Source organism: Dyadobacter sp. HNCC25DJ183, from assembly GCF_056895175.1.
The window spans coordinates 57,672-115,342 of sequence record NZ_JBXHAP010000011.1; the positions used below are offsets into that span (position 1 = coordinate 57,672).

The 57,671-nt window shown below is 46.6% G+C and carries 49 protein-coding genes (2 of these 49 cut by a window edge); 30 read left to right on the forward strand and 19 right to left on the reverse strand.

All coding sequences use genetic code 11. The features are described 5' to 3' along the window. The 3 genes from AC1XTG_RS24730 to AC1XTG_RS24740 all read left to right on the forward strand — a co-directional run. Positions 1-158: the end of a phosphatase PAP2 family protein gene (locus tag AC1XTG_RS24730; protein ID WP_484843809.1), read on the forward strand. The gene continues 526 nt to the left of window position 1, outside the view; 158 of the gene's 684 nt are visible here — the last part of the coding sequence; its start codon lies beyond the left edge, outside the window; its stop codon occupies positions 156-158. A gap of 62 nt (positions 159-220) precedes the next feature. Beyond that, positions 221-676 (forward strand): GyrI-like domain-containing protein, encoded by a 456-nt coding sequence (locus AC1XTG_RS24735; protein WP_484843810.1) that lies wholly within the window; start codon positions 221-223, stop codon positions 674-676. A gap of 20 nt (positions 677-696) precedes the next feature. After that, the gene (locus tag AC1XTG_RS24740; RefSeq protein WP_484843811.1) at positions 697-1,236 is read left to right on the forward strand and encodes a DNA-3-methyladenine glycosylase I; all 540 of its coding nucleotides are present in this window, start codon (positions 697-699) and stop codon (positions 1,234-1,236) included. A gap of 24 nt (positions 1,237-1,260) precedes the next feature. On the opposite strand, the gene AC1XTG_RS24745 is transcribed toward AC1XTG_RS24740, so the two are convergent. Beyond that, on the reverse strand, positions 1,261-2,061 hold the full coding sequence (locus AC1XTG_RS24745; protein WP_056279246.1) for a glycerophosphodiester phosphodiesterase family protein: 801 nt from the start codon (positions 2,059-2,061) through the stop codon (positions 1,261-1,263). Positions 2,062-2,136: 75 nt separating this feature from the next. Next, positions 2,137-3,054 (reverse strand): PfkB family carbohydrate kinase, encoded by a 918-nt coding sequence (locus AC1XTG_RS24750; RefSeq protein WP_056279244.1) that lies wholly within the window; start codon positions 3,052-3,054, stop codon positions 2,137-2,139. 195 nt (positions 3,055-3,249) lie between these two features. Here AC1XTG_RS24750 and AC1XTG_RS24755 point away from each other — a divergent pair, with 195 nt between their 5' ends. Genes AC1XTG_RS24755 through AC1XTG_RS24770 form a run of 4 tightly spaced genes read left to right on the forward strand, consistent with a single transcriptional unit; the run spans position 3,250 to position 6,699 of the window. Further along, positions 3,250-3,639, forward strand: coding sequence for a DUF5618 family protein (locus AC1XTG_RS24755; RefSeq protein WP_056279242.1), 390 nt, complete (start codon positions 3,250-3,252; stop codon positions 3,637-3,639). Between the two features lie 27 nt (positions 3,640-3,666). Further along, entirely contained in the window at positions 3,667-5,169 is a 1,503-nt protein-coding gene (cysS, locus tag AC1XTG_RS24760; RefSeq protein ID WP_056279239.1) for a cysteine--tRNA ligase, read from the forward strand. 2 nt (positions 5,170-5,171) lie between these two features. Next, complete coding sequence (locus AC1XTG_RS24765; protein ID WP_484843812.1) at positions 5,172-5,684, forward strand: DUF192 domain-containing protein; 513 nt, start codon at positions 5,172-5,174, stop codon at positions 5,682-5,684. Continuing rightward, positions 5,668-6,699: a M28 family peptidase gene (locus AC1XTG_RS24770; RefSeq protein WP_056279235.1), complete on the forward strand. Its 1,032-nt coding sequence runs from the start codon at positions 5,668-5,670 to the stop codon at positions 6,697-6,699. The genes AC1XTG_RS24765 and AC1XTG_RS24770 overlap by 17 nt, the downstream gene beginning before the upstream one ends. A gap of 88 nt (positions 6,700-6,787) precedes the next feature. Here the strand turns inward: AC1XTG_RS24770 and pbpC are convergent, their stop codons facing one another. Then, on the reverse strand, positions 6,788-9,085 hold the full coding sequence (pbpC, locus tag AC1XTG_RS24775; RefSeq protein WP_484843813.1) for a penicillin-binding protein 1C: 2,298 nt from the start codon (positions 9,083-9,085) through the stop codon (positions 6,788-6,790). A 121-nt stretch (positions 9,086-9,206) separates the two neighbouring features. Here pbpC and glpK point away from each other — a divergent pair, with 121 nt between their 5' ends. The 7 genes from glpK to AC1XTG_RS24810 all read left to right on the forward strand — a co-directional run bounded on the left by glpK (position 9,207) and on the right by AC1XTG_RS24810 (position 18,227). Then, complete coding sequence (gene glpK, locus AC1XTG_RS24780) at positions 9,207-10,709, forward strand: glycerol kinase GlpK (protein ID WP_484843814.1); 1,503 nt, start codon at positions 9,207-9,209, stop codon at positions 10,707-10,709. Between the two features lie 132 nt (positions 10,710-10,841). Continuing rightward, positions 10,842-11,651 carry a 3'-5' exonuclease gene (locus tag AC1XTG_RS24785; RefSeq protein ID WP_056279226.1) on the forward strand — a complete coding sequence of 270 codons (810 nt, stop codon included), beginning with the start codon at positions 10,842-10,844 and terminating at the stop codon, positions 11,649-11,651. Positions 11,652-11,748: 97 nt separating this feature from the next. Further along, positions 11,749-12,087, forward strand: a complete 339-nt coding sequence (gene nuoK / locus AC1XTG_RS24790; RefSeq protein ID WP_484843815.1) for an NADH-quinone oxidoreductase subunit NuoK — start codon at positions 11,749-11,751, stop codon at positions 12,085-12,087. 57 nt (positions 12,088-12,144) lie between these two features. Beyond that, complete coding sequence (gene nuoL, locus AC1XTG_RS24795; RefSeq protein ID WP_484843816.1) at positions 12,145-14,061, forward strand: NADH-quinone oxidoreductase subunit L; 1,917 nt, start codon at positions 12,145-12,147, stop codon at positions 14,059-14,061. A 49-nt stretch (positions 14,062-14,110) separates the two neighbouring features. Next, positions 14,111-15,559 (forward strand): complex I subunit 4 family protein, encoded by a 1,449-nt coding sequence (locus AC1XTG_RS24800; RefSeq protein ID WP_056279220.1) that lies wholly within the window; start codon positions 14,111-14,113, stop codon positions 15,557-15,559. An 8-nt stretch (positions 15,560-15,567) separates the two neighbouring features. Further along, positions 15,568-16,965, forward strand: a complete 1,398-nt coding sequence (locus AC1XTG_RS24805; protein ID WP_056279217.1) for an NADH-quinone oxidoreductase subunit N — start codon at positions 15,568-15,570, stop codon at positions 16,963-16,965. A gap of 110 nt (positions 16,966-17,075) precedes the next feature. Continuing rightward, entirely contained in the window at positions 17,076-18,227 is a 1,152-nt protein-coding gene (locus AC1XTG_RS24810; RefSeq protein ID WP_484843817.1) for a polysaccharide biosynthesis protein, read from the forward strand. Here AC1XTG_RS24810 and AC1XTG_RS24815 read toward each other — a convergent pair. Beyond that, positions 18,218-19,138, reverse strand: coding sequence for an alpha/beta hydrolase (locus tag AC1XTG_RS24815; protein WP_484843818.1), 921 nt, complete (start codon positions 19,136-19,138; stop codon positions 18,218-18,220). The genes AC1XTG_RS24810 and AC1XTG_RS24815 overlap by 10 nt on opposite strands. 424 nt (positions 19,139-19,562) lie before the next feature. Between AC1XTG_RS24815 and AC1XTG_RS24820 the strand changes: the two genes are divergently transcribed. The 5 genes from AC1XTG_RS24820 (at position 19,563) to AC1XTG_RS24840 (ending at position 24,194) form a co-directional block, all read left to right on the forward strand. Beyond that, a complete protein-coding gene (locus AC1XTG_RS24820; protein WP_056279212.1) occupies positions 19,563-20,336 on the forward strand; it encodes an alpha/beta fold hydrolase in 774 nt (257 codons plus the stop codon). An 87-nt stretch (positions 20,337-20,423) separates the two neighbouring features. After that, positions 20,424-21,095: a CBS domain-containing protein gene (locus AC1XTG_RS24825; RefSeq protein ID WP_056279209.1), complete on the forward strand. Its 672-nt coding sequence runs from the start codon at positions 20,424-20,426 to the stop codon at positions 21,093-21,095. 91 nt (positions 21,096-21,186) lie between these two features. Beyond that, positions 21,187-22,062, forward strand: coding sequence for an NAD kinase (locus AC1XTG_RS24830; RefSeq protein ID WP_056279207.1), 876 nt, complete (start codon positions 21,187-21,189; stop codon positions 22,060-22,062). Between the two features lie 11 nt (positions 22,063-22,073). Beyond that, positions 22,074-23,096: a dipeptide epimerase gene (locus AC1XTG_RS24835; RefSeq protein ID WP_484843819.1), complete on the forward strand. Its 1,023-nt coding sequence runs from the start codon at positions 22,074-22,076 to the stop codon at positions 23,094-23,096. Positions 23,097-23,099: 3 nt separating this feature from the next. Continuing rightward, the gene (locus tag AC1XTG_RS24840; protein WP_484843820.1) at positions 23,100-24,194 is read left to right on the forward strand and encodes an aminotransferase class I/II-fold pyridoxal phosphate-dependent enzyme; all 1,095 of its coding nucleotides are present in this window, start codon (positions 23,100-23,102) and stop codon (positions 24,192-24,194) included. Here AC1XTG_RS24840 and tatC read toward each other — a convergent pair whose 3' ends face one another. Both tatC and pdhA read right to left on the reverse strand, forming a co-directional pair. Then, entirely contained in the window at positions 24,195-25,070 is an 876-nt protein-coding gene (gene tatC, locus AC1XTG_RS24845) for a twin-arginine translocase subunit TatC (RefSeq protein ID WP_056279196.1), read from the reverse strand. 138 nt (positions 25,071-25,208) lie between these two features. Next, on the reverse strand, positions 25,209-26,240 hold the full coding sequence (gene pdhA, locus AC1XTG_RS24850; protein WP_484843821.1) for a pyruvate dehydrogenase (acetyl-transferring) E1 component subunit alpha: 1,032 nt from the start codon (positions 26,238-26,240) through the stop codon (positions 25,209-25,211). A 126-nt stretch (positions 26,241-26,366) separates the two neighbouring features. Here pdhA and recF point away from each other — a divergent pair, with 126 nt between their 5' ends. After that, positions 26,367-27,464: a DNA replication/repair protein RecF gene (gene recF / locus AC1XTG_RS24855; RefSeq protein WP_056279191.1), complete on the forward strand. Its 1,098-nt coding sequence runs from the start codon at positions 26,367-26,369 to the stop codon at positions 27,462-27,464. Here recF and AC1XTG_RS24860 read toward each other — a convergent pair. From AC1XTG_RS24860 to AC1XTG_RS24870, 3 genes are all read right to left on the reverse strand, one after another. Further along, entirely contained in the window at positions 27,461-27,745 is a 285-nt protein-coding gene (locus AC1XTG_RS24860) for a type II toxin-antitoxin system RelE/ParE family toxin (RefSeq protein ID WP_082489047.1), read from the reverse strand. The genes recF and AC1XTG_RS24860 overlap by 4 nt on opposite strands. Then, positions 27,691-27,972: a hypothetical protein gene (locus AC1XTG_RS24865; RefSeq protein WP_484843822.1), complete on the reverse strand. Its 282-nt coding sequence runs from the start codon at positions 27,970-27,972 to the stop codon at positions 27,691-27,693. The genes AC1XTG_RS24860 and AC1XTG_RS24865 overlap by 55 nt, the downstream gene beginning before the upstream one ends. 89 nt (positions 27,973-28,061) lie before the next feature. Next, positions 28,062-29,129, reverse strand: coding sequence for a mannose-1-phosphate guanylyltransferase (locus AC1XTG_RS24870; protein WP_056279184.1), 1,068 nt, complete (start codon positions 29,127-29,129; stop codon positions 28,062-28,064). A gap of 258 nt (positions 29,130-29,387) precedes the next feature. Here AC1XTG_RS24870 and AC1XTG_RS24875 point away from each other — a divergent pair, with 258 nt between their 5' ends. Then, complete coding sequence (locus AC1XTG_RS24875; protein WP_484843823.1) at positions 29,388-32,462, forward strand: carboxypeptidase-like regulatory domain-containing protein; 3,075 nt, start codon at positions 29,388-29,390, stop codon at positions 32,460-32,462. Position 32,463: 1 nt separating this feature from the next. Here AC1XTG_RS24875 and upp read toward each other — a convergent pair whose 3' ends face one another. Continuing rightward, positions 32,464-33,108 (reverse strand): uracil phosphoribosyltransferase, encoded by a 645-nt coding sequence (gene upp, locus AC1XTG_RS24880; RefSeq protein ID WP_056283050.1) that lies wholly within the window; start codon positions 33,106-33,108, stop codon positions 32,464-32,466. 125 nt (positions 33,109-33,233) lie between these two features. Between upp and AC1XTG_RS24885 the strand changes: the two genes are divergently transcribed. From AC1XTG_RS24885 to AC1XTG_RS24905, 5 genes are all read left to right on the forward strand, one after another. Then, a complete protein-coding gene (locus AC1XTG_RS24885) occupies positions 33,234-35,012 on the forward strand; it encodes a hypothetical protein (RefSeq protein ID WP_484843824.1) in 1,779 nt (592 codons plus the stop codon). 11 nt (positions 35,013-35,023) lie between these two features. Next, entirely contained in the window at positions 35,024-35,887 is an 864-nt protein-coding gene (gene nadC / locus AC1XTG_RS24890) for a carboxylating nicotinate-nucleotide diphosphorylase (protein WP_056279177.1), read from the forward strand. Between the two features lie 24 nt (positions 35,888-35,911). After that, positions 35,912-38,026: a ComEA family DNA-binding protein gene (locus tag AC1XTG_RS24895; RefSeq protein WP_484843825.1), complete on the forward strand. Its 2,115-nt coding sequence runs from the start codon at positions 35,912-35,914 to the stop codon at positions 38,024-38,026. A 12-nt stretch (positions 38,027-38,038) separates the two neighbouring features. Continuing rightward, positions 38,039-40,210 (forward strand): DNA helicase RecQ, encoded by a 2,172-nt coding sequence (gene recQ / locus AC1XTG_RS24900; RefSeq protein ID WP_484843826.1) that lies wholly within the window; start codon positions 38,039-38,041, stop codon positions 40,208-40,210. Positions 40,211-40,355: 145 nt separating this feature from the next. Then, complete coding sequence (locus AC1XTG_RS24905) at positions 40,356-40,670, forward strand: hypothetical protein (RefSeq protein ID WP_056279175.1); 315 nt, start codon at positions 40,356-40,358, stop codon at positions 40,668-40,670. 5 nt (positions 40,671-40,675) lie between these two features. On the opposite strand, the gene AC1XTG_RS24910 is transcribed toward AC1XTG_RS24905, so the two are convergent. The 5 genes from AC1XTG_RS24910 to AC1XTG_RS24930 all read right to left on the reverse strand — a co-directional run bounded on the left by AC1XTG_RS24910 (position 40,676) and on the right by AC1XTG_RS24930 (position 47,642). Then, entirely contained in the window at positions 40,676-44,452 is a 3,777-nt protein-coding gene (locus AC1XTG_RS24910) for an SNF2-related protein (RefSeq protein ID WP_484843827.1), read from the reverse strand. Positions 44,453-44,537: 85 nt separating this feature from the next. Next, complete coding sequence (locus AC1XTG_RS24915; RefSeq protein WP_056279170.1) at positions 44,538-44,978, reverse strand: NUDIX domain-containing protein; 441 nt, start codon at positions 44,976-44,978, stop codon at positions 44,538-44,540. 53 nt (positions 44,979-45,031) lie between these two features. After that, positions 45,032-45,616, reverse strand: a complete 585-nt coding sequence (lpcA, locus tag AC1XTG_RS24920; RefSeq protein ID WP_056279168.1) for a D-sedoheptulose 7-phosphate isomerase — start codon at positions 45,614-45,616, stop codon at positions 45,032-45,034. Positions 45,617-45,678: 62 nt separating this feature from the next. Continuing rightward, on the reverse strand, positions 45,679-46,335 hold the full coding sequence (mnmC2, locus tag AC1XTG_RS24925; RefSeq protein WP_056279165.1) for a tRNA (5-methylaminomethyl-2-thiouridine)(34)-methyltransferase MnmC2: 657 nt from the start codon (positions 46,333-46,335) through the stop codon (positions 45,679-45,681). A 38-nt stretch (positions 46,336-46,373) separates the two neighbouring features. Beyond that, the gene (locus AC1XTG_RS24930) at positions 46,374-47,642 is read right to left on the reverse strand and encodes an aspartyl protease family protein (RefSeq protein ID WP_056279163.1); all 1,269 of its coding nucleotides are present in this window, start codon (positions 47,640-47,642) and stop codon (positions 46,374-46,376) included. A 299-nt stretch (positions 47,643-47,941) separates the two neighbouring features. Here AC1XTG_RS24930 and tpiA point away from each other — a divergent pair, with 299 nt between their 5' ends. Further along, positions 47,942-48,703 carry a triose-phosphate isomerase gene (gene tpiA, locus AC1XTG_RS24935; RefSeq protein ID WP_056279161.1) on the forward strand — a complete coding sequence of 254 codons (762 nt, stop codon included), beginning with the start codon at positions 47,942-47,944 and terminating at the stop codon, positions 48,701-48,703. 158 nt (positions 48,704-48,861) lie between these two features. On the opposite strand, the gene AC1XTG_RS24940 is transcribed toward tpiA, so the two are convergent. From AC1XTG_RS24940 to AC1XTG_RS24955, 4 genes are all read right to left on the reverse strand, one after another. Continuing rightward, the gene (locus tag AC1XTG_RS24940; RefSeq protein WP_484843828.1) at positions 48,862-50,076 is read right to left on the reverse strand and encodes an OmpA family protein; all 1,215 of its coding nucleotides are present in this window, start codon (positions 50,074-50,076) and stop codon (positions 48,862-48,864) included. Between the two features lie 82 nt (positions 50,077-50,158). After that, positions 50,159-50,917 carry a DUF5672 family protein gene (locus AC1XTG_RS24945; RefSeq protein ID WP_056279157.1) on the reverse strand — a complete coding sequence of 253 codons (759 nt, stop codon included), beginning with the start codon at positions 50,915-50,917 and terminating at the stop codon, positions 50,159-50,161. A gap of 15 nt (positions 50,918-50,932) precedes the next feature. After that, on the reverse strand, positions 50,933-51,910 hold the full coding sequence (locus AC1XTG_RS24950) for a glycosyltransferase family 2 protein (RefSeq protein WP_484843829.1): 978 nt from the start codon (positions 51,908-51,910) through the stop codon (positions 50,933-50,935). Positions 51,911-52,009: 99 nt separating this feature from the next. Next, on the reverse strand, positions 52,010-53,281 hold the full coding sequence (locus AC1XTG_RS24955) for a hypothetical protein (protein WP_056279152.1): 1,272 nt from the start codon (positions 53,279-53,281) through the stop codon (positions 52,010-52,012). Positions 53,282-53,377: 96 nt separating this feature from the next. On the opposite strand from AC1XTG_RS24955, the gene AC1XTG_RS24960 reads away from it, so the two are divergent. From AC1XTG_RS24960 to uvrA, 3 genes are all read left to right on the forward strand, one after another. Beyond that, positions 53,378-53,926 carry a hypothetical protein gene (locus tag AC1XTG_RS24960; RefSeq protein WP_056279150.1) on the forward strand — a complete coding sequence of 183 codons (549 nt, stop codon included), beginning with the start codon at positions 53,378-53,380 and terminating at the stop codon, positions 53,924-53,926. Between the two features lie 20 nt (positions 53,927-53,946). After that, entirely contained in the window at positions 53,947-54,735 is a 789-nt protein-coding gene (locus AC1XTG_RS24965; protein WP_056279148.1) for a cysteine hydrolase family protein, read from the forward strand. A gap of 113 nt (positions 54,736-54,848) precedes the next feature. Continuing rightward, positions 54,849-57,671, forward strand: partial view of an excinuclease ABC subunit UvrA gene (gene uvrA, locus AC1XTG_RS24970; RefSeq protein ID WP_157474640.1) — the 5' portion only. It continues 39 nt past the right edge of the window; only the first 2,823 of its 2,862 coding nucleotides appear in the window; it begins with the start codon at positions 54,849-54,851; its stop codon lies beyond the right edge, outside the window.

The window sequence follows — 57,671 nt, forward strand, 5'->3', positions numbered from 1 at the left end:
CAGTAGGTGCGATGCGTATTTTAAACAATAAACATTGGCTGGCCGATGTGCTTATGGGCGCCGGCATAGGAATGGGGGCAACGAAGGTCTTTTACATCAGCTATCCCTGGCTTAAACAAAAGGTTTCTCGGAAAAGAAAAAGTACACCTGCTTACTAACCTGCTGACATAGGGCTGTCATTCGGGGTGTTTTTATTTGCCTGAACTTAAAACCTTAGCTTATGCAACTGAAAACAATTCATCCGCTTCATGTTCTTTATTTTGAGACTGAAACTTCCCTGAATGCGCTCTCCGAATTTGTCCGCGTGGTCGCCCGGCGGCTTTACAGTGATGCGGTACAAAACGATCTGGAAATTACGGGACCTATATTCTGGATTTATGAAGGCGCTGACGGGAATCCGGAAACAGTGTTCAAGCTCACGATCGCACTTCCGGTGAGCCGCTCGGCACCACTTACCGGCTCCGAGTTCAGATTGAAACTTCTGGAACCGTTTCAATGTATCTCGCATGAATTGCAGGGAGAATGGAGCGGTCTCGGGAATGTTTATGGGCAAATATTTTCAGAGCTGGGCACCAAAAACAAAATTCCCTCTGGCCAGAATCGTGAGATTTACATTCACATGGATTTTGAAAATCCGGCCGGCAACATTACCGAAGTTCAGGTAGGCATTCTCTAACAACCAAATACCCGCTGCACATGTCATATTGCGCTTATGTCAACAATAACATTTCTGAACTACCGGATTTTCTGCTAAATAAAGAATACCATGATAACCATTATGGTTTCTCCATTGACGACGACGACGAGCTTTTTGGGAGGTTGTTGCTCGAAATCAATCAGGCTGGCCTGAGCTGGACTTTAATGCTCCGAAAACAACACAGTTTTCGGGCAGCTTACGATCATTTTTCGATAGAAAAAGTAGCTGCTTACGACGAAAGCGACAGAGAAAGGCTGATGCAGGATCCCGGAGTAGTGCGGAACAGATTAAAAATTAATGCCGCTATCGTAAATGCGCAGAAGATACTGGAAATCAGGAAGGATTTTGGCTCATTCAAAGGCTGGATTGAAGCCAATCATCCTTTGACCAAGGACCAGTGGATCAAGCTTTTCAAAAAAACATTCAAATTTACCGGCGGCGAAATCGTCAATGAATTTCTTATGAGTACAGGCTATCTGCCTGGCGCGCATACGCCAGACTGTCCCATTTATCAGAAGATTAACCAGCTGGCGAGCTGATCGTACATTTTCAATGCGAAACGCCTAATTCTGCCCTTTCAGAAAGCTCATCAAATGGACAGGTGTATCTGTTTGCAGCCCCTGAACGCCTTTACTTAGCGCCTCTTTCCAGGAAGCGGGCCCCTCGTTTGGACTTTGTACGTCCAGCCACACCGCCACGCCATGCTGATTTGCTACCTTCACCAGCTCAGGGTCTTTCACATTGTCCAGCACCTGAACATCGGTTTTTTTCAGGAAGCCAAGTAGTCCATCTTTGCTTGTAACGTGATTTGGCAAACTTGTCATAAGCGGAACAGTGGGAGCCGCTTCCTTCCATTGCCTGTATTGTCGCTCGTCATTCAGGTACACAACCACCTGACTTTCCATACCCGCAGCCTTGATTTGCTTCCAGGTTTCTTCGGTGCTGGCATCCTTAAAATCGAGATAAATGTTGATTTTCCCTTTGCAGACCGCAAGTACCTCTTTGAATTCGGGGATCCGGTGCGTTTTTTTGTTTCGGTTAAATACCTGCAGTTTCCGCACTTCGGCCAAGGTCATGTCTGCAATGCGGCCGCTACCGTTTGTAGTTCTGTCTACTTTCGCATCGTGCAGCAATACCAGCTTTCCATCTTTCGTAGTCCGCAGATCGACTTCCACATAGTCGGCGCCGCATTCGATAGCCTCGCGACAAGAGGCAACTGTATTTTCGGGTACCTCCATGTGATTACCGCGATGGGCGATCACGACAGTCTTGTTTTTACTCTGAGGTAAATGTGCCGGCTGTGCATTCGCACGAGCGGTTATTCCTAAAATCGCGAAAAGTATTATCAGTCTTTTACCAATCATAACCTGGAAAAATAAGAGTCTACAAGCATGGAAATCGATCCTTACTTATAGACTCATAAACTTTAAACTAAATACTTATTGTATCTCGAAGCTGCTCAGGTTCACAAATTCCTGAACCCGTGCATTAATTTCCGCGCGTGAAAGGTTCACAAGTCGCTCAGTACCAAATTTTTCGACACAAAATGATGCCATTGCTGAACCGTAGATAATGCCGCGCTTCATGTTTTCAAAGGAAATATCATTTGTGCTGGCGAGGTAACCGATGAATCCGCCGGCAAAGGTATCTCCGGCTCCGGTTGGATCGAATACTTCTTCCAGAGGCAAAGCCGGTGCGAAGAAAATGCGATCGTCCTGAAACAACAATGCGCCGTGCTCTCCTTTTTTGATGATCAGGGTTTTTGGACCCATTTCCATGATTTTCTTTGCCGCTTTACGCAGCGAGTATTCTCCTGAAAGCTGGCGCGCCTCTTCATCATTTATTGTCACCAGGTCTACCAGCTTCAAAGTTTCTTTCAAATCATCCAGCGCGATATTCATCCAAAGGTTCATGGTATCGAGCATGATCAGCTTGGGACGTTTCGACATTCTTTCAATAACGAGCCGCTGCGTCGCAGGTACTGTATTACCTAACATCAAAAACTCGGTACCCTGGTAGGATTCGGGAATGATGGGATCGAAGTGCTCCATTACATTCAGTTCGGTGATCAGCGTGTCGCGCGTGTTCATGTCTTCATGATACTTACCCGACCAGAAGAATGTTTTTCCGTCCTGAACGATTTCAAGTCCTTCTGTATTAATGCCGTGATCCTGCAAAAGGCTGATCATTTCTGCTGGAAAATCGCCGCCGACAACTGCTACCAGGTTGTTATCCTTTGTGAAATAAGACGCGGATAGTGTAATGTAAGTGGCAGCGCCTCCGATAATTTTATCTGTTTTTCCAAACGGTGTTTCAAGCGCATCAAATGCAACAGATCCTACGGTAAGTAAGCTCATAAATAAGTACTGTGTTGATTTTAAGTAAGTTTCAAACTGGGATTCAATTCAAGAAAACGTTGCGAAGATAATTAAATCAGCTGAATAGCATGTTTTGCAAATTCCAATATTCGGGTACCAGCACGTCTATCATCTGTTATTTGCTATTTTTGTTGATTAGCATTTTATCTCTCCACTATAAACACATACTTAACAATGGAAGCAGTTTCAGAAGCACGCAGGCATATTGATAATGCGAAGGATTTCCTGAGTAACAATGCTAAAAAAGAAGACGGGCTTTACAAGGACAAAAAGTATGTCAAGATAGCCGGACACACTGCTTACACCGGCATATTGCTGGTACTGAATGAGCTTCTTGGCAAGAAAAACAGGAAAACGCCCAAGAGTGTCGAATGGTACCAGTATGAACTCAGCCGGGTTGACAAAAGTCTTCTTGCAGCCTTTACCACTGCATATCAAATCCTGCATATTGATATGGGATACCAAGGCAGCAAAAGCGCAAAGCTTGCGTCTGTTGGTTTGCAGGAAGCAGAAAAAATCATCAGGTGGGTCGAAACCCGCCTTGATAAGAAACAACTTAGTTAAGAATAGTTTTCAGTAAGTACCGGATAAATGACCGCACAAACTTTCCAGCCGCTTAGATTATTTAATACGCTTACACGAAAAAAAGACGTGTTCGTACCGATTGCTCCTCCGTATGTTGGTATGTACGTCTGCGGTCCGACGGTTTACAATAATGTGCATTTAGGCAACATCCGCACCTTCCTGTCTTTTGATATCCTTTACCGCTATCTGACCCACATTGGCTATAAAGTGCGATACGTGCGGAACATTACCGACGTGGGCCACCTGGTAGGCGACGGTGATGAGGGGGAGGATAAAATCGGGAAGATGGCAAAACTGCAGAAGCTTGAACCGATGGAGATCGTGCAGCGGTATACCAATGATTTTCACGATGTTTCCGCCATTTTCAATCTTTTACCACCGAGCATTGAACCTACGGCAACCGGCCATTTGATCGAACAGATTGAAGCAGTACAGTCGCTAATCGAAAAAGGAGCGGCTTACGAATCCAATGGATCCGTTTATTTTGATATCAATAAATACCAGGCCGGCGGAAATGAATATGGTAAGCTCTCCGGCCGCATTATAGAAGATCTTTTGAATGAAACCCGCGAGCTCGACGGACAAGCTGAAAAACGCAATCCGCTCGATTTTGCACTATGGAAAAAGGCGAGCCCAGAACATATTATGCAATGGGATTCACCCTGGGGAATGGGCTTTCCCGGCTGGCACCTTGAATGTACCTGCATGAGCAAGAAGTACTTAGGCAAGCAGTTCGATATTCACGGCGGTGGAATGGACCTGAAATTCCCGCACCACGAATGCGAGATCGCGCAAGGGAAATCGCTGACAGGTGAAGAGCCGGTTCGTTACTGGATGCATACGAATATGTTGACAGTAAACGGACAAAAAATGTCCAAGTCGCTTAATAACTCTTTCCTGCCGTCGGAGCTTTTCTCCGGAAGCCACGCGTTGCTCGATCAGGCTTACAGTCCCATGACCGTGCGCTTTTTCATGCTCCAAAGCCAGTACAGGAGCACGCTCGACTTTTCAAATGAAGCTTTGAAAGCTGCCCAAAAAGGCTACAAAAGACTTGCAAACGGGCTGCGCAATGCCAAGTTGCTGACTTACTCGCACGAAGAAGGGGTTGCTATCGACGAGAACAAGAAGGCCGATATTCAAAAAGCAATCGACGGTTTTTACGCGGCTATGAACGACGACCTGAATACCGCAGTTGCATTTGCCAACCTTTTCAATCTGCTTAAATACATTAACATGCTCAATATGGGGCAGTTGAAGCCGGCTGCGATTGGTAAGGAAGCATTTAATAATCTTAAAGATCATTTTGTCCGGTTTTTTGAAGATGTTTTGGGCTTGAAAGAAGAGCTCGCCGAAGGATACGCGATCCTGGACGGAATGCTGAAACTGTACCGGGAATTTAAAATGCTGCAGAACTACGAAAAGGTTGACGAAATCCGTTCTTATTTCAAAAATCAGGGGCTTGTTATCCGCGACACCAAAGTCAGGGTTGACTGGGCTTACGAGGAGTGATCATGAGAAACCGGCAATCGATATTTGTATACATTTTACTCGGCGTGTTTTTACTGGGCGGCGCAGCCTACCTGCTTGCTCCATATCTGAATAAAAGCAAGGTAGAAACAGAAAATGCAGCACCGGCAGCCAATGCGCCAACATTTGTCAAAGAAGGCGAAGTCACATTCTGGAAGAATGGACAGAAGTACAAAACGATTGATGTTGAAATTGCTGAAAACGAAAACGAACGGGCGAAGGGTCTGATGTACCGGCCCTACATTCCCGACTCAGTAGGCATGCTGTTTATCTTCGAAAAATCAGAGCCGCAGAGCTTTTGGATGCACAATACCAGTATCCCGCTGGATATCATCTATGTGGATGAAAATAAAAAAATCATATCTATCGCTGCCAATACCAAACCCTACTCCGATGAAGGTATCCCTTCTCTCGGCAATGCCCAGTATGTAGTTGAGGTAAATGCAGGTTTCAGTGAACGCAACAATATCAAAACCGGAGATGCTATTTCTTTCTAAGAAGCTGTTTCTTAAACCATTCAGCTATTTTTTTTGCTTTTCAATTTTAATAGCAGGCTGTAAGAGCAACACCAGCTCCGACCAAACCAGCGAAGCCGCGGCTCCCAAACTGGTCGCCAGTCCGGCATTTAGTGCTGATTCTGCCTATGCATTTGTCCAGAAACAGGTTGACTTCGGCGCCCGGGTACCTAATTCCAAACCCCACCAGCAATGCGGCGATTACCTCGTAGCTACTCTGAAAAAATACGGATTGCAGGTAACTGAGCAACCATTCACAGCCACTACTTTCGACGGTACCAAACTGAATGCACGCAATATCATCGGGAGTTTCAATCCGACTGCTTCCAAACGCATTTTGCTTACTTCCCACTGGGATTCACGCCCATTCTCTGACCAGGATTCGCTGGTCAAAAACAAACCTGTACTCGCAGCAAATGATGGCGCAAGCGGCGTGGGTGTATTGCTCGAAATTGCACGATTGCTTGCAGCACAGCCAAGCAAGCCAGATATTGGTGTAGATATCATCTTTTTTGATGCCGAAGACTGGGGTAGTACCGAAACACAGACTGATATGGAATACAGCGGCTTTTGTCTGGGTTCCAAACATTGGGCTACCAACAAACACGTACCTAATTACACTGCTTATTTCGGCATATTGCTGGATATGGTAGGCGCCAAAGGAGCTACTTTCTCCAAAGAAGGTTATTCCCTGCAATTTGCAGAAGATGTGGTAAGGCAGGTTTGGACCACGGCCAGCCGCCTCGGCTATAATAACTACTTTATAGATGAACGCGGATCAACTGTGACGGACGACCACGTGCCCGTAAACAATATTGCCCGCATTCCGATGATCGACATCATCCACACCAACCGCAATTCCACGCTGCTCACATTCTTCCCGGACTGGCACACAGCCCACGATGACATGGAGAATATTGATCCAAAAACACTGAAAGCTGTGGGACAAACATTGGTGCAGGTTCTCTACCAGGAAGCGGCGGGAGAGGCACTTTGAGGAGTTGCCTTTTGGTCATTAAGGGTCAGTGGTTGTCAATGACAATAAATGTCCAAAAACACCCCTACCCCCAAACAACTCCGCCCCGCTACATTCGCTTGACTGTGATCCAGACATCGGAATTTCTTCCCTTATCGTCGCTGCAGGAGATTTTCACCCTGCCTGCCGGCGGGTTGATGAAAACAGGCTCGTGAGGCTTTGTCTTCCGGGTAATTTTATCATTGATATACCAGAAAACTTCCTCCACATCATTCGCTGCCTGACAAGCCAGCTGCAACTGCTGCGGCTCATCTTTCCGAATGTAATATTCACTTCCCTCATTGGGACTCACAATCAATGGTGCGCCATCATAAAAAACCCGCTCACAATCGGGGTTATGCGGTGGGATTTTTTCGTAAGGGATTTTCTGGACTTCGTTGAATGCGATCAGCTCAGGCGCGAGGTTGGGATAGGCTTTTCTTTCGAATCCGGTCGGCGGTAAACAGTAGGTACAATAAGAAATTTTGCCCGCAGGATCAGTAAAAACCCAGCGCAAATGCTGGCATTTCCGAAAATCAGACACACCTACTATATATTCGCCTGGCACTGAATGCGTACAGAATTCCGAAGGAATGTCGCCTGTGGCGGGGCAGACGAGCCTGGTAGAGATATCCGCCGGAGATTGGTACCAACCCCGGGGTGAGTTGTAGTCCAATGCATTAAATATGGAAAACAGCAGCGGCGTTGCTGTATTTGCGCCGCTCAGTTCCGGTACCCCCTCACCCGAAAAGTTGCCGACCCAAACTCCCACCGTGTACCTCTTATTGTAGCCGACGCTCCAGGCGTCGCGTTTCCCGTAAGAAGTACCCGTTTTCCAGGCAATTTTCGGCAAATGGTAAGTATTGTCAAAGTTGGTAGGCAGGTCAGGGCGGGTGATTTTGGTCAAAATGCCTGTTACCAGAAATGCAGCCTCCGCAGATACAATGTTCTCCCCTCTCGCCTGACCGGACTGCTTTACATACCGGAGCGGCCGGAGTTCGCCTTTGTTGGCGAATGCAGCAAAAAGACGCGTGAGTTCTTCCAGTGTCACACCGCAGCCGCCGAGGATCAGCGATAATCCCAGTTCTTTGGCTTGCCTGTCTACTGTTTTGAACCCTGCCTTTCTGAGCTTCCCGATCAATGCAGGCGTACTGATTTCCTTTAAAATGCGGACTGCCGGGATATTCAGTGAGTTGGCCAATGCAAATTCAGTGGTAACCGGGCCATTAAAGCGCTGATCAAAGTTCTCGGGCTCATATCCGCTAAAATTCCCCGGAACGTCATTGAGTACACTTTTGGGAGTAATTATCCCTTTATCAAATGCAGTAGCATACAGGAGTGGCTTCAAAGTACTGCCAGGCGAGCGCACGGCTCTGATTCCGTCGACCTGCCCGCCGTCGAAAGGGTTATGGAAGTCCGCCGAACCTACATAAGCTTCTACCTCCATAGTCTCATTATTCAAGACGAGCACTGCCGCATTGTGAATATTCATCAGCTTGCGACGGTTGATAAAATTATAAACCTGCTCCTCGATCTGTTTTTGAGACTGGAAATTGATGGTAGTGGCAATGATCGGCTGACCGGAAAACTGCTTTTTAAGCCGGAGTGACAAATGCGGCGCGTGACGTGGCGCGTGAAGCCTTTTTATCTGCAAAGGCTCCTGCAAAGCATCTTCAATGAGCTCCTTTTCAAATAAACCTTCTTCTTCAAATCTGAGCAGCCAGCTATTCCTGGCCAGCTGCAATGCATCATTTTTTGTACCGGGACGTAAGCTGGACGGTCGGTTCGGGACGATAGTCAGCGCGGTGATTTCTGCAAGGCTCAGCAACTGCGGCGATTTACCAAAATACAACAGCGCTGCTGATTTGATCCCCTCAATATTCCCGCCATAGGGAATCAGGTTGACGTATAATTGCAGGATTTCTTCTTTGGAGTAATGCAGTTCCAGCTGCATTGCCCGCATCATTTCAATGATTTTGTTAAAATAAGTACGTCTCCGGGGCTGCACGAGCCTGACTACCTGCATACTGATCGTGGATGCGCCGGAAGTTCTTTTGCCCGAAAAAATATTCCTGAAAGCGGCCCGCGCCACTGCAAAGGGATTGACCCCAAAATGATAATAGAAATACTGGTCTTCCTTATAAATCAGCGTTTTGCTAAGTAATGGCGTAATCTCCGGCAATGCGGTATACAGCCGCCATTTTTCATCATCACTCAAAAAAGCATGAATTACTTTCCCGTTCCTGTCGGTAACCTGAGTGGCGTATCTGATCTGAGGTTTGAAGGGAAATGCAAAATCAAGGAGCAGGAGCAGCAGCAAGACGGACAAAATCGCCCAAAATGCCTTCCGCGCAGTTGCTTTTTTCATGTTACCAGGTGTGTAAAGAGGGTTCTATGACAAATATAAAATTAGATTCTGTTTTGTCCCGATCAGTTAAGTTTCACTACTTACTGACTTTACTTCAAACTAAGCCAATCAAAATACCATTATGTCCAAATATATCGCCGCAATTGACCAGGGAACAACCAGCACACGCTGCATTCTTTTTAACCACAGTGGAAATATCGTTTCAGTCGGTCAAAAAGAACACGAGCAGATTTACCCGCAGCCGGGCTGGGTGGAGCACAACCCGGTCGAGATCTGGAAGAATACTTTGGAAGTGATTGCAATCGCACGGATCAATGCGTCGGCCACGGCTGCGGATATCGCTTCGATCGGCATAACCAATCAGCGCGAAACGACGGTTGTCTGGAATAAAAGAACCGGCAAACCTTACTATAATGCACTGGTTTGGCAGGATACCAGAACAACCGAGCTTGTCGCCAAATACGAAAGAGAAGGCGGGCTCAATCAGTTCAGGGATATTACCGGCTTGCCAGTCTCTACTTATTTCAGCGGATTGAAGTTAAAATGGCTGCTCGACAATGTGGAAGGGCTGCGTGAAGATGCCGAAAAAGGCGAGGCGCTGTTCGGAAACATAGATACCTTCCTGATCTGGCATTTGACAGGCGCTACCCAGGGCGGCATTCACGTGACTGACGTTTCAAATGCGAGCCGCACCCAGTTAATGAACCTGCGTACTTTGCAGTGGGACGATAACATGCTCGAAGCATACAATATCCCCGGAAAAATGCTCCCCCAAATCAAAAGCAGCAGCGAAGTCTACGGACACGTGACTAACGAAATTCTTCCGGGCGTCCCCGTTGCCGGCGATCTGGGTGATCAGCATGCAGCGCTGGTGGGGCAAACCTGCTTTGAACCGGGAATGGCGAAAAATACATACGGTACCGGCTGCTTTTTGGTCATGAACACAGGGAGCGAATTAAAAACATCCGAGCACGGGCTGCTGACTACAGTATCCTATCAATTTGGCGACCAACCAGTTCAATATGCATTGGAAGGCAGCGTAGCGGTGACCGGCGCGCTCGTGCAATGGGTACGTGATAACCTGGGCCTGATTCAGAACAGCAGTGACATTGAAAAGCTCGCAAGCACGGTAGCTGACAATGGAGGTGCATACTTTGTGCCTGCATTCTCCGGTTTGTATGCGCCCTACTGGCGAAACGACGCGCGTGGCGTGATTGCAGGATTAACCAGATATGTGAATAAAGGACACATTGCAAGAGCTGTTCTGGAAGCGACTGCCTACCAGACTGTCGACGTGGTGCGCGCAATGGAGCAGGATTCAGGCATTGAGCTCGCGTCTTTACGCGTAGACGGCGGAATGGTGGCAAACCAGCTCCTGATGCAGTTCCAGTCTGACATCCTGAATACCCAGGTTGTAGCCCCGGCAGTTGCCGAAACTACCGCGTTAGGCGCAGCTTATGCAGCCGGACTGGCTGTTGGCTACTGGCAAAACACCGAAGAGCTTAAAAAGAATTGGGCAATCGCACACACCTGGAATCCCGATATGGATGCAGCTACCAGGGAGAAGTACCATTCAGGTTGGAAAAAGGCGGTGACGAAGTCCTTTGGCTGGATGGAGGATTAAACCGTGCGCCACGAATGCTGGATTGTATAACAATGCGACCTATTTGAAACCAGTATAAACAAGGTGCTTATGTACCCGCATTTGCCATTTCACCTTAACTTCGTTGTGCAAAATCAAAATTAGAGTAGCCCTATGCATACCCTCCGTCTGAAAAAGCCTCTTGCTTTTTTTGATCTTGAAACCACCGGAGTCAATATTTGTCGCGACCGGATTGTGGAAATTTCAGTGGTCAAGGCTTTGGTGAATGGAGAAACGGAAATCCGGACAAGAAGGATCAATCCTGAAATGCCGATTCCACTGGAAAGCAGCCTGATACACGGTATCTACGACGAAGACGTAAAGGATGCACCTACATTCAAAAGCATTGCCAGAAACCTGGCGTCGTTCCTTGAAGGCTGCGATCTGGCCGGTTTTAACAGCAACCGTTTTGACATTCCGATGCTCGTTGAAGAATTTTTGCGGGTAGGTGTTGATTTTGATGTTAAAAACAGGAAAATGGTCGACACACAGCGCATATACCATTTGATGGAACCGCGCAACCTGGCCGCAGCCTACAAATATTATTGCGGAAAAACGCTCCTGAATGCACACAGCGCGGAAGCGGATACGATTGCAACCTTCGAAGTACTGCAGGGACAAATTGCCAAATATGAAGGGGTTACGGTTGTGGACAGCCACGGGATTGAAACCGAGCCGATCAAAAATGACATTGGCGCACTGCACGATCTGACCGCCTCACGGATCATTGATTTCGCCGGAAGAATGGTTTACAACGATAAAGGCGAGGAGGTTTTCAATTTTGGTAAACACAATGGAAAAAAGGTAACCGATATCCTCAAAAATGAGCCTTCGTTCTTCGATTGGATGATGAAGGGTGAATTCCCGCTGGATACAAAACGAAAATTGACGGAAATCAAATTACGGGCATTGACCCAACGCTGATATATCGTATTTATACCTATTTTTGCCAGAAATCTGTTTTTGATTACTATTTTAACCGAATACCCTATAAGGTAAATCTGATATGATTCCAAACCCTATGATTCCAGAGGTTACTATACCATCGGTTATTCAGAATATTCCTCTTCAACATTACCTAATTCTCAGCACTTTACTTTTTGTGATCGGCATTATCGGGGTTTTGACCCGCAGAAATGCGATCATCATTTTCATGTCTGTTGAATTAATGCTCAATGCCGCCAATCTCCTGCTGATCGCATTCTCTTCTTACCGATCGGATCCGTCCGGGCAGGTTTTCGTGTTCTTTATCATGGCAGTTGCAGCAGCCGAAGTAGCTGTGGGCCTTGCCATTATTGTAATGATTTATCGAAATACCAGAAATACAGATATCGGTTTTCTTAACAAATTGAAATGGTAAGCTGTTGATTATAACCATTTTCATTTTCAGAACCAGAGATCAAAGTCCATTTTAAATATGTCTGCATCATTACTCATCCTGATCCCGCTATTGCCGCTAATCGGCTTTCTGATCAACGGGCTCGGATTTAAAACAATACCAAAAGGAGCTGTCGGAATTATTGGTACCCTTGCTGTGGTGGCCAGTTTTGTTATTTCCATGATGACCTTCAATGCATTCCTGGCTTCGGGAAGTCAGCCGATGGTAGTTCCTCTATTTGACTGGATTACGGTGGGCGAGCTCCGCATTCCATTCTCCTTTCAGGTAGACCAGCTTTCGTTGCTGATGCTGATGATCATAACCGGCGTTGGTTCACTGATCCACATTTATTCGATCGGGTACATGCACCATGATGAGGGATTTGGCAAGTTTTTCGCCTACCTCAACCTGTTTTTGTTCTTCATGCTGCTGCTTGTGCTGGGTTCCAATTATGTGATCATGTTTATCGGCTGGGAAGGTGTAGGACTTTGCTCTTACCTGCTGATCGGCTTCTGGAACAAGAACACCAACTATAACAATGCAGCCCGCAAAGCATTTATTATGAACCGCGTAGGTGACCTGGGCTTCCTGCTTGGGATATTCACCATTATTGCCACATTCGGTTCTGTTGAGTATACCGAAGTTTTCAGCAAAGCAGGCAGCTTCTCACTGGAAGATCCTGCAATTGTGGCCATTACATTATTCCTGTTCATTGGGGCAATGGGTAAGTCGGCCCAAATTCCATTGTACACCTGGCTGCCCGACGCGATGGCAGGTCCTACCCCGGTTTCTGCATTGATCCACGCAGCTACCATGGTAACGGCAGGAATTTACATGGTGATCCGTTCCAATGTCCTCTACTCGCTCGCGCCATCTACGCTTGAAATCGTGGGTATCATCGGCGGAGCTACTGCATTGTTCGCGGCTTCCATTGGTTTGTTACAAAATGACATTAAAAAGGTACTGGCCTACTCTACGGTAAGTCAGCTGGGATATATGTTCATGGGACTTGGAGCGATGGCTTATTCGGCATCGATGTTCCACGTTATCACGCACGCATTCTTTAAAGCATTGCTGTTCCTCGGTGCCGGTAGTGTGATCCACGCAATGTCAGACGAACAGGATATCCGATCAATGGGCGGTTTAAGAAAAAAATTGCCTGTTACATTTATCACATTCTTCATTGCTACCTGGGCGATTTCAGGGCTGCCGCCATTCTCCGGCTTCTTCTCGAAAGACGAAATCCTGGCTCACGTTTTTGAACACAACAAAGCACTTTGGGTAGTGGGTGTACTTGGTTCCGTGATGACTTCCTTTTATATGTTCCGGTTGCTTTTCCTTACATTCTTCGGAACCTTCCGTGGAACACACGAGCAGGAGCATCATTTGCACGAGTCACCGGCTTCCATGACGATTCCGTTGATCGTACTTGCTGTACTTTCGGCAGCAGGAGGCTTTATCGGCGTGCCGGAAGCTTTGCATGGTACACACCACCTGGCCGAATTCATGAGCCCGCTTTATAATACAGCGCGACAGGTAAATCCTGCCGCATTCGAAGCAACAACACTCTCCCACTCGGAAGAATATATGCTAATGGGCATTTCAGTGGCTGCGGCGCTGATCGCGGGAATTGCTGCATTCGTAATGTATGTTCAAAAAGGCGCAGTACCTGCACCTGATTCAGCAGAAAAATCAGCATTGCAGCGGGTTATTTACAACAAATACTATGTAGACGAACTGTACGATTCAGTATTTGTAAAACCTGCCAAGACACTCTCGAACATCCTGTACAGCTTCGGCGAGTTCTTCATTGATCTTTTTGTAAATGCAACCGTGCGGCTGACAAGCTTCCTTGCCGGACTCCTGAGAAAAACCCAGACGGGCTCCACAGGAGAGTACGTTTTCGCAATGGTACTGGGCATCGTCGTAATCCTGTTCTGGAAGCTTTTACTTTGATATTACTCTAAATCCGTTCACCATTTACTGCTGACCGTTGACCTGAAATATGCTTACTCTTCTTTTAATACTTTTACCGATTGCGGCTGGAATTCTCACCTTGTTATCCGGTGAGCGCCTTGCCAAACAGGTTGCATTGGTAGGCGGGCTCGCATCGCTTGGACTGGCGGTTGCAGTCTGGCTACAATTTGACCCTGCCGCGGGTACCCAGTTTGGTTTTAAATATGCCTGGCTGGCCAATGCAGGTATCTCCTTTGCCGCGGGCATTGACGGGATCAGTTTGGTACTTGTGCTGCTTACCACATTCCTTACTCCGCTGATCATCCTTTCTGCATTCAATCACACATACAAAAACGCCGCGTCATTTTACTCGCTGATCCTTTTCATGGAAGCCGCATTGATCGGCGTATTCACTGCGACGGACGCATTCCTGTTCTACCTGTTCTTTGAAGCAGCGTTGATACCGGTCTATTTCCTCGCGGCAGTTTGGGGGGGCGAAAATCGTTTGAAAGTGACGTTCAAGTTCTTCATCTACACAATCTTCGGAAGTTTGTTCATGCTGGTGGCGCTGGTTTATCTTTACTACCAAACACCGGGCACGCATTCTTCTGAAATAACTGCATTTTACCAGCTGCAATTGGCACCGGCTGTACAAGGTTTTATATTCTGGGCATTCTTCATTGCGTTTGCGATCAAAATGCCGCTTTTCCCATTCCATACCTGGCAGCCCGATACCTACACCGAATCCCCTACCCCTGCAACAATGCTTTTGTCAGGTATTATGTTGAAAATGGGTGTTTACGGTTTGATCCGCTTTTTACTTCCTATCGTTCCTGCGGGTATGGAAAGCTGGGGATTATTCGCAATGATCCTTTCGGTGATCGGAATTATCTACGGATCTATCATCGCGATCCAGCAAAGTGACATGAAGCGCCTGATCGCCTATTCTTCTTTTGCCCACGTGGGGTTAATGGCAGCGGGTGTTTTTTCTTCTTCTGTCAATGGACTGCAAGGCGCATTAATTCAAATGCTTGCTCACGGTATCAATGTAATTGGTCTGTTCTTTATCGTTGATATTATTTATTCAAGAACAAAAACGCGGTATCTCGACCAGCTTGGCGGTATTACGCAGAGTACGCCGCATTTGAGTATGTATTTTATGGTGCTGCTGCTGGGCAGTGTGGCATTGCCGCTCACAAACGGGTTTGTAGGTGAATTCCTGCTGCTATCCAGCGTCTTCCAATACGACGGTATCCTTGGTGCAGTTGCCGGACTTACCATCATTCTAGGCTCGGTATACATGCTCCGTCTGTTCCAAAAGTCGATGTTTGGGCCAAAATCGAAGTGGGTTGAAGGATTTCAGGACCTTACGGCAAGCGAACGCGCAGTACTTCTGCCGCTTGTGATCATGGTTTTCTGGATCGGCATATATCCAAATACATTTCTGAAACTAACCGAACCTGCTGTAAGCCAACTTTTACAACTGGTAAATAACTAAGTATAAATATGTACCCCATTATTCTGTTGTCGTTTTTTGGAGTCGTGACCCTCTTTCTGGGTTTCTCGAAATCAAAAAATATCCTTTTGCCTGCCACATTATTCTTTTTGCTGATAGCGCTGGCTGGCAACTTCGCCGAGTGGAACAAAGGGCCGATACTGTACTTCTACGATATGCTGCGGGTTGACAATGTAACTCTGGCATTCAATGGTATCATACTGCTATCTACGTTCATGATCGTGGCTATTTCCGGCGGCTTCCAGGATAATGCTGATTCCGAACCCGCAGAGTACTATGCACTAATGTTATTTTCGCTGGTTGGCGCATTCATGATGGTAGGTTTCCAGCATTTGATTATGCTGTTTATAGGCGTAGAAATCCTGTCTGTTGCGATGTATGTACTTACAGGAAGTAACAAGCGTAACCTGCGCTCCAACGAAGCTGCCCTTAAATACTTTTTAATGGGCGCGTTTGCGACAGGCTTCATGCTTTTCGGAATGACTTTGCTATACGGCGCTACGGGATCTTTCAAACTGGAACATATTCAGGGATTTGCTTCCAATATGCCGGCAGGCTCACAGTCTTACATCCTTTATGCAGGTCTGCTGCTATTGCTGATCGGAATGCTTTTCAAAGTATCTGCTGCTCCTTTTCACTTCTGGACACCCGATGTATACGAAGGTGCACCGACGATTTTCACGACTTTCATGTCGACAGTTGTAAAAACTGCCGGATTTGCTGCACTGTACCGGTTGCTCAGCGGCTCTTTCACGGGCATTTACGGGTTCTGGTGGATTGTTGTCGCGGCTATCGCGGTACTTACGCTGCTGGTTGGTAATATCGGCGCCACGAGCCAGAACAGCTTCAAAAGAATGCTGGCCTATTCGGGTATATCGCATGCGGGTTATCTGCTTATCGCACTTACCGCATTGTCAAAACCATCACAAAACGCGATTATTTTCTATTCACTTGCCTACTCACTTTCGACAATCTGTGCATTTGGTGTACTGATGCTGGTGTCAAAAGAGAAAACGATCGAAGGTCAGCCCAATGAATATTATGATGCATTCAACGGATTGGCAAAACAAAATCCATTGCTGGCATTTGTGCTGACAGTCTCCATGCTTTCACTTGCGGGAATTCCGCTGACAGCTGGGTTCTGGGGCAAATTTTTCATCTTCACAAGTGCGGCAGAGCGAGGTATTATTTGGATCACCGTAATAGCAGTTTTAATGTCAACAGTCGGTATCTACTACTATTTCCGGGTGATCATCTCTTCTTATTTGAAAGAAGGCGACCTGATGAAAATCCGCGTTGCGCCTTTCTATCAGGCGATTCTCGTGCTGGCGACATTCCTTACAATCCTGTTTGGACTAGCGCCTGGCATATTCGAGAACCTGATCTGAGACTTTGTAAAAACCGTTTTGTAAAAAGAGCTGCAAATTTGCAGCTCTTTTTTGTTACCCTTTTCCCAACCGTACGTCAAAAGGATATCTACCGCATTTACAGATATCAAATGACACGAACTCTTCCCGACAGACATTCCCAGGAAAACCAGAGCGCATTCAACCTTTCACAGTTGCTCTCACGTGAGCCGATTCAAACGGATAATGCGCATATCAGAAAGCAAATCAGCAATGCCGTTATCCTAATCACAGGTGCCGCAGGATCGATCGGGAGCGAGCTGGCAATGCAGGTATGTCAGCTTAATCCAAAATCCCTGATCCTCATTGATCAGTCGGAAACACTGCTCACTGAAATGGAAGTTGCTTTACAACCCCGCTATCCCCATATCAGGCTTACTGCATTCATTGGCGACATTACCGACTCTTTGAGAATGGAGCAAATTATCCGGCAAATGCAGCCCGATATCCTGTTTCACGCCGCTGCATACAAGCACGTGCCGGTTATGGAAAAACATCCCTACGAAGCTGTTCGGACTAATATTTTCGGGACAAAAATCCTCGTAGATCTGGCTGTGCGTTATGGAGTTAAGCAATTCATTTTCATATCAACTGATAAGGCAGTCAGGCCCGCGAGTGTAATGGGCGCTACCAAGCGGCTGGCCGAATTGTATATCAGGCAAAGCTGCGAACAATCAGGCACCAAATTCACGATTACCCGCTTCGGAAATGTGCTGGGATCCAGCGGTTCATTTATTACCATTTTCAAGAAGCAGATTGAAGCCGGCGGGCCGGTTACCGTCACACATCGTGACGCAAGCCGTTATCTGATGACGGCGGACGAAGCCTGTCAGTTGGTTCTTCAGGCGACCTCGTCTGACTACTATGGCAAGATTGTATTCTTCGATATGGGCAGACCGGTGTCGGTGCAAGCAGTTGCAGGGCAGATGATCAGGTCAGCAGGCCTGACGCCACACGTAGATATTTGTATTTGCTACACCGGCTTACGACCTGGCGAAAAGCTGCATGAAGATTTGCTTAATGACGATGAGACCGAAACGCCCGCGGCACATTCAGGAATGCGCATTGCCGCAAGCAGCGATAACCGCTACCACGATTTTGAGATTATATTTAAAAAACTAAGTACTGCATTGAATTCAGCCAACCCAGGGCAGATTATAGCCACTTTAAAACAGATCTTACCTGAATATGAAAATGCTGCGGATCTTGTGCGAATCGATGTAGATGCAGCTTCTCATTTCTGAGATAGCAACCCGTTTACCTGCATCCAGAGCTTGCACCTTCCAAACCATTCGTCGAATGAAGGCTCTTTGAGGTAACCGTGCTCACCTTTGGAATAGATATGCAGGTCTGCGGGAATTCCTTTTTCATTAAGCGCGTCGTAAAATCGGATACTATTCGAGATCGGTACAACCGTGTCGTCTCCGGCGTGAGTAAGGTACGCGGGAGGCGTGGTCTTCGTTACTTGCAGTTCATTAGAAAAGTACTTCACCTTTTCCATTGCCGGATTTTGCCCCAACAAATTCGCCGAAGATCCTTTGTGCCCGATTTTGTCAGTAAAGCTGATTACCGGATAAACGAGGATCATAAAGTCCGGCCGTAAGCTGGTTTTTTTAGGGTTGTCAATAAAACTGCTGTCATAGTGCGTTCCCGCAGTGGCTGCAAGATGCCCGCCGGCTGAGAAACCCATAATGCCAATTTTCTTTGGGTCAACTTTCCATTCCGCTGCGCGTTCTCTGACAGTCGCAATTGCCTTTTGCGCATCTTGTAATGGACCGAGCGATTTGTCTTTCATGATCTGCTCCGAAGGCAGCCTGTATTTAAGTACGAATGCAGCAATCCCGATTTTGTTCAATTCTTTCGCAACCTGGTAACCCTCCCGATCAATTACCAGAACACCATAACCGCCTCCCGGACAAACAATCACAGCAGTTCCGTTTGCAATGGCGGGGTCGGGTAAAAACACCTTTAATGTCGGTTTGGAAACATTCCGCACTATAAAATCTTTGTTCGTTTCCTGATCAGAACCGGGGATTGAATTTGGTATTCCGGCTGGATAAAGCGCCATTTCCTGCTGGCCGTATGTACTGAAATTAACTGCCAGCAAAAACACCATTACGCAGCTAAGTCTTCCTTTTTTGCAGATTTTATCCATTTTTAACATTGTTAAGAATACCTGTTTCTAATCTTTTTCTAATGCAGCCGGAAGTTATTTCTACCTAACTTTCGACAAGTGCAGGGTGGTATTTGCAAAGTTCTGTTATAGCTTCCGGCAACTTTTACAAGATCCATAGGTTGAAGGCGACAGTATCCCGGATTTACCGTCTGAAAAGCGGCACATACCAGCAGGCAGAGGAACAAAATTGCACCATTCTATGTCAAACACTTGCTTATAATCTTATTAATATAATATTTACAAGAAAATGATTTTGCCGGAGTTACTTTGCACGCTGAACGAATTGAAAAAATAAGTAGTTTTGTAGAGTAACCAAATCATTCACTTGTTTCTTTCTTAAGTGATAATTGGTTCTCCGATCAGATTTGTAATACCTTTCATAAGTTAAATCCACAATAAGCGCATGAAATATCCAGTACATGCAGAGGGCAGGTTTCAGTTTATCGACGAAGGGAAGGGCGAAACATTGTTGCTTTTGCATGGCCTTTTCGGTGCGCTGAGTAATTGGGACGGTATTATCGACCATTTCTCGAATCGCTACCGGGTAATTATCCCGCTTTTGCCTATATACGAGCTTCCTCCCAGAGAAGCCGGCCTGGAAGCATTGCTCGCATTTCTGGAAGATTTTGTTGCTTTTAAGGCGCTTTCGAATCTAACGGTGATCGGTAACTCACTTGGCGGACACATCGGCTTGCTTTACACAATGAAAAACCAAAGCAATGTCAATAAGCTTGTGCTGACGGGCAGCTCCGGGTTATTTGAAAATTCAATGGGCGGCTCTTTTCCAAAACGTGGAAGCTACGATTATATCAAAGAGCGTGTCGCTTACACTTTTTATGATCCGAAAGTTGCGACCAAGGATTTGATCGATGAAGTTTTTGAAACAACTTCCAGCATTCCAAAGTGCATGAGCATTGTTGGGATCGCTAAATCGGCACAAAGGCACAACCTGGCAAAAGATTTACACGAAATCAACGTTCCTACACTGCTGGTTTGGGGTTTGAATGACACCATTACACCGCCTCACGTCGGTTATGAATTCAACAGGCTGATTGCCAACTCGGAGCTTTACTTTATTGATAAGTGTTGCCACGCCCCGATGATGGAGCATCCCGAAGAATTCAACGTGATTTTGGAGAGTTTCCTTGAAAAGACTGTTTCAGTGCCGATGGTATAAATCAGGCAGCTTCGGGGAAATTTCTTTTTAGACGAAAGTTGATAGATATACAGTTTTTTTATAGCTTCGAAAAAAGACGTTCTGAAAATGCTTGCAATTTCCCTTATAAATCCGATGATTCCTGTGCTTAAACCAACCGATTCGGTGGCTACTGCATTGGATTGGATGGATGAATTCGGCGTCAAGCAACTGATCGTCTCAGACCTGGGTGTATACCAGGGTATTGTTTCAGAAGATATCCTCTTTGACATTGCCGATAGCTCCGAAGTTCTTTCCAAAATCATTATCCAGCACAAGGATATTTTTGCATCGGAAGATCAACACCCTTACGAACTGTTGCGCCTTGTAAACCAGTTTGGATTACGGATTATCCCCGTTTTGCATGAAGATCGCAGCTTTGCCGGCAGTATATTGGTAAATGACCTGATCGAGCATTTTGTAAATGAGCTTGGTGTTCAGGAAAAAGGTGCGGTTATCGTACTCAAAGTTGCTGAAAGAAGCTATTCACTATCGGAAATCAGCCGGCTGATAGAATCAAACGGAACCAAAATACTAAGCAGCTACTATTCTTCGGGAGAAGTTTACAACCCGACCAACGAAGCTCAGCTCACTTTGAAACTCAACCGAACCAGCATTACCCCTATTATTGCGACGCTGGAACGTTTCGGTTACGACATCGTTGAAGCACACGCCAACGATCCGATTGAAAGCTTTGACCAGGAGCGCCTGGACATGCTTTTGAGGTACCTGGCTACCTAGTTCTTTCCCTTTCAAATTTCCTCCGGCTTTTGAAACGGCATATTTGTCGCTTATCTTTCGGAAGGAACCATCTGTATTATCACTTTTCTTCATGAAAATAGCCATTCATGGACGCAATTTTAATGAGTCCGCCCGACCGTTTATTGAAAACATGTTCAATGAACTGAACCGCAGGAAAATTGAAATACAGCTCTCAAAACCTTTCCGCACTTTCCTGGACCAGATCGGTATAGCTCATTACTCGGAGCTGGTTTACGAAAAACCCGAAGAACTTTACGACGCACATCTGATTGTGAGCATGGGCGGCGACGGTACCTTGCTCGAAACCGTCTCACACGTGGGAAGACGCCTTATCCCCGCAGTCGGGATTAACACTGGTCGGCTTGGATTTCTCGCCACAGTACCTCCCGAGCGGATTACGGATATGATCAATGCACTGGAAACAAACCAGTTCCGCATTGACGAGCGAACATTGGTAGCCATTGAATCTAACCTGGATCTTTTCGATGGGTTGAATTTTGGTCTGAATGATTTTACCATCACCAAAACAGATACCTCTTCCATGATCACGGTGCATACCTACCTGAACCAGGAATTTCTGAATTCTTACTGGGCAGACGGGCTGATCGTATCTACGCCAACGGGCTCAACTGGTTACTCTCTTAGCTGCGGCGGACCCGTTTTAATGCCGCATTCACAAAACTTTATAATTACCCCGATCAGCCCGCACAATCTCAATGTACGTCCATTGATTGTAGAAGATACCGCAGTGATCAGGCTGGAAGTGAAAAGCCGGAGCAACAATTTCCTTGTCTCCCTTGATGCCAGATCGAGGATCGTTGATGAAAACACACATCTGACAGTCAAACAAGCCGACTTTACCGCCAAGCTGATCAAGATGAAAGACGACAGTTTTTTAAATACATTAAGGAACAAACTGTCGTGGGGACTTGATATGCGTAACTAATTTATACCTCCATGAAGCTGATATACCACACTTTTGACCTTGCATTAAAACATACTTTCACGATTGCGCACGACTCGCGTGACATTCAGCAGACGCTGATTGTGGAGCTGGCCGATGATACTTCGAGCGGCCTTGGAGAAGCTACCGCTAATCCCTACTATGGTGTCACAATCGACAACATGATTGAAGCGCTGGAACAAGCCAGAGCAATCGTGGAGGCAGGTAACTACCAGTCAGCGGAAGAACTCTGGACTGCTGTACATCCGGTTTTAAAAGAAAATTCATTTGCGCAATGCGCTTTGGACGAAGCTGCACATGATTTTTTTGCCAAAAAGGCTGGTAAAAAGCTTTACGAAAACTGGGGCTTGTTCCTCGACAATATCCCGCTGACCAACTTTACTATCGGCATTGACACGGTGGAAAAGATGGTATCCAAAATGCAGGAGCTTCCCTGGCCTATTTACAAAATCAAATTAGGCACTGCCGACGATCTGCGGATTGTGCAGGAGCTGCGAAAAAATACGGATGCGATCTTCCGTGTGGATGCAAATTGCGCGTGGACAGCAGCGCAAACCATTTCCTTAGCCCCAAAACTAAAAGCACTGGACGTCGAATTTATCGAACAACCACTTCCTGCGCAGGATATTGAAGGAATGAAAAAGGTGTTTGCTGAATGCGCATTGCCTGTAATTGCGGATGAAAGCTGTATCCTGGAAAGTGATGTACAAGACTGTGCGGGCCTCTTTCACGGCGTCAATGTAAAGCTGACCAAATGCGGCGGCCCTACCGCAGCCAAAAGAATGATTGCCGAAGCGAAATCGCTCGGTATGAAAACAATGGTAGGCTGCATGACTGAAACAAGCGTGGGAATATCCGCCATTGCGCACCTGCTGCCGCTCCTCGACTATGTCGATATGGACGGATCTTTGCTGATCACCAACGATCCTGCCGAAGGCGTAGGATTCGATTTTGGCCGCATTATCTTTCCGCAACGGAATGGAAGCGGCGCGCTCCTGAAATTTCCAACTGCGTAGACCGTGGCATTACACCTGACCAATCACCTTCCCGGGCGAACCGTCAAAACGGATAAAGGAACAGAATACCTGTGGTTTAGCGGAACAGACTACCTGGGAATGGGCCACAATGCCGATTTTCAAACCTTCCTCAATGAAGGTATTACAAGGTACGGGACGCATTTTGGCAGTTCAAGAAGTAATAGTCTGCAGCTTGGCATTTTCAGTGAAGCAGAGGCACGCTTTGCAACCTGGCAGAAAACACCGGCCGCCTTGCTCGTATCCTCTGGTATGCTGGCCGGGCAGATTTTAATGCGTGAAATCGAGAGCCTGGTTTCTATAATTGATGGAGCTGATCATGTAGCTTACCATTATTCGCCGCGCGTCCATCCGGCACTTTGGGGTAATCAATACGAAAGTAGTAACGCGGAATGGAATGCCTGGGCGCATCAAACCGTAGCTGCTGTCAAGGAAGAAAAGGATATCTTCCACATCATTTGTACCGACGCAGTGGGTTCGCCCGTTGCAGAATACCTGGATCTCTCCATTTTCAACGATATCCCCGCTCCCGCAAACTGCCGGCTGATCATTGATCAGTCACATACACTGGGTGTGACAGGAACGGGCGGAGCAGGTGTAAATGCATTCCTGAATGCAGCCGTAAAAGCCAGAACATTGTTTGTCTCTTCACTAAACAAAGCGCTGGGAATCCCGGCAGGGGTTATCTGGGGTGGGCAGCAGGAGCTTGATTTCCTCAGCCATTCTCCCTGGTTTGCCGGCGCATCTCCCGCGGCTCCTTCCTATGCATTTGCATTCCACAAGCTCATGAACAATGGGATATATGTGCAGATGCACCAGGTCTTGACCCAAAATATCAATCATTTCAACAACTTGTTTTCAGGTCCGGAAAGCTTGTTCAAAACCATCGCGCACTATCCGGTATTTTGCAGTGCCAATGCAAGCCTGTTTGATTTTCTGCTGCAACACGGGATTATGGCTTCCTGCTTTTCATACCCGCTGCCTTCCTCCAATCCTGTGACCCGCATAGTGATCAGCGCAGCCCACCAACAAAAAGACCTCGACCGGTTGGCCGAGGTCTGCAAGCAGTTTATCTCCTGATTAATCCGGCGTATTACCCAGATCTGCAAGTCGTTTTTCCTCCCGCAACTTCTCACGCTCCACATTGGACGACACGAGAATACTTATTTCATATAGTATAAACAATGGGATTGCTACCAAAACCTGGCTGTAAATATCAGGCGACGGCGTGATGATCGCGGCCACAATCAGGATTACAATAAATGAATGCTTGCGGTATTCCCGCATGAAAGAAGGAGTAAGTACACCCACTTTCGCCAATACAAAAACCACAATCGGCAATTGGAATGCAATGCCGCAAGCCAGTGTTAACGTAGCAACAAGCGAAATATAGGAAGCAAGACTGAATTCATTAATGATAGACTCGTCCAACGTATAGTTGGCCAAAAAGTTGATAGCGAGCGGACTTACTACATAATAACCGAATAATACTCCTGTAAAGAAGAGAAACGTCACATAGAAAACAGCACCCCTCGCTGACCGGCGTTCCGAAGGTTTCAGACCCGGCTTGATAAACCGCCATATTTCCCAAAAAGCATAAGGAAATGCGAATATCAAACCTGCAATTACGGAAGAGGTCATACTCATCGTAAATGCGTCGCCCATTCCGATCACCTGCAATTTGAAATTTAATGCTTTCACACAGAGTTCATCATAACCAACCACATCAGCCAGCTTACACAACATTCTGTAAGTCCAGAAATCGGGCTGCGATGGTGCAATAATAACGTAGTGATAAATTTCCTGTATGTAGATAAATGCTATAATGGCAAAAACCAGGATAGAAGCAGCCGCACGGATAACGTGCCACCTTAATTCTTCCAGATGCCCGATAAACGACATCTCTTTACCTTCGCTGCCTTCTTCTTCGCTATCAAATTCCTGATCCAAGGGCATATTATAAGACTATTACTAAATTTCTATTTACGTCAAAAAGCAAAAACAGGATCACGGGCGTTCTGTAAAAGCTGAATTTACCTAAAAAACCCGTCGAAGTATTCCGGCGGGTTTTTTCAGCTAACTCTTCTGATCAGATTAGTCCATGATAAATGGATAGTCCGATTCTACATAAACATCTGTGTAAGCTTCTTTTGGATCCGGGAATTCCGATTCTTCGGCAAACTGAACAGATTCTGCTACGATTTCTTTTACTTTTTTATCAATGTTTTCAAGATCCTCTTCCGTTGCAAACTTGTTGTCGAGGATCACCGCACGGATTTGCTCGATAGGGTCTCTGTGCTTGTACTCTTCTACCTCTTCTTTCGAGCGGTATTTCTGAGGATCTGACATGGAGTGACCGCGGTAGCGGTAAGTACGGAATTCAAGGAAAGTAGGACCCTCTCCTTTACGTGCACGCTCGGCAGCGCGGGTTACAGATTCGTGAATTGCCTCCACGCTCATTCCGTCAACCGGCTCCGAAGGAATATCGTAAGCTTCGCCCAGCGTATAAAGTTCTGTTACATTGGAAGTTCTGGCTACGGAGGTACCCATTGCGTATCCATTGTTTTCAACAACAAAGATCACAGGCAGCTTCCAGCTCATCGCCATGTTCAGCGCTTCGTGGAATGCACCCTGACGAATCGCACCGTCACCGAAGTAACAGATACAAACGTTATCTGTCTTGTTGTATTTCTCTGCAAATGCAATCCCGGCACCTAATGGAATTTGTGCTCCAACGATCCCGTGACCACCGACAAAGCCTTTTTCTTTGTCGAAAATGTGCATAGAACCGCCTTTTCCTTTGGTTGTTCCTGTTTTCTTACCGTAAAGCTCTGCCATGATTGCATTGGGTGAAGTTCCCAGCGCAAGCGGGATACCATGATCGCGGTAAGCGGTAATGTATTTATCACCCTCTTTGAGCGCGGTAACAGCTCCCGAAGAACAAGCTTCCTGACCGATATACAAATGGCAAAAACCCCGGATTTTTTGCTGACCGTAAAGCTGGCCCGCTTTTTCTTCAAAACGACGCTGTAAAAGCATGTTCTCGAACCAGAACAGATACCGCTCTTTTGAATGCTGTACTTTGTTTGGGGCAGATGATTTCTTTTTTTCAGTAACGGTGGCCATTATTTGGTTCTCGTTTATAAAGACAGAACTTTGTCTTAAAGTTAGTGGTTTGAACAGAGTCTGTTTTTTGCCGTACTCACGCAATGATTTGCGAAAATAAGCATAAACTAAATAACAAAGAAGTTCATGTGGCTAGAAAAGCTCCACCTTACATACTTTAAAAGTTATGAGGAGAAAGCCCTGACCTTCGGTGAACATGTCAACTGCCTGGTTGGCGAGAATGGCAGCGGCAAGACGAATCTCCTTGATGCAATTTATTTTCTGACACTCACCAAAAGTGCCTTCCACAATCAGGATGCGCTGGGCATTAAACACGGATTTGATTTCTTTGTTATTGACGGCGTGTTTGCCGATAAGTCGCGCCACACGCAGATTACCTGCAGTTTTCAGCGCGGCCAGCGAAAGGTATTCATGTCCGACAAGAAGAACTATGAGCGGCTCAGCGACCATATCGGGCTTTTCCCGCTCGTACTGATCGCGCCCGACGATACTGATGTGATCCGTGAGGGCAGCGAGGAGCGCAGGCGCTTTTTCGACGGCGTACTGGCACAGGCGACGGAGGGATACCTCGAAGATTTTCTGCAATACAACAAGATCCTGAACAACCGGAACGGATTACTAAAGCTGTTTGCCGAAAGAAATTACCTCGACGAGGACCTGCTCGAAACCTACAATGAACCGCTGATTATACTTTCCCAAAGGCTTTACAATCATCGCAGCCGGTTTATGGAGCGGTTCTTACCATTGTTCCATAAGTACTATGCGTTTTTGAGCAGCGGGAAAGAGAAGGTTGATGTAATTTACGAAAGTGAAGTATCCAGCCCCGACTTTCCGGCAGAATTCAGGAAAAACCGCAGCCGCGATTTGCATGCGCAACGCACGGGAAAGGGCATTCACAAAGACGAGTACGTATTTGAAATCGACGAAGTTACACTCAAGAAATTCGGCTCACAGGGACAACAAAAGTCTTTCCTGATCGCATTAAAGCTGGCGCAGTTTGAGTTATTGAAAGAAGAAAAAGGAAAAACGCCGATTCTGTTGCTGGACGATATTTTTGATAAACTCGACGACCGCCGCATTCAGAAGCTGATCGAGTTGGTTGATACCGGCTTCCTCGGCCAGGTCTTCATCACCGACGCCCGACCGGAACGCTCCCAGAAGATTCTGGAGAATGTAAAAGCGGATGTGCGGTTCTTCGAGATCGAGAAGGTGCAAACTAACTAGTTATTTGAGCGCCTGTTATCGCGGATATTCATTAACAGAACCGTATTGTCAAAAACTGTATAGTACAGCGTTTGATGCCTTCCCAAAACAAATTCGTGAACAGAACTAAAAGTCCGATGCCTTTTACCCATGAATGGATATCTACTCAGCAAATCCAGCTGGAATTTGAGCTTGTCCGTAAATTGATCCGCAGATTCAAATCCCCATTGATCATATAAATAGGAGATTACTTCGGTATAGTCTCTCCTTGCATCCGCCGTCCATTTAACTTCGTAAGCCACTCTTTGCCTTCTTTAAGTACTTGTTCATTCGGGATTAAATTTCCTTGTTGAGCTTGTTTTAAAGATTCTGTTAAGAGCCGGTTGAGTTCGGCAGGATCTATTTCGATCGATTGCGCATTTTGCTGTTCCACTAAACAATTGAGCATTTTCAACAGATCTTCCATTCTGTTGTCGTCAATTTCTTTAACGATCCGAATCGCTTCTGCTCTAAGTTCCGATGCTGACATATTCTAGCCTTGACAGTGTATTATAAAGTTACTGGATAAAAACAAAAAAGCCAGACCTCACAGCCTGGCATTTTTCTAACGGTATCTCCTTATACATACTTCGGATTCAACTCCTTCGCCTGGGCTACAAACTCCTTCACTTTCTGTTCTTCTTCTTTTTTGCAGATCAGAAGCACTCCGTCGTATTCAGCTACGATGAAGCCGTCAAGACCGTTGATTACAACAAGTTTGTCTGCCGGCGTTTTGATGATTGAATTTGTTGTATTGTGCAGGATCAGGTTTCCGTCTGTTACATTCAGGTTCGAATCTTTTTCCGAAACTTCATACAGTGACTTCCAGGTACCAAGGTCCGACCAGCCGAAATTGCTTAAAACCACGTGAACGTTGTCCGCTTTTTCCATAATCGCGTTGTCGATGGAAATACTGCCGCAATGCGCATACGCGCGCTGAACAAACGAATCCTCGGTTTCAACATAATAGTGGTTTTCGCCTCCGCTGAATATTTCTGCGATCTCAGGCTGGAACTCGTTCAATGCCTTTTTAAATGCATTGATATTCCAAACGAAAATGCCTGCATTCCATACGAAATCGCCGCTATCTAAAAACTGCAATGCGAGTTCCAGATGAGGTTTTTCGGTAAAGGATTTAACCTTTTTGACTGTCAGTTTATCAGGAATGTACTGAATGTAACCATATCCGGTATCGGGCCGGGTTGGCTGGATACCCAGCGTAACCAGGATATCTTCATTCCGCGTAGCTCCCAGAGCAACCTTGATGGTGTCTCTGAAAACGTCACTTTTAAGAATAATATGGTCAGCAGGCGCTACTACCACGTTCGCATTGGGATTACGCGCTGCAATCTTGTAACAGGCATAAGCAATGCAGGGCGCTGTGTTCCTGCGGTTCGGTTCCAGCAGGATCTGATCATCAGACAATGCCGGGATCTGCTCTTTTACGAGTCCCTTGTATTCCTGACTGGTGACGATATAAATATTTTCGATCGGACAAACTCCGTCAAATCTTTCAACAGTTTGTTGCAAAAGCGTCTGTCCGGTACCGAGTACATCGTGAAATTGCTTCGGGAAATCGGTCCGGCTGAATGGCCAGAATCTGGTACCCACTCCGCCTGCCATGATAATCACATAAGTATCCTGCATTACGAATATTTTGTTATAAGCGTTATTGAAAGGTCTTCAAAACTAGTGATAAAGCATCATTATGCCGGCTCTAGCAGTCAAAAAGGCAAGTTAAATTACCATAAAACAGCCACTGGCTCGTAAAAACACTTGAAATCATCCTGAATACACCTGTGACCACATGATTGTCAACAAAATTTTGCCCGGATAATTCTGTCAAATTTCAAAGAAAATTTTGTACGTTACTTCTGTATAATCCACATCAAAAACTTGAAATCAATGGGATCAATTTTTACGAAAATCCATGTTCTGATCTTGCTGCTTTTGCTCCCTGCTATTGCGTTTTGCCAGATCAGCCTGAAAGGCAAAGTAACAGAATCAACCTCCCGCGAGCCGCTGGCAGGTATTAGTATTCAGATCAAAGGAAAAGTGGCGGGTACCATCACCGACAACAAAGGAGAATTTAGCCTCAATACCAGCTCTGTCCCGCCTTTCACGCTTGTCATCTCGTCAGTCGGCTTTCAAACCCAGGAAGTAGCCGTTACTACCGGTCAGCCCAACCTTGACATTCAATTGGTTGAGCAAATTACCTTAGGCGAAGAAGTGGTAGTATCCGCTTCCCGGGTAGAAGAATCGGTGATGAAATCCCCGGTTGCAATTGAAAAAATGACCTTGCGCGACATGCGTGACACTCCTTCTGCCAGTTTTTACGACGCACTGAATAACCTGAAAGGCATTGATATGACCACCCAGGGTTTCCTGTTCAAGTCGGTGAATATGCGTGGCTTCGGCAGCACAGGTAACCCGCGAACCGTGCAGATGATCGACGGAATGGACAACCAGGCACCCGGCCTCAACTTCCCGCTCGACAACATTATCGGCATTCCGGAGCTGGACGTGGAAAGTGTCGAGGTACTTCCAGGTGCTGCGTCTGCACTATACGGACCCAATGCAGTGAATGGACTGATCCTGATGAACAGTAAAAGTCCTTTTCTGTACCAGGGACTGAGTGCCAGTGTAAAGGGCGGGATCATGCACGAATCGCGCAGAAACAAACCTACGACACCGTTCGTAGATGCAACAATCCGGTATGCAAAAGCATTTAATAACAAAATCGCATTCAAAGCAAATGTTTCGCTGATCAGAGCAACAGACTGGGAAGCAACCAATTACACCAATTTGAATGTCGGTGGAAATGCAGATTCCGGTCGGGGAGCGGGGACTGCGCTGGATTATGACGGGGCTAATGTTTACGGAGATGAAATTCAAACCAACATCAATGCAGTAGCACAGTCGCTGGCCAACGCGGGACAGATCCCGCAGGCAGCAGTTGGATTGGTACCCAGTAAGTTTGTAAGTCGCACAGGCTATCGTGAAAAAGATCTCGTGGATTATAATACCAAGAGCTTCAAAGCAAATGCAGCTTTACATTACCGGATCAATGAAAAAGTAGAAGCCGTCGCGCAGGTTAATTATGGATACGGAACAACCGTTTATACAGGTACCGGCCGCTATGCATTGCGCAACTTCAACCTGACACAGGCAAAGCTCGAACTGCGCGGAGATAATTTCACGGTACGTGCTTACACCACGCAGGAAAGATCGGGTAAATCGTACTTGTCCGGACTAGCGGCTGTTTCGATGCTGAACGACTTCAAACCGAATAACGTCTGGTTTGGCCAGTATACCGGCGCATTCGCCACAGCGCGGGCGGCTGGCAGCGACGAGGCACAGGCGCATTTACTTTCCCGCCAAACTGCTGACGCGAATATGCCTATGCCGGGAACACCCGCCTTCGCCCAGCTTTTAGATAAGTACCGGAATATGCCCATTGTAGAAGGTGGCGGCGGTTTTGCGGATAAAACCAATCTTTATCACGTGGAAGGTTTTTACAATTTCAAAAACCAGATCAAAGTAGTAGAAGTACTTGTCGGAGCTAATTTCAGGCAGTATCAGTTGCGCTCGGCAGGTACCTTATTTGCCGATACAAAAGAAGGCCGCTCGGGAACAATCCCGATCAATGAATGGGGCGCGTTTTTGCAGGCTGGCAAATCACTCCTGTCTGACCATTTGAAACTCACCGGGTCGATCAGATATGATAAGAATGAGAATTTTAAAGGCCAGTTTACACCCAGGATATCGGCGGTAACCACTTTCGGTGAGCACAATATTCGTCTCTCCTACCAAACCGGATTTCGCATTCCCACCACCCAAAACCAATATATCGACCTGAAAACACCAGCCGGCACACTGATAGGCGGCTTACCCGAATTTGACGCGAGGTACAATCTGTCCAACGGGATATTGCGGCAGAATCTCTCGACGGAAGCAATCACAAAAGTGATCAACAGCGACCCGAGCATCGTTGCAAGTGCCACCACCTACGCCAAAGTAGTGGTAACCCAGCAAGCCACAGCCGCCATTACGCAGGCAGTTACAACGCAGGTTACCGCGGCAGTAAACCAAGCCGTGGCAGCCGGCCAAATTCCTAATGAGGCCACCGCCATTCAAAACGCGATTACCAATGGCGTGAACCAGACTCTGCCAGGCGTACTTTCTTCGCAACTTCCCGGTATCCTCGCCGCGCAGGTGCCAGGCCTGGTACCTACCCTAGCGCAGGCTTACGCGCTCGCAAAACTTCCCAAATACAATGCGAGACGTTTACAACCCGAGCGGATTGCATCTTATGAGATTGGTTACAAAGGAGTTATTGCAAAAAAGCTCTTTATCGATGCTTACTATTATGTGAGCCAATACAAGAACCTGATTGGTGGGGCAGTCATCGTGGTTCCTACGGCAGCGGCGGCGCCAGGGCTACCTGTAGAATCCGGCATTGGCGTGGGTAGCTTCAATGGATTTTCCAGGGTTGTAAATACATCGGAAACAATTACAACCACCGGCTTCGCGATCGGACTTAATTATGCTTTGCCGCGCGGCTTCAATGCAGGCGGAAATGTCGCGAACAATGAGCTACGCAACTTCACTCCTTCACCGGAAGTCCAGTATTCATCTTTCAATACGCCGAAGTACCGCTACAATGTCAATTTTGGCAAAAGAATCACCAGCAGCAACTCGCTGGGCTTCAATGTTGTGTATCGTTATCAGCAGGCTTTTGTATGGGAATCAAGCTTTGTGGTACCTACGAGTACGGGTATTCCTGTTTTTTCAAATACCAAAGTCCCGGCTATTCACAATCTGGACGCGCAGGTAAGCCTGAAAGTTTCCCCGATCAAATCCATTATAAAAGTGGGCGGGACCAACCTGCTGGGTAAGTCATACATTCAATCTTACGCCAGCCCGAATGTAGGCTCTACCTATTATATAAGTATCACCTTTGATGAATTGCTGAACTAGGCTATTTTTCTCCGTAAGCAAGGTCACCAGCGTCGCCCAGGCCTGGAACAATGTAGTATTGTTCATTCAGTTTCTGGTCGACTGCGCCGAGCCAGAGCCTGCATTGCGGAATGCGCTGCTGCAGAAATTCAACGCCTTCGGGACTGGCGATCACGGAGGCGATATGGGTTTGAGCAGGAATACCAAAGCGAAGCAATGCATGATATACTTTTTCCATAGACCGGCCGGTTGCCAGCATCGGATCAATCAGCACAAGGATCTTGCCTGTCAGGTCGGGACTTGTGATATAGTCCATTTCAACTTCAAACTCATCCTCATCGTTAATGTGATGCCCGCGGTAAGCGCCGATAAATGCATTGTCTGCATGGTCGAAAATGTTCAGGAAACCCTGGTGAAGGGGAAGTCCGGCGCGTAAAATGGTGGCGAGGACAATCGGTTGCAGCAATGAACGAGAAGGCGCCTGCCCGAGTGGGGTCTCCACTTTGGAGGTTCGGAAGGTCAAAGTTTTTGAAAGTTCATAGGCCAGCAGCTCCCCCAACCGCTCCATATTCCGACGAAATCTCATCCGGTCTCTTTGAAAATTTACATCACGCAACTCGGCCAGATAGTGATCGGCAATGGAAGGTTTTTGGGTTAGTAAAAACATATAATCGACAGTTTTTAAGCTACTCCATGCAAGATAATACAAATTCATTGACGTAATTTGGATGTATAATTCTAAAAATTCTTCGCAAAAGTTCGATTTGTGTGAACAGTAGATTTTGTTTGCCTATGGTTCCAGGAATAAGCCGGTATCTTAAAACCTTGTTGATCATACTGGTATCCCTGTCATACGGACACGCACAAAGTTCATTTATACCATTCAACGACGACTACTACCATTTGATCGACCGCCTGGAAATCAAGCGCGGCAAACTCACGGAAGGTTTTCACTATAATACCAAACCATTTGAGAGAAAGGCGGTTGTTGCACTTACCGATTCTATTCTCAAAGAGGGAACTGTAAACTTCACCGAACGCGACTGGGAGACGATCGATTACCTTCGGGAAGACAGCTGGGAATGGACAAACGGAATGGTCGCGACGGATTCCCTGAAATACGACCAGCTTTCACGACTGCATTGGTTCAAAGTGCCTCCGAAGGGGCAGAAAAGAAGGTTTTTCCACCACCCCGCCGACCTTTACAGCATTCATAATAAGGACTTCGACCTGCATTTTAATTTTACCACTACTAACTTCATTGGCCGGGATCATTTTTCCGCCGGTGGTCTTACTACCGATTCTACCATGTGGTTTACGGCGAGGGGCGTTGAGATCCGGGGTATGATCAATGAAAAGTTGGGCTTTTACACCTACGTTGCTGATAATCAAGGACGGTTTCCGAATTATGTAAACAATTTTGGCGATCTGGCACAAGTCGCAAAAAGCTTCCCTGGAGAAGGGTTGGCGAAAACCACGCGCAATGGAAAAGACTTTCTGAGTGCACGCGGGTATATCACATTTCGTCCGTTGAAAAGCATTAACCTCCGCTTCGGCCACGATCATAACACTTTTGGTAGCGGCTACCGCTCCCTGATCCTTTCTGATAACAGCAGTCCCTACCTCTTTTTGCGCCTGGACACACAATTGGGCAAATTCCATTATACCAATCTCTGGACGAGCATGATCAATGCATCTTCCAATGCTTTTACAGGAGAACTGAGGCATAAAAAGTTTGCAGCCATTCACCATTTGAGCTTCAACCTGACGGATAAGATCAATATTGGGGTGTTTGAAGCCGAAGTTTTCAACCGGGATACCGTTGGCGGCGGATATGATCTCAATTATCTCAATCCGATCATTTTTTACAGATATGTTGAATCATATATAGGTAGTCAGGACAATGCATTGCTTGGTTTTGATTTCCGCTGGCTTGTCGCAAATCAGGCTTCTGTTTACGGGCAGTTTGTTTTAGATGAATTTTTAACAAAATTCCTTTTCAATGGCAGCAAATCCTGGACGAATAAATACAGTCTGCAAGTTGGTGCCAAGTACGTAGATGCATTCGGTGTACCTAACCTGGACTTACAGGCAGAATATAATTTGGTTCGTCCCTACACTTACTCTCATAAAGATGGTGGCCGCAATTACATGCATTACGGGCAGTCGCTCGCACACCCGCTGGGCGCTAATTTTCGTGAATACCTCGCCATTCTGCGCTACAAGCTTACTTCCCGCCTCTCAGCTTATGGTACTGTGATGCTTGCCACGCAGGGAAAAGATCCCAGCAATAACACGATGATGAATTATGGAGGGGACATTTCTAAAAGTTACGAAGGCAGAAGTTTCAATCGTGACGGCGAAGTAAACCAGAAAATCGGCCAGGGAATCAAGGCAAGTACCAGTTTCGCGGATTTACGACTCTCTTATTCATTCGCGCATAATTTTTTTGTAGACGGCCGCTACCTTTTCAGGAACGTTAATTCAACGGATACGAAAGTGGCCGCCAGGTCCAACACCTGGACTATCGCACTGCGCTACAATATGGCTTACCGCCAGCAAACCTATTGAAATACAACCATATGGAAACTGACCCACATGAAATTCGTAGCCTGATCCGGCTCGCATTACTGGAAGATATTGGCGACGGCGATCACTCTTCTCTGTCCAGCGTACCTGAAAATGCCGTGAAGCGTGCCAAGTTGCTCGTCAAGCAGGACGGCATTCTGGCTGGTGTGGAAGTGGCGCAAATCATCTTCGAAGAAACTGCTACGTTTTATAACGATCCCCCATTAAAAATTGATGTGTTACTTTTTGACGGAACCGACGTCAAAACAGGTGACATTGTTTTTATAGTCGAAGGTAGCGCGCGGCTGATCCTGAAAGCTGAACGGCTGGTGCTTAATACCATGCAGCGAATGAGCGGGATAGCGACTTATTCAAGACAAATGTCATCGCTCATTGCAGACCTGCCGGTGAAATTGCTGGATACCCGTAAAACAACGCCGAATTTCCGTCTGTTTGAAAAATTGGCAGTGAAGATTGGCGGCGCGGTAAATCACCGGATGGGGCTTTACGATATGATTATGCTGAAAGATAATCATGTTGATTACGCAGGCGGAATTGAAGCGGCAATCACCGGGGCACGCAAGTACCTGGCGCAAACCGGTAAAAACCTGAAAATAGAAATTGAGACACGCAGCCTGGCTGAAGTAGATGAAGTTTTGCGGGTTGGACAGGTTGATATCATTATGCTCGACAACTTTTCACTCGACAATTTGCGCGCCGCAGTGAAAAAGATCGCCGGGCGGTTTGAAACAGAAGCTTCGGGGAATATTACCGAAAAAACCCTCCGCGCAGTCGCCGAAACGGGAGTGGACGGAATATCAAGCGGCGCATTAACGCACCAGGCGCGAAGCCTGGATTTAAGTTTAAAAGCCTTCTAACCTCTATCAACATACCAACAGCGTATGCAGTATACAGGACTTATCGCATACGCTTATTACAAAAGAGGCCACATTGGCCTGTTGTTCCTGTATTTTACCGCTTTCCTCTTCTCTTCAAAAGCAGCTCGCAGCCAGGAGCCTCCAAAGAGGGACATTGATATCAACCAGTTTGTAGCAGCACTTTTCCCTGTTCCATCGGAAGACACGGATTATTCGGAACTGTTTGAGTCACTTTTGCATCTATACACCAATCCGCTCGACATTAATGCTGTTACTGCCGACGAGCTTTCGGGCACATTGATCCTCACTGACGTGCAGGTGAGGGCATTGCTCAGCTACCGCGAACAAGCAGGTCCATTCCTGTCGCTCTACGAACTGCAAGCCATACCTGGTTACGATCTTGTCACCATCAACCGATTACTTCCATTCGTTACATTAAATCCGAAAACAAGCTCCATCCGGGAGGCTTTACGAAGTCCGGGGCAGCACTTCCTGATGTTTCGCACCGGCAGGGTACTTGAAAAGCAGAAAGGATTTCTGAAACAGGATTCGTCTTCCCATTCGGCCGCAAGCTATGCGGGAAGCCCCTATAATGCATACCTGCGCTACCGCAATGCACGCAGCGGCTCTTACAGTATTGGATTTACAATGGACAAGGATGCGGGCGAGGCGCTTTGGGACTGGAATGCAGGCCGCCATATTTTCGGCGCAGACTTTTCATCCTTTCACGCGCAAATGATGAACCGGAGAAGATGGAAGAACCTGGTGCTTGGCGACTATCAAATGCAGGCCGGGCAGGGAATGGTACTTGGGGCTGGGTTTTCTCTGGGGAAAGGAGCAGAAGTGATCAAGACCGGGTACCGCAGCACGCTGGGCTTTAAACCTTATACTTCTTCCGGCGAAGCCAACTTTTTTCGCGGCGCAGCAGCTACCTATGCTATTGACAGGTACACCACGATCTCACTATTTTACTCAAAAACCAAAAGAGACGCAGCAATAGATGAAAGCGCCGCAGGAAAACTCGTGACTTCGCTGCCCATCAATGGTTACCACCGGACAAGCAGTGAGATCGAAAAACACAATATCCTCCAGGAGCAGAATATCGGCGCGCATTTACTGCACCACCTCGCACAAAATGGGCAGATCGGCATAACTGCACTTCACACTTTCTATCCCACTACAATCCGCAAACGCAGTCTTCCGTACAATCAATTTGAATTTACAGGAAAACACAATCTGATCGCCGGCCTTCACGGAGATTATCGCTGGCGTAATTTCCACGTCTTAGGAGAAGGCGCCGTTTCGCTGTCAAAAGGTACCGGGCTACTCTTGGGAAATATTGTGAGTTTGGGTAAAAAGTGGGATGCTACTATCCTGGCGCGACATTATGCCCGTAGTTTCCATACATTTTACGGAAATGCTATTAGTGAGAATACCCGGCCTATTAACGAGAACGGACTTTACGGAGGGCTGCGCTTCATGCCGTCCCGCCGCTGGCAGTTCAGCGGCTATGTTGACCGGTTCTGGTTTCCCTGGCTGAAATTTCAGGTTGATGCACCTTCCAGCGGATTCGACTATTATCTGCATTGTCTTTACAAACCCAGTAAGCGGCTGAATGTGTATGCATTAATGCACGAAAAGCACAAGCAGCGCAATGCGCCAGAAAATAAAGCGCCAGCAACCGGACTGGTTATGTCGGTTCGCCGGACTGCCATGATTAATTTTGAATACGAAATGCCGATGAAATTCTCCTTGCGAACGAGATGCCAGGTGGGTGATTCGGGGCTGAAAGGAAAACAGAAGTCCAAGGGCATTACTGTTTTTCAGGATATTACCTTGCATTTATCCCGGATCGAACTCAGCAGTCGCATTGCATGGTTTAATACTGACGATTACGAAAGCAGACAGTACGCTTATGAAAAGGATATGCTCTACGCATTTTCCATTCCGGCTTATTCCGACGTGGGAACGCGTCACTATCTGATGCTGCGTTACACGATTTCAAAGAAAATGAAAGTTTGGGCTCGCTGGTCTCAGACCAACTATACACAACTGGAAACGATCAGCTCAGGCCTGAACGAGATTCGCGGGCACACGCGAAGCGAACTGAAAATGCAGCTCATATACGAGCTTAATTGATTTTAAAACCACATGGAAGACCCTAAAATGACTGTCGATAAACAGGAAGCACTTAAGAAATATTTTGGCTACGACTCCTTTCGTACACACCAGGCAGAGATCATAGACTCGGTTATGAAGGGAAAAGATTGTTTCGTGTTAATGCCAACAGGCGGCGGCAAGTCAATCTGCTTTCAGATCCCGGCAATTTTACGGGAAGGATTAACCGTTGTGATCTCTCCGCTGATTGCATTGATGAAAGACCAGGTAGAGGCACTTCACGGAAACGGTATCTCAGCTGCATTTCTTAATTCCACATTGTCCTCCTCAGAACAAGACAGCGTCATGTGGCGCGCCAAACTGGGCGAGCTGAAACTGCTTTACATCGCACCGGAACGCCTTTTTTCGGGCAATACTTTTGACCTGCTGAGAGAATGGAATGTAGGACTGTTTGCTATCGACGAATCGCACTGTATTTCTTCCTGGGGTCACGATTTCCGGCCGGAGTACCGGTCATTGAACTCGCTGAAACTCCGCTTTCCCAATGTGCCCGTAATTGCATTAACAGCTACTGCCGACAGGGTTACCAGGCGCGATATTCTGAAACAACTACGCATTGAGCATGCTGAAACCTTCATCACAAGCTTTGACCGGCCCAATCTCAGCCTTACCGTATTGCCAGGCAGGAAACGCATTCAGCAAATTCAGTCTTTCATTACCAAACGCCCCAACCAGCCCGGGATTATCTATTGTTTGAGCAGGAAAGGCACTGAGACAGTAGCTGCAAGCCTCAAAAATGCGGGGCTCAAAGCAGAATTCTACCATGCCGGACTTGCGGCCGACCAACGTTCCAGAGTACAGGAAGCTTTCCTGCGGGACGATTTACAGGTAATTGTGGCAACCATTGCATTTGGAATGGGGATCGATAAATCGAACGTACGCTGGGTGATCCATTACAATCTGCCGTCTAACGTGGAGAGCTTTTATCAGGAAATCGGCCGGGCCGGGCGCGACGGGCTCCCTTCGGATACTGTGCTCTTTTACAGCTATATGGACATTATTACAAGGCAGGATATGATCAATAATTCGGAGCAGTCCGACGAGCAGAAGGAGCTGCTGCATGCCAAGCTGAACAGGATGAAGCAGTATGCGGAGGCGGATATTTGCCGGCGCCGCGTTTTGCTCAATTATTTCAATGATTCCTTCGACCGCGATTGCGGCAATTGTGATGTCTGCAAAAATCCGCGTACACGTTTCGACGCAACGATCATCGCACAGAAGGCGCTTTCAGGTATTGCCAGAACAGATCAGAAAGTGGCAATGGGCTTACTGGTGGACATTCTGCGAGGAAGCAAAAACCGGAATGTAATTCAGCACGGGTACGAGCGCCTGCCAACTTTCGGGGTTGGAAGTGAGCTTAAAAGTGATGAATGGGCCGAGTACATCAGCCAGCTGCTCAACTCAGGCGCAATGGATATCGCTTACGACGAAGCCCACGCATTCAAGCTCAATGCACTGAGCAGACAGATTCTGAAGGGAGAGCGCAAGGTGGAACTTGTGAAATTCATCCCGCTATCAGAGCGGAAAGCGAAAGAGGAAGAACTTGTGCCGAAGGAAAAGCCAAAGCGCGAAGTCATTAAAGATGCATTGTTCGACAGGTTGCGCGCGCTCCGTAAACAACTGGCAGATGCGCTGGGTGTACCGCCTTATGTTGTTTTCAGTGACGCTACCTTATCAGAAATGGCCCAGAAGAAGCCCGTTTCCGAAATGCAGATGAAATCCATTTCCGGTGTAGGCGCAGAGAAGTTCAGAAGGTACGGTGAGACTTTCATCAATGAAATCCTGGATTTTGCCCGTGAGAATTTCAAGCCAGGTACCCGATCTGTCGCAGGCATGACATTCATTGAAACGTGGGATCTCTTCAAGTCAGGACTTTCTGTCAGGGAAATTGCTGAAAAAAGAAATCTTAGTTCCACGACCGTTATTTCTCATTTGATCAAGCTCAAAGAAGAAGGCCAGCCGATTGATTTGGAAGCCTTAATTGAGCAATCGGCATACAAGATTATTGTAAAAGCGGCTGATGAGATTCAAGTGGGGAAAAATGATCCTGTCAAGCCACTCTTCGAATTATTGGGCGAGCAATTTGACTATGGACAAATTCGTCTGGCACTCGCGATTCGGGAAGAGAAAAATAGCACTTTTTAAATATCCATTTATAGGAAAATTTGTTGGGCAAAATGCATATACGTTTTTGACTTAAATTTTCTGGCAATTGCAACCTTCTGGCCTGAAAATTGCTCTTAATGCTGTACATGGCTTTCTTTATTAGATTCCAGACATTGCATTTAATATGAAAAATCAGCGTATCCTGTTAATAGCCTCTATTTTACTTGTTCTTTGTGTTTTTGAAAAACAAGCTCGCTATAAAGCACTAAGAAGTGCAAGTGTGGAAAAAATGTACAATGTACCTGATAGAAATGGGGTCAACACCCCAATATTCGATCAGGAGCGTGTAGAAGTTTCAAGTGGTGACAAAAGATTGTACGATCCTGCGGACATTTTTGAATTTGCGTCCGCAGATAGTACGCTTGAAGCAAGTTCCGTCAAGTTCAGTGACCGGAATATGCTTAATATGACAGCTGATAATAAGCTGTTGAAATATTAAAATTCTCAGCTGAACAATCCCATAATATCTTCCTGGCTGAGCTTTTTGATAAAGCCCGATTCGCCGCCAACCAGATCTTCGGCAAGATCCTGTTTTCTTTGCTGTAACAACAGGATCTTCTCCTCAATTGTATCCTTGCAAATCATCTTGTAAGCAAATACCTTCCGGGTTTGCCCGATCCGGTGCGTTCTGTCAATTGCCTGACGCTCCACCGCCGGGTTCCACCATGGATCAATCAGATACACGTAGTCAGCTTCTGTCAGGTTAAGTCCTACCCCACCCGCTTTCAGGCTCATCAGGAACACGCGACAAGTCTGGTCATTCTGGAAACGATTAACCCTACCGGCCCTGTCGACAGTCTGCCCATCCAGGTATTCGTAAGGAATATTCATTTTTTCCAGATGCTGACGGATCAAATCAAGCATTCCTAAAAACTGACTGAAAATAAGGATCTTGTGATTCGATGCATTCTCTTCGATCTCGCGGGTAATTTCTTCTAGCTTGGCCGATTCATTTCCAAAATCTTCTTCTCCCGACAGGATCGATGGTGAGTCGCAGATCTGGCGCAGTTTCAACAATGCCTCCAAAATAAGGAAGCTGCTTTTATTGAGTCCCTCAGTAGCAAGCTTTTCCGCAATTTCTTCACGGTACCTCTCCCGGAAAGTTTCGTACACTTTGCGCTGCTTTTGACCCATTTCACAGAAAAGAATGGTTTCAGTCTTATCCGGCAAATCCGTCGCGACCTCTTCTTTCGTCCTTTTCAGCATAAATGGATAAACCAGCTTCCGAAGCTCAGCGGCCTTTTCCTTATCCTGATACTTATCAATTGGCGTAGCGTACTCGGTCCTGAAAAAGTCAGCGTGGCCGAGCATACCCGGGTTAAGGAATTCAAATTGAGAGTACAGGTCGAACGTATTGTTCTCGACAGGTGTACCCGTCATGGTTAGCCGGTTTTTTGCGCGCAATAACCGGGAAGCTTTTGAAGTAAGCGAATCCGGATTTTTGATCGCCTGGGCTTCATCCAAAATGATATAATTGAAATCGAAGCGACGCAGCAGCTCAACATCGCTGCGCATAGTACCGTAAGTCGTTAAAATGATATCGTATTCTACGAAAAAATCGATCTCCTTTTTCCTCGCCATACCGCGATGTACATACAACCTCAGGTCGGGCGTAAATTTCTCGGCCTCTGCCTGCCAGTTGAAAATCAGCGTAGTAGGAACTACGACGAGGTTCGTATTACTTGGATTCAGGTTTTTCTGCTGTTGCAAAAACGTCAGCATCTGCAAGGTTTTTCCCAAACCCATATCATCTGCCAAACAGCCGCCCCAGCCAAATTCATCGAGAAAATGGATCCATTTGTAGCCTTCCTCCTGGTATTGCCGCAATGTAGCTTTTACATTCCCGGGCAATGGTACATTCGGAATTTCCTTAAAGTTGAGCAGCTTCTCTTTTTTCTCCTGCAACTCCCGGAAAACATCTTCATTATCTATTTCAGAAATCAGTTCGTCAATTAAAGAGAAGTGGATTTTGGATAAATGGATCTGATCCGCATCTACCCTGCCAAACTGCATAATCGGTTCAAGCTTTGTAATCCACTCTTCCGGCAGCATTCCCAGGGACCCGTCGCTCAGCTGCACATAGTTCTGCTTTTTCAGAAATGCCTTTTTAACCTCAGACAGCGGAACAACCTGATCTCCGAAAGTGATCTCGATCTTCATATCAAACCAGTCGATACCAGATGAGGCTTGTACCTTCACCGAGCCGCGGTTGGGATTAAAACGCATTTTTTTTAGGTTATTAAAACCTAAAACATCATAATGCTTCTTCTTGGCGGCTTCCACAAACGTGAACAGCCAGCCATCTTTCATAACCTGGTCAAATGGAACATAAAAGAAGGGCTGCCCAGCCTGGTTACCGAAGCTTGGATGCAGACTTTTCAGCCATTGCCAAACTCCATTTTCAGCATTCATATCTCTTTCGAGCGTAGCGATCTGGCCATCCTTGAAGCTGGTTTTTGCCTTACGCTGATCATGCAAAAACTCGGTTGTGCCCTGCTCGTCTGCATATACATACGAGGGGACAATCAGCAGGTTTGCTTCATCTTCACGGAGGTAAAGGAGCGGCTTTTCAAATTTCAGCGGCGTGGATTGTACCTCGTGCCGCGTCTGGAACATTACATCGAACTGCTCGGTAAGCGGGATGATCCAGTCATTCAGGAAGCTGTCGCCAAATTCCTTTTTTACACGGATTTTAAATCCATTCTGGCTGAGGTAAACCGCCATTTCGGCCTCACTCACGCCTGCCCAGCGAAACAATATTTTATCATTATACAATCCCAGCCAGAAGCTGTCCAGCGACATTACCTTTTGCAGCTCGATAGGCGCGCCGGGTTTTAACTCCAGATAAGGATTAAGGGTAATGAATTCCCGGTCTTCTGTGAGTACAAAAAAGAGCTTTACCGGCTCGCGGTGGAGTTCCAGCTGTGTGAGTTGATTGTTACTCGTCACATAATCACTGTCGGCCAGGTAAAGCCGCTCGGGATCCAGGTCACTGAAAACCTTGCTGATCTGCTTGCCCACGTAGTTACGGGCTTCCAGCCGCTGCTGGCTGCTTACATCGTCAAAATGAAGATATGCATTGTAAGCCCATCCATGTTTCCGGATGAATTTCTGCAAGCCTTCTTCCCAATGCTTCGCAAGGCGCACCAGGCGCGCGTCAGCTTCCGTAAGAACGGGAATTTCGTCAGCCGCATAGTAGTGGCTCGATCCGCCGGCTATATTGCGGATATTGGTGACCTTCTCGGACTTGGTGCTGTGTTTGACAGAAAAAACGCCAAATCCAATGTCGAGCAGGTGATTTTTACCTTTTGGCCAAAACACGAAAATAGAAACCCTATCCTCTTCATCCTGCGCACCATCTGCATTGGCCACTGCGAATGTGACACTTTGCTGCGGCAGTATCCGCTCTTTGAGCTCGTCCCAGTTCTGGTAGCTGCCCACTTTTTGAAGGGCCGGATCAAGCTTGATCAGTTGCAGACCTCCCGCTTCGTCGAGACGGAAGTCGAATTTATCTTTAAAATTATCCTGCAGGGAATAACCGTATTCGGCTAGTAAGCTGTTTTTCTCGGCTGTCAGATCACGCATTACTTCAAATGCTTTCTCGCCGAGTTCTTCACGCAGTTTCAGTAAAGCCGCCAGCTTGTGCGCGCAGAGTGGCGCCCAGAGCTTTTGTCCGCAGGTACAGGAAGTATGTATTTGCCGGGTGTTTGCAACCCGCTCTAATTTGACAGTATAAGATTGCCCCTGATCTACAACCACGCACTCGGCCTCGCCTTCTTTCGCAGAAGTAATCTCCACATCCTGAACCGAGTCTTTGTTTCGCCAGGTTTCATCCAGAACGAGACTGCGCAGCTGAAAATCGCGGATTTCGCCCAGCTCCACCACAGTATCTTCCATTTCATGAACAACCTGCTTGATCGTCGGCATTTTGTCCAGGATATACAGAATTGCTGCTACCCGGTGCTTGCACAAGCCCGCCTTGTCGGGGCATGAACATTCGGTAATGATCTGAGGGGTAAGGAAATCCCGGATGTTGATCTGATAAAAATGAATGGAGTAGTCGCTTTTAACCTTAAACTCCGCAATCCCGGGACCATTGTAATCCAGCTTTAATACTTTTAAGCCGCCACTGCTATAAATGGAACGCCCTCTTGATAATACGTCCTTCTCTGTTCGTCTCAACAAGAAGTTAGATAATTTCTCCTTCTTTTCGTTTTCCATTTACCCGCTACCTTTTGAAAACGCAAAAGTACAGGATGTTTAGGTTTTATAGAAATCAGTAATGGAGATATACCGGTAATTTAACCTAGCTGATATAAGGCTGGTCAATTACACCAATGTGTGCATTGGTTGTGTTACCATTAAGAAAGTCGGTGATTTGCTTACCGATATTAGGATAAAGCCGCTTTCCGGGAAGCTCTTCCACTGGAAGCCAGACCATTTTCAGGGCTGTTGTCTGCTCAGGGTTCAGTACCGGATTCTGATCCGAAATCTCAGCCTCGAAAACAATATGTAGCGTTTCCTTTTGTACTTCCGGCCAGATCACTTCCCCGCAGCAAACCATTTCTTTTACTTCGGCCAGAATGCCTAATTCCTCTTCCAGCTCGCGGGCAAGCGCCTGGGACAGGTTTTCACCGGGATCGGGGTTTCCACCGGGTAAGGCAAAAACGTCCGTTCCGCTGTAACAATAACAAAGTGTCAGAATTGAATTATCGCGGAGTATAATGGCAGATGGGCGTACATTCATGAAAACAGTGGTGTCTGATTAGATTTAGCCCAATATAGCGTTTCCAGGGTTTTTTACTCCCGCAAAACCATTTTTTCAATTAATAACATGAAAATGTGGATCACCTTGATGTGAATTTCCTGGATCCTGTCGGCATAACCAAAATGCGGAACGCGGATTTCAACGTCGGCTAAACCGGCCAGCTTACCGCCGTCTTTGCCCGACATAATGATCACTTTCATTCCTTTCGCTTTTGCTGCTTCGGCTGCGCGCAGGATATTGGTTGAGTTACCACTGGTACTTAGTCCGAGCAAAACATCGCCCGGCTGGCCCAATGCTTCCAGGTATCTTGAAAACACGAATTCATAACCAAAATCATTACTAACGCAGCTCAGGTGACTTACGTCTGAAATCGCGATTGCAGGTAATGCGCGGCGGTTGTCGCGGTATCTTCCCGTGAGCTCTTCGGCAAAATGCATCGCGTCGCAATGCGATCCACCGTTTCCGCAAGAGATGATTTTTCCATTATGGATGATCGCCTCGGCCATTAAACCGGCTGCACGCTCAATTTTTTCTATCTGATCCGGGTCGCTAAGAAAGTTATCCAACACGGTCTGCGCTTCTTTCAACTCTGCGCTTATCAGATTCTGGTAGTTCATATTTTTCAGGCTTTTGAATTCAGATTGTAAACTTGGTGCTAATATCCGTCAATTTCACCTAATCAGATGCGGATCGCTTTCAAAACATGCGTTTTCCTGCCCGGGCCTTTGTGCCGCTCTACTTTAAACCCGGCAGCGGCCAATGCACGTTTGACAATCCCTTTGGATGAATATGTAACTAATACGCCACCGGCAGCTGTTTGGGCTGCTACCCGGGTAAATATTTCTGCCGACCAAAGTTCCGGCTGTGCACGGGGATCGAAAGCGTCGTAAAATACAACGTCAAAAATTTCATCGGTTTTAAAATCCTGTAAATGGATTTGTTCTTTCCTGAATGTAAAATATGCGGATAGCCGGATGGACTCGCCCCAGGCTGATTCGTGCAATTGCATAAAGCCTGTCCCGCCGCTCTCGCTTTCGTAGTTCAGCAATGCCGCCTCAGCCAGGTCCACGGGATAGGCTTCAATGGTTGTATAAATCACCGGCTTTTGAAGCGAGTCGGCAAGCTTCCACGCCAGAAATGCATTTAAGCCAGTACCAAAACCCATTTCAAAAACATGAACAGGATTTTCGGACTGGCTTAAAACCGGCTGCAAGCCGAGGTTGATATAAATGTGCCTGGATTCGTTCAGCGCTCCCTGCAGGGAATGATATTGCTGGTTGAACTGAGAACTGTATAAGGAATGTGAACCGTCTTCTGTGACTAATAGGCGTTCCAATTAAGCCGGATGTTTTGGTTTGTTTGGCTTAAAAATACTTAAATCATCCTTTTGAGGGTAATTTGAGTAAAGAAAATATCCCCTTTCCGCTTCACCAGCAGGTCTATGTTCTTTCCGTCGCCGCGCTGCATCAGCTTGTATATTTCGCTGACATTCAAATCGGTAGCTGCATGATCGTCGATAAAAAGCAGCTGATCTCCTTCCATTAACCCCGCTTTGGAGGCCGGAGAATCATCTACAATGTGGTTCACAATGTAAGACCGCAGGTCTGTTCCTTCTGCGCGGATTTCCATTCCGCTCATATCGTGCTCAAATTTCTCGCGCATGCGGCTCTTAACCGGCTTCAACACCATGTACTGCTCCTGATAGTTCATGGTCACTTTAAACCGGCGCAGCAATTCGCAGCCGATATTTCCCTGCCGCTCGGTACCTGCTTTTAATTTGGCACCGAATGCAATGCTATCGGGAAATGAAGCGACAATGTTGTCCATCTCAAACCTGCCCAGACGAAGCCTGTCGATCCGGCCCAGATTTCCATTGATTACACCATTAAGTCCGCGACCTAGCTGTGCTCTAATCACCTTCTCAGGCAACCTGAAAGTTTCTTTCCGGGTGTTGTTAAGCAACAATGCATGCCCTGCTCCGGTATCGATGAGCACACGGATCGGATGTTCCCTGCCATCTGCAAAAAGGGTTACCGCGTCGGTAAATGGTTTTGTGTCTTCAATGATAAGAGGATGTTTATCTCCTTTTTTAGGCTTGTACTTGTATTTATCTGGTCGCATCAGGACCAGTTCCTTTTTGGAAAAATCAATGGTAACCACGAAATTATTGAAGATCTCATATCCAAATATTCCGTGGACCGGAACACCTACATACTCAGACAACCGCAGAAAATCTTCTTCAAGGACGACAATATTCTGGTGATTTGCTTTGAGCCGGCCCATTGAAAACTGGTTGTCGATAGCAACGTGGGCTGAAATTGATTTGCCCTCGCCAGCGCCGGTAAGGTTAACCTTCCTGGTTAAACGCAGCTTGTCGGGTTTGAGCACGTAAGGATCTGTAATGATAATGGAGCTGACACCCGTGTCAAGTATAAACCGCAGGGAATCACGGTCGTTTATCTTGGCGTACAACAGGATCAGGTTGGAATGCAGCTCGAACGGAATGCGCGTTGATTTATGGTTTTTGTCTAAAAAGTAACCATATTTTTCCTCTGAAACGGGTGGAATGTCGTCTGTATGTGCAAGAGAAACGGTGCTAGTAAAAAGTATGATCGCCAGTAATAACCACTTAGACGTTTTCATCGTGGCCTCCTTTCTTTTAAATCCGGATTGTTAAGTCTTCTGTTAGCGCAAAAAACACTCTGATCATAAATGGCTTAAACTCTGTCTTTTATTCTCTTCTGTGTACACAAAGTATCAAACTCCACGGCTATGTAAAGCGAGTAAATTTAATGTTTTTTGTCTCATTTAAACACAAAAAAATCTTTGTATTTAAAAACTTTCTGTGTTTTTATTTAACAATGCTGTTTAATCAGGTAAATGACAGAATTATGATAATTTTGTTGCGTAAAATGAAGTTTTTTCACAATTAAAATTTTCTCATGCGAAAAAAAATTGTTGCCGGTAACTGGAAGATGAACAAGGTTCTGGATGAGGCAGTTGCGCTTACTTCTGAATTAGTAAATATGGCCAATGATGAAGTGCAGAATGACGCGCAGATCATCCTTTGTCCGCCTGCCATTTATCTGACCACTATTAAAAAATATATTGAAAACGCACCTAACTTTTCGCTGGCAGCACAAAATTGCTCAGACAAAGTTTCGGGCGCATTCACTGGTGAGATCTCCGCACAAATGTTGCAATCGATCGGTGTGGAATATGTGCTGATCGGGCATAGCGAGCGCCGCCAGTACTTCAATGAATCCAATGCAGTACTTGCCGAGAAGGTAAATGTGGCGCTGGCAAATGGCGTTTCCCCGATCTTCTGCTGCGGCGAGTCTTTGCAGCAGCGACAAAATGAAGATTATATCGGCTTTGTAAAAAACCAGCTTACAGAAAGCCTTTTCCACCTTTCCGAAGCTGACCTGCTGAAAGTAGTGATTGCGTATGAGCCAATCTGGGCAATTGGAACGGGCTTGACCGCGAGCGCATTGCAGGCACAGGAAATGCACGCTGCATTGCGCCAGCACATTGCGGCAAAATATGGTGAGTCAGTAGCAGAAGAAATCTCGATTCTGTACGGAGGCAGCGTAACAGCCGCCAGCGCACCAGAACTTTTCGCTTCCCCAGACATCGACGGCGGCCTCGTAGGAGGAGCTTCGCTGAAATCTAGGGAGTTTACCAATATTATTAAGGCCAGGTAAGGATTGCTTTATCGAACCTGTTTGTCATTCTGAGCATTTCCTTTTTGTCACATTGAGCATCCTTTTTTGTCACACTGAGCGGAGTCGAAGTGAGTGGCGTACTGCCTTTTCCTTCGACTCCGCTCAGGATGACAAAAAGCGATGCCCCCTACCCCCTTTTACGCTTCCGTAATCACAAACTCCACTCTCCTGTTTTTACGTCTCTCCTCGGCGCTGCCTTGGCTTAATGGGCGGGTGGCTCCGTAACCTTTGGCTTCAATGCGGCTGGATTCAATTCCCTTTTCCACCAGATACGCCTGAACCGACTCGGCCCTTTTGCGTGATAATTCCAGGTTTTTGTCAAAATCACCTACATTATCCGTATGGCCTTCAATGCGGATCCGGATGCTTTTGTTCTCCTTCATCATGTCCACCAGCCTGTCCAGTTCTCCGTAAGATTCCGGCAGCAATGCGAATTTGGAAGTTTCGAAATAGATATTCGGCATCGTGATCGTTTCACCAACAGCTAGCGGATTCAGATAAAAGTCACGGCTGAATGTACCTTTCCCAGTAGAATCGGCCGGACTTATATTGTAGCTTGTACTGTAAAAACCTTTGGCTGTAATACGGAAATCGTACTTCTCAGATGGATCAAGACCGATTTTGTACTTACCCGACGAGGATTTGATTTGCAGCGAATCCCCATTTTCCACGTACCTGAGCTCGGCAGCAATGGGCTGCTTTGTCTTTGCATTGTAAACAGTTCCCCTGAAAACAGCCACTCCGCTTTCATTTACAGTTTCTTCTTTTTGAGGCTCAGTTTTAGGTATAACAGGCTCCGCGGCGGGCTTTTTCACGGGCGCCTTTGCTTTCTGCGGCTGCTTTTTGAGCGGATTCTTGATGTGAACACCATAGAAATTCCACGACTGCGTTCCTTGCGAACTCCGGCCTTCATAAAAATCAAATTCTTCAATACCCGGACTTAATCGCTCGAAATAGGCAACGAAATTGACGGTATCTCCCGGAGTTACATTCTTCTTACCCGCAGTTGGAATGTTCTCGGCTTTGATAAACTTAAACTTCTTCTCGATCTCTCCTGGCTTGTACAGCCTTGTCTCCGGATCAAGCCAGATCTGACTGGATCCCATTCCCGGACCTTGTTTTGGATTAAATGGGAAAGGAATCACTTGTTGCTGCTGTTTCGGCATACCTGATGCCTTATCTACAAACTGCAGATGGATGATCGTGTGCTGGTCTGTTAATTCAACACGCCTGATCCTGACGTACGGAGCCGACTGTTCATCAACTCTCGGGTTTTCGGTAACCTGTCCGAAGGTATCATTCAAGGAAAGTGTAATGGCAAATGCAAATGCCAGAAACGATCTGAAATTCATGACTTTTAACTATTAAATTAAACAACTGCAAGAACGCCCGTAGGGAGCTGATAGTTTGTTAAAAATTGTTAAAGTACAGAGCTTACTGATTTTCAGGAATAAAGCGGTTCCAGAATGCGGGATCGTAGCGTTCCCAGGCGTGACAGGCAAAGGGCAGACGGTGGTTTGTGAGTTCGTAAGTTGCTGCAGGACTTTTTTCAAATGCAAACTCCAGCGCCTCACGCCACGAAGGCTGCTTCATAAATAGCTTCATAGGGATCAGCCGCGTTGCTTCCTGGGAAAACAGCATATCTTCATTTCCCTTCCATTCAGGGTAAAAAGTACGGTATATTTTCAGGTAACGGATAAATGTATCCACCTTCCGAAGCGAAAGTCCGCCATTTAAAACAATGCGGTTTTGGGTCAATGCATCAGCAAACTGCTGCGCCTGCTGTGCATTCAAAGTGTCGAATGCAGGCTGGTGTAAAGATGGTGCTCCGATATAATCGTAACCTTTCGCGCACCAGGCCGAAAGTTCATCCCTGAACACATAAGCATCCAGCTGGTAAATCAGGATATACGGATAGGCGATGAATTTTTGATAGAAATCAATGGAAGTGAGCAGGCGGTTATACGCAGCAATCCCATTGAAACATTCATCTTTAAAAGAAACCTGCTGAACAGAAGGAATAGCGTCGAACTCCGGGCTCAGTACCAGGCTTTCCGGCTTAACAATAATGATTGGATAGGCAGACAGCACTTTAGCGCATTGCCTCAGGGAAATAGCCTCTCCGTCAGTCAGACCGGTCTGGTAAACTGGAATCACAACCGCTGCGGGGGCATTTTCCTGATCTGATTTCACGCTAATAAATTGTATTTATTCCAACAAGTCGCCGATCGCCGGCAGCCACCAATCTTTGCTGCTGAACCGGTAGTACCCCCTCAACACCTGATTTACAATGGGTGTAAACCTTTGCGCCCGGTTATCAGGCAGGGAAGCGCGGCTTGAAAAGTGACGCTGAGACAAATATAACTTGATCAGCTTCTCACGCGGCACAAAAGGCAGCGCACGTAGTAACAGGTACATATCATTCAGCTTGGCCGCTTTTTCTGCCAGGGGTTCCAGCTTCTTTTTCCGGTCTCTGATGAACCTGTCTTTCAGGTGCACTTTCTCGGTTTTTCCACCAAAACCTACTTGCTGACTGGAATGGATCCGGTAGGAGATCAGCGGTTCTGTGATAAAGTCTATTTTGTTTTCCAGACTCAGCACCATTGCAATCCATGCGTCGTGGATCAGGTCGGGTACGTGGGTCGGGAATGGGGTAAGTCGCTGCAGGCACGATTTGCGGATTGTGAGTGTGGCGCCTGTCACTACAAATCCGTGAAAAAGGATCTCGTGCGGTTTCCCTTTCTTCCACTTTGTCTGTCCCGCCGCATTGAATTCAATTTCCTCCCAGATATTCCTCCCGATGGGTTTCGAATCATCATCAATCATGATCGCGTCGCTGAAAACCGCATCAATATCGGGGTGCTGGGTCAGGTAGGTAACCTGCCTTTCCACTTTGTCGTCCCGCCAGAGATCGTCCTGGTCGCAGAGGAAAATGATATCTCCCTCGCATAGTGAAAGGCATTTCTCAAAGTTCTTGGTTGAACCCAGGTTTTGCTCATTTACATATATCCTGACAGGAAATCCACTTGTTTCGGCAAATTTCCTGATGATTTCGATCGTATTGTCTTTTGAACCGTCGTCGCAAACTACCAACTCGTCGACAGACAAAGTTTGGTCAGCAATACTCCTTAACTGCCCTGAAATAAACTTCGAGCCGTTGTAAGTACACATGGCCACTGATATCATAATGTGTATATAGATTTAACTGAAAAATGCCGCAATTTAATACTTAGAGACTCCTTCCAGCAAATTACTTTGCCATTTTTGCTATTCATCATTGGTTATTCATCTTGATTTTTCGGGAATGCTGATCACTTTGTTATCAACCGCCCACGACATTATTTCGGAATACGCAGCTGCATCCCGGTAATATACCAGCGGCGTGCTATGGTCTTGCTGCCATTGCCAAATTGTGGTAACCACTTCGTTATTCGTCTTTTTCAGCTCACGCAGATTATTGAAGTAAACAAAACCCCAGAGTACCAGGCCAAAACCTGCTATATACTTCAGAAACGCCGGCTTAATGATCTTTAAATCCAGGAATATGAGTACCAGCATGATCGGTATGGTGGCTGTAAAAAACATGTATCGAGGTGCTATACCTCCACCGGCCTTTGCGTCAAAGCGTGAAATAGCAACAATGATACCAGTGAGAATGGGCAGCGACAGCATGCTGTATAGCAAAGGATTTTTGAATGCATAACCCTTTAAAAAAAGCCAGAGCCAGGTCAGCATTACTATAAAGCCAACGCCCATACAAACCACAATATTCCCTACCTGTCCCGAACCGGGGTTGAGATAAACAAAGCTTCCAAGGAACGTAAACAACAAACGCGCCATCCATTCGATATTGAAAGGCACTTTACTCGCTGCATTCACAGTCGGCAAGTGCAGGAATGTGACGCCGAGCATGATCAATGCAAGTACAGCCCACACGCCGAGCATCGCCCACTTCCTTTGTATCAATAAGATAAAGCCGCCCAGAAACAATGCGATAAAGCCATTCCCGAATGAAAGTACCGCGAGCGTGGCAGCAATAAGACTCAAAAAAAAGTAGCCGCTCACCAGCTTGTCCGCCTTGCTGGCTGTGTACAAACTGAGAAATGAGAAGAAAAAAACGGTATAATGCTGAATTCCTCCCCAGTAGTAGAATGTAACCTGCCAGAAAGCCAGACTGAAAAGGAAAATGGAGGATATAAGTACAATTTCGGGACTTAGCAGCCTGCTGTAGCTGATAATACGGAGTAGCAGGGCGAAAAAGCCCAGCAGGAAAATGTTCTGAATTAAAACCAGGTTCCGGAAGCTGAGCTGATCGAACAGGGAATAGTAGATTGCCGCGCAGGATTTGGAGAACAAAATACGGTGTTCATTGTGGCGGCTGAGCAGAATATCTTTACGCACACTAAAAGAACCAGTGTCGAAAAAGAAGCGCCGGATGAAGTTCAGCGTTGTATCGTAATCGTCAAACGAAGGCACATTGATCGCATTTCCAAAGAGCGTAAAAAGGAAGATTAAAAAGATGACAGCGCTCAGAGAGATGGATAGATATTTAGACATATCTGATATTTTTGTCAAAAAACCTCATGCTTTAATGACCGATAAAGTTAAGCGGAGGAATCCGGGATTCTAAATAAAGTTATCAATCTCATTTGAATGGCGTTACCAGATCAGCTAAAAAAGGCAATTATCCAGATGCCTGCCAAAGAGAAGGATAAACTGCTTCTCCGGCTCATTACCAAAGATAAAACACTCTCCGACAGGCTTCATTTTGAACTGATTGAAGACAGCTCGACTATCCCCGAACGTCGGGAAGATATTATGGCGACTATTATGCGTACGTCGAAATTTAACCAGAATACACCGGGCTGGATTTTGATGGATATGCGGAATCTGAGCGGCGAGATTGCTTATCATGTAAAGGTTACCAAAGACAAAATCGGCGGCTTGGAGCTCAATCTGTTCCTGATGAATACCTTTCTGGAAGCTTACCCTTCTGTCCTGAAAACCTATTCGTCACGCGCCGATACCTGTGCATTGTATATCGCCAAAAAGGCACAGACGATTTTGAATGGTTTGAACAAGCTGGACGAAGATTACCGGGTAGATTACATCAAAGATGCCAACAGAATGCTGCAGCTGGTTTACAGTTTATGTTCCAAAATGTATGCGCGACAGCTGGAACTCCCCGGCGAGATCGAATAGTTTTTATCTAAACTAACATCATGAAAAAGACCGCTCTGCTGATTATAGATGCACAATATGATTTTTGTAATCCGCAGGGGACGCTTTTCGTGCCCGGCGCTCAGGAAGATATCGCGCGGCTGACCAGGCTGATCGCCCTCGACGGGGACCACATTGACAGTATCTTTGTCACCCTCGACACGCACAAAGTCCTCGATATAGCGCATCCTCTTTTCTGGCAAGACCAGAATGGAAACACAGTCGCGCCATTTACATTGATAACCCTGGCTTCTGTTAAGTCAGGCAAATGGACGCCACGGTACCACCAGGAATATGTGACTGAATACCTGGAAACTTTGGAGCGGCAGGGAGAATTTCAGCATTTCATCTGGCCCGAGCATTGTTTGATCGGTTCCAAGGGCGCTGCGTTGGATGATTCGCTGCTGGAAGCCATTCTGGCGTGGACACACCGGACTGGTCGCGATTATGTCGCAGTTCAAAAAGGGATCAATCCGCTTACCGAGCATTTTGGTGTTTTCAAAGCGCAGGTACCTGTTGCAGGAGCAGCAGAAACGGAGCTTGACACTGCATTTCTGGGAAAGTTGAATGCATTTGACCAGATCCTGATTGCCGGTGAAGCGAGATCGCATTGCGTTGCCACCAGCATTGCCCAGATCATCCGCTATGCGCCTGAGTTGATCCCGAAAGTAATTGTGCTGTCAGACTGTATGTCCGACGTGACCAACTGGGGACACCTGGCTGATCCGATCTTTGAAGACGCTGCACAAAAAGGAATGTCTTTCCGGCAATCCGGCGCTATATCTTTCTGATATACTACTCCTATTTCCATTTCTGCAAGCCAAACTAAATAGGTCCGGTTTTGGTTTGCATTTAGATACGTCATTAACAAACTTGAACCTGAATTCCATTAATTCCTTTTATGATGCATTTACCTTTTGCCCGGGTCGAAGCTTCCCAATTTGATGAACTTGACCCGAGAGAATACATTCTGATCAAAGGTGCACGAGTTAACAATTTAAAAAACGTGGATGTTGCCATTCCACGGAATAAGCTGGTCGTAATTACGGGCTTGTCTGGGTCAGGCAAATCTTCACTTGCATTCGATACGCTTTTTGCGGAGGGCCAGCGCATGTACGTGGAAAGCCTCAGCAGCTATGCGCGGCAGTTTTTGGGGAGAATGGAAAAGCCGGAGGTGGAATACATCAAAGGTATCTCGCCTGCGATCGCCATTGAACAAAAAGTAAATACCCGCAACCCGCGGTCGACGGTCGGTACTTCTACCGAGATATACGATTACCTGAAACTGCTTTTTGCGCGCATTGGCCGCACTTATTCTCCGGTTTCGGGAGAAATGGTGAAAAAAGATTCGGTTACGGACGTGGTCAACTACCTGCTGGCGCACCCGGAAGGTACCCGCGTAATGGTACTCGCGCCTTTACTGATCCGCGAAGGCCGCACGCAGGCGGAAGAGCTGACTATTCTGCTTTCAAAAGGTTACAACAGGATTGTACTGAATGATGAAGTGCTTTCCATTGAAGATATTATTGAAAACCCCGACAATTTCCCGCAGGCAGGTAACCAGGTTTTTATTCTTATTGACCGGGCTGCGGTGAAAGCGGATGATGAAGACACTCAATACCGCCTTTCGGACTCGGTTCAAACGGCTTTTTTCGAAGGAGAAGGCGTTTGCATTACGCAGGTTGTGAATGGAGAGCGCCGGATTTTTTCTGATAAATTTGAATTAGATGGAATGACATTCGAAGAGCCGAGTGTCAATCTTTTCAGCTTTAATAACCCATTTGGCGCCTGCAAGCGGTGTGAAGGTTTTGGCAAGATATTGGGGATTGATCCCGACCTGGTGATTCCGGACAAAAGTCTGTCCGTGTACGAAGGTGCTATTGCTCCCTGGCGGACGGAAAAGATGAGCGAGTGGCTGGTGCCGCTAGTTCGTAACGGGATTAAATTCGATTATCCCATTCACCGGCCCTACAAAGACCTGACGCAGGAGCAGAAAGATTTGCTTTGGACCGGTAACCAATATTTTCAGGGTATCAATGATTTTGTCGCCGATCTGGAATCGCAGACACACAAGATACAGTACCGCGTCATGCTCTCGCGTTTCCGGGGCCGCACTACCTGTCCCGATTGCCGTGGCTCGCGGTTGCGGAAAGATGCATCTTTTGTAAAAATAGGCGGCGCGTCCATTACAGACCTGGTACTGAAGCCGATTAAAGATGTTTCTGTTTTTTTCCAAAATCTTGAAATTGGCGAGCACGATCGTCAGGTTGCAAAACGCGTACTGACCGAAATTGAAACGCGCCTCGACTATATGAACCGCGTCGGGCTGGGTTACCTGACCTTGAACCGACTCACAAGTACACTCTCGGGAGGTGAATTTCAACGCATTAAGCTGGCTACTTCACTCGGAAGTGCATTGGTGGGTTCTATGTACATTCTCGATGAGCCAAGTATCGGATTGCACCCAAGAGATACCCAGCGGCTCGTTGGCGTACTCGAATCGTTGCGCGATCTTGGAAATACACTGATTGTGGTGGAGCATGAAGAAGAAGTAATGCACGCCGCGGACCAGATCATCGATATCGGCCCGGAAGCGGGTACCGGTGGCGGCCACGTCGTTTTTCAGGGTAACCAGGAAGATATTGCTGCATTAAAGGCGAGCGGAGCCGAATACAACACCGATCCTGAAACCAGGTCTCATACCATTGATTTTTTACTCGGCCACGATTCCATTCCGATACCGGCAGTACGCAGAAAAGCATTGCATTTCCTTGAAATCAAAGGTGCAAGAGAGAATAACCTTAAAGAATTGGATGTAAAAATCCCATTGAATGTGCTCACGGTAGTTACCGGCGTAAGTGGCTCGGGAAAATCAACATTGATCCGCAAGTTGCTTTATCCTGCGTTAATGCGCCTGAAAGGGGAATTCAGTGAGGAAGTTGGGCGGTTTGATGAGCTGGTGGGCAGTGTCGACCGCATTGAAGCAGTGGAAATGATCGATCAGAATCCGATCGGAAAATCGTCCCGCTCCAATCCGGTTACTTATATCAAAGCTTACGATCACATTCGCCAGATGATGGCGGACCTGCCGCTTTCGAAAGCGAGGGGCTATAAACCGTCCCATTTCTCATTCAATGTCGACGGAGGCCGGTGCGAGATTTGCCAGGGTGAAGGTCAGGTGAAGGTAGAAATGCAGTTTATGGCTGACATTTATCTTACTTGCGAAGGCTGCAATGGAAAACGGTTTAAGCAAGAAATTCAGGAAGTCCGGTACAATGAAAAAGATGTTTCTGAAATCCTGGATATGACCGTTGACGAGGCAATCGAGTTCTTCCGGGGTAGTGAACCGAAGCTGGTAGAGCGACTACTGCCTTTGCAGGAAGTGGGTCTGGGTTATGTAGGACTGGGACAATCTTCTAATACATTATCCGGCGGGGAAGCGCAGCGCGTCAAGCTGGCATCATTCCTTGGAAAAGGCTCGACCAATAAAGGCAAAATGCTCTTTATCTTCGACGAGCCTACTACCGGGCTGCATTTTCACGACATCAAAAAATTGCTGAAAGCGATCAATGCGCTCGTGGAGCAGGGAGATACTGTGATCATCATCGAGCACAATATGGAGGTAATTAAAAGCGCAGACTGGATTATCGACCTGGGCCCGGAAGGTGGCGACGATGGCGGCCAGCTTACTTTTACCGGAACTCCCGAGGAGATGATCAAGCTGAAA

Bases quoted from the DNA above. Each gene is read 5' to 3' on its own strand.
- AC1XTG_RS24735 (WP_484843810.1), top strand. From the start codon at position 221: ATGCAACTGAAAACAATTCATCCGCTTCATGTTCTTTATTTTGAGACT.
- AC1XTG_RS24740 (WP_484843811.1), top strand. From the start codon at position 697: ATGTCATATTGCGCTTATGTCAACAATAACATTTCTGAACTACCGGAT.
- AC1XTG_RS24745 (WP_056279246.1), bottom strand. From the start codon at position 2,061: ATGATTGGTAAAAGACTGATAATACTTTTCGCGATTTTAGGAATAACC.
- AC1XTG_RS24750 (WP_056279244.1), bottom strand. From the start codon at position 3,054: ATGAGCTTACTTACCGTAGGATCTGTTGCATTTGATGCGCTTGAAACA.
- AC1XTG_RS24755 (WP_056279242.1), top strand. From the start codon at position 3,250: ATGGAAGCAGTTTCAGAAGCACGCAGGCATATTGATAATGCGAAGGAT.
- cysS (WP_056279239.1), top strand. From the start codon at position 3,667: ATGACCGCACAAACTTTCCAGCCGCTTAGATTATTTAATACGCTTACA.
- AC1XTG_RS24765 (WP_484843812.1), top strand. From the start codon at position 5,172: ATGAGAAACCGGCAATCGATATTTGTATACATTTTACTCGGCGTGTTT.
- AC1XTG_RS24770 (WP_056279235.1), top strand. From the start codon at position 5,668: ATGCTATTTCTTTCTAAGAAGCTGTTTCTTAAACCATTCAGCTATTTT.
- pbpC (WP_484843813.1), bottom strand. From the start codon at position 9,085: ATGAAAAAAGCAACTGCGCGGAAGGCATTTTGGGCGATTTTGTCCGTC.
- glpK (WP_484843814.1), top strand. From the start codon at position 9,207: ATGTCCAAATATATCGCCGCAATTGACCAGGGAACAACCAGCACACGC.
- AC1XTG_RS24785 (WP_056279226.1), top strand. From the start codon at position 10,842: ATGCATACCCTCCGTCTGAAAAAGCCTCTTGCTTTTTTTGATCTTGAA.
- nuoK (WP_484843815.1), top strand. From the start codon at position 11,749: ATGATTCCAGAGGTTACTATACCATCGGTTATTCAGAATATTCCTCTT.
- nuoL (WP_484843816.1), top strand. From the start codon at position 12,145: ATGTCTGCATCATTACTCATCCTGATCCCGCTATTGCCGCTAATCGGC.
- AC1XTG_RS24800 (WP_056279220.1), top strand. From the start codon at position 14,111: ATGCTTACTCTTCTTTTAATACTTTTACCGATTGCGGCTGGAATTCTC.
- AC1XTG_RS24805 (WP_056279217.1), top strand. From the start codon at position 15,568: ATGTACCCCATTATTCTGTTGTCGTTTTTTGGAGTCGTGACCCTCTTT.
- AC1XTG_RS24810 (WP_484843817.1), top strand. From the start codon at position 17,076: ATGACACGAACTCTTCCCGACAGACATTCCCAGGAAAACCAGAGCGCA.
- AC1XTG_RS24815 (WP_484843818.1), bottom strand. From the start codon at position 19,138: ATGGATAAAATCTGCAAAAAAGGAAGACTTAGCTGCGTAATGGTGTTT.
- AC1XTG_RS24820 (WP_056279212.1), top strand. From the start codon at position 19,563: ATGAAATATCCAGTACATGCAGAGGGCAGGTTTCAGTTTATCGACGAA.
- AC1XTG_RS24825 (WP_056279209.1), top strand. From the start codon at position 20,424: ATGCTTGCAATTTCCCTTATAAATCCGATGATTCCTGTGCTTAAACCA.
- AC1XTG_RS24830 (WP_056279207.1), top strand. From the start codon at position 21,187: ATGAAAATAGCCATTCATGGACGCAATTTTAATGAGTCCGCCCGACCG.
- AC1XTG_RS24835 (WP_484843819.1), top strand. From the start codon at position 22,074: ATGAAGCTGATATACCACACTTTTGACCTTGCATTAAAACATACTTTC.
- tatC (WP_056279196.1), bottom strand. From the start codon at position 25,070: ATGCCCTTGGATCAGGAATTTGATAGCGAAGAAGAAGGCAGCGAAGGT.
- pdhA (WP_484843821.1), bottom strand. From the start codon at position 26,240: ATGGCCACCGTTACTGAAAAAAAGAAATCATCTGCCCCAAACAAAGTA.
- recF (WP_056279191.1), top strand. From the start codon at position 26,367: ATGTGGCTAGAAAAGCTCCACCTTACATACTTTAAAAGTTATGAGGAG.
- AC1XTG_RS24865 (WP_484843822.1), bottom strand. From the start codon at position 27,972: ATGTCAGCATCGGAACTTAGAGCAGAAGCGATTCGGATCGTTAAAGAA.
- AC1XTG_RS24870 (WP_056279184.1), bottom strand. From the start codon at position 29,129: ATGCAGGATACTTATGTGATTATCATGGCAGGCGGAGTGGGTACCAGA.
- AC1XTG_RS24875 (WP_484843823.1), top strand. From the start codon at position 29,388: ATGGGATCAATTTTTACGAAAATCCATGTTCTGATCTTGCTGCTTTTG.
- upp (WP_056283050.1), bottom strand. From the start codon at position 33,108: ATGTTTTTACTAACCCAAAAACCTTCCATTGCCGATCACTATCTGGCC.
- AC1XTG_RS24885 (WP_484843824.1), top strand. From the start codon at position 33,234: ATGGTTCCAGGAATAAGCCGGTATCTTAAAACCTTGTTGATCATACTG.
- nadC (WP_056279177.1), top strand. From the start codon at position 35,024: ATGGAAACTGACCCACATGAAATTCGTAGCCTGATCCGGCTCGCATTA.
- AC1XTG_RS24895 (WP_484843825.1), top strand. From the start codon at position 35,912: ATGCAGTATACAGGACTTATCGCATACGCTTATTACAAAAGAGGCCAC.
- recQ (WP_484843826.1), top strand. From the start codon at position 38,039: ATGGAAGACCCTAAAATGACTGTCGATAAACAGGAAGCACTTAAGAAA.
- AC1XTG_RS24905 (WP_056279175.1), top strand. From the start codon at position 40,356: ATGAAAAATCAGCGTATCCTGTTAATAGCCTCTATTTTACTTGTTCTT.
- AC1XTG_RS24910 (WP_484843827.1), bottom strand. From the start codon at position 44,452: ATGGAAAACGAAAAGAAGGAGAAATTATCTAACTTCTTGTTGAGACGA.
- AC1XTG_RS24915 (WP_056279170.1), bottom strand. From the start codon at position 44,978: ATGAATGTACGCCCATCTGCCATTATACTCCGCGATAATTCAATTCTG.
- lpcA (WP_056279168.1), bottom strand. From the start codon at position 45,616: ATGAACTACCAGAATCTGATAAGCGCAGAGTTGAAAGAAGCGCAGACC.
- AC1XTG_RS24930 (WP_056279163.1), bottom strand. From the start codon at position 47,642: ATGAAAACGTCTAAGTGGTTATTACTGGCGATCATACTTTTTACTAGC.
- tpiA (WP_056279161.1), top strand. From the start codon at position 47,942: ATGCGAAAAAAAATTGTTGCCGGTAACTGGAAGATGAACAAGGTTCTG.
- AC1XTG_RS24940 (WP_484843828.1), bottom strand. From the start codon at position 50,076: ATGAATTTCAGATCGTTTCTGGCATTTGCATTTGCCATTACACTTTCC.
- AC1XTG_RS24950 (WP_484843829.1), bottom strand. From the start codon at position 51,910: ATGATATCAGTGGCCATGTGTACTTACAACGGCTCGAAGTTTATTTCA.
- AC1XTG_RS24955 (WP_056279152.1), bottom strand. From the start codon at position 53,281: ATGTCTAAATATCTATCCATCTCTCTGAGCGCTGTCATCTTTTTAATC.
- AC1XTG_RS24960 (WP_056279150.1), top strand. From the start codon at position 53,378: ATGGCGTTACCAGATCAGCTAAAAAAGGCAATTATCCAGATGCCTGCC.
- AC1XTG_RS24965 (WP_056279148.1), top strand. From the start codon at position 53,947: ATGAAAAAGACCGCTCTGCTGATTATAGATGCACAATATGATTTTTGT.